32 protein-coding genes (2 of these 32 only partly in view) are annotated in these 57671 nt (G+C 60.6%); 11 read left to right on the forward strand and 21 right to left on the reverse strand.

Annotation, left to right across the window (positions count from 1 at the left end; all coding sequences use genetic code 11):
- Window positions 1-592, forward strand: partial view of a hypothetical protein gene (locus BGE01nite_RS01305; RefSeq protein ID WP_146848443.1) — the 3' portion only. The gene continues 515 nt to the left of window position 1, outside the view; only the last 592 of its 1107 coding nucleotides appear in the window; its start codon lies off the left edge, out of view; the stop codon is at window positions 590-592.
- 35 nt (window positions 593-627) lie between these two features.
- Here BGE01nite_RS01305 and BGE01nite_RS01310 read toward each other — a convergent pair whose 3' ends face one another.
- From BGE01nite_RS01310 to BGE01nite_RS01320, 3 genes are all read right to left on the reverse strand, one after another.
- A complete protein-coding gene (locus tag BGE01nite_RS01310; protein ID WP_246145636.1) occupies window positions 628-3273 on the reverse strand; it encodes a DUF6797 domain-containing protein in 2646 nt (881 codons plus the stop codon).
- A gap of 166 nt (window positions 3274-3439) precedes the next feature.
- On the reverse strand, window positions 3440-3676 hold the full coding sequence (locus BGE01nite_RS01315; RefSeq protein ID WP_146848445.1) for a hypothetical protein: 237 nt from the start codon (window positions 3674-3676) through the stop codon (window positions 3440-3442).
- Window positions 3677-3701: 25 nt separating this feature from the next.
- Complete coding sequence (locus tag BGE01nite_RS01320) at window positions 3702-5762, reverse strand: DEAD/DEAH box helicase (protein WP_146848446.1); 2061 nt, start codon at window positions 5760-5762, stop codon at window positions 3702-3704.
- A gap of 305 nt (window positions 5763-6067) precedes the next feature.
- Here BGE01nite_RS01320 and BGE01nite_RS01325 point away from each other — a divergent pair, with 305 nt between their 5' ends.
- The 3 genes from BGE01nite_RS01325 to BGE01nite_RS01335 all read left to right on the forward strand — a co-directional run bounded on the left by BGE01nite_RS01325 (window position 6068) and on the right by BGE01nite_RS01335 (window position 11308).
- A complete protein-coding gene (locus BGE01nite_RS01325) occupies window positions 6068-9322 on the forward strand; it encodes a PSD1 and planctomycete cytochrome C domain-containing protein (RefSeq protein WP_146848447.1) in 3255 nt (1084 codons plus the stop codon).
- Between the two features lie 281 nt (window positions 9323-9603).
- Complete coding sequence (locus BGE01nite_RS01330) at window positions 9604-10485, forward strand: hypothetical protein (protein WP_146848448.1); 882 nt, start codon at window positions 9604-9606, stop codon at window positions 10483-10485.
- Between the two features lie 19 nt (window positions 10486-10504).
- Complete coding sequence (locus tag BGE01nite_RS01335; protein WP_146848449.1) at window positions 10505-11308, forward strand: hypothetical protein; 804 nt, start codon at window positions 10505-10507, stop codon at window positions 11306-11308.
- A gap of 81 nt (window positions 11309-11389) precedes the next feature.
- Here BGE01nite_RS01335 and BGE01nite_RS01340 read toward each other — a convergent pair whose 3' ends face one another.
- From BGE01nite_RS01340 to BGE01nite_RS01350, 3 genes are all read right to left on the reverse strand, one after another.
- Entirely contained in the window at window positions 11390-12670 is a 1281-nt protein-coding gene (locus tag BGE01nite_RS01340) for a PQQ-binding-like beta-propeller repeat protein (RefSeq protein WP_146848450.1), read from the reverse strand.
- A gap of 127 nt (window positions 12671-12797) precedes the next feature.
- Entirely contained in the window at window positions 12798-13235 is a 438-nt protein-coding gene (locus BGE01nite_RS01345) for a rhodanese-like domain-containing protein (RefSeq protein ID WP_146848451.1), read from the reverse strand.
- The gene (locus BGE01nite_RS01350; RefSeq protein ID WP_146848452.1) at window positions 13232-14014 is read right to left on the reverse strand and encodes a sulfite exporter TauE/SafE family protein; all 783 of its coding nucleotides are present in this window, start codon (window positions 14012-14014) and stop codon (window positions 13232-13234) included. Before BGE01nite_RS01350 ends, BGE01nite_RS01345 begins: the two co-directional genes overlap by 4 nt.
- Before the next feature lie 251 nt (window positions 14015-14265).
- Between BGE01nite_RS01350 and ilvD the strand changes: the two genes are divergently transcribed.
- On the forward strand, window positions 14266-15987 hold the full coding sequence (gene ilvD / locus BGE01nite_RS01355; protein WP_146848453.1) for a dihydroxy-acid dehydratase: 1722 nt from the start codon (window positions 14266-14268) through the stop codon (window positions 15985-15987).
- 210 nt (window positions 15988-16197) lie between these two features.
- On the opposite strand, the gene BGE01nite_RS01360 is transcribed toward ilvD, so the two are convergent.
- The 13 genes from BGE01nite_RS01360 to BGE01nite_RS01420 all read right to left on the reverse strand — a co-directional run bounded on the left by BGE01nite_RS01360 (window position 16198) and on the right by BGE01nite_RS01420 (window position 41630).
- Window positions 16198-16782 (reverse strand): hypothetical protein, encoded by a 585-nt coding sequence (locus tag BGE01nite_RS01360; protein ID WP_146848454.1) that lies wholly within the window; start codon window positions 16780-16782, stop codon window positions 16198-16200.
- Complete coding sequence (locus BGE01nite_RS01365) at window positions 16779-18293, reverse strand: DUF1501 domain-containing protein (RefSeq protein ID WP_146848455.1); 1515 nt, start codon at window positions 18291-18293, stop codon at window positions 16779-16781. The genes BGE01nite_RS01360 and BGE01nite_RS01365 overlap by 4 nt, the downstream gene beginning before the upstream one ends.
- A gap of 32 nt (window positions 18294-18325) precedes the next feature.
- Entirely contained in the window at window positions 18326-22771 is a 4446-nt protein-coding gene (locus BGE01nite_RS01370) for a DUF1800 family protein (protein ID WP_170266516.1), read from the reverse strand.
- 183 nt (window positions 22772-22954) lie between these two features.
- Window positions 22955-23413: a hypothetical protein gene (locus tag BGE01nite_RS01375; protein WP_146848457.1), complete on the reverse strand. Its 459-nt coding sequence runs from the start codon at window positions 23411-23413 to the stop codon at window positions 22955-22957.
- 250 nt (window positions 23414-23663) lie between these two features.
- Window positions 23664-25151 (reverse strand): PLP-dependent transferase, encoded by a 1488-nt coding sequence (locus tag BGE01nite_RS01380; protein ID WP_146848458.1) that lies wholly within the window; start codon window positions 25149-25151, stop codon window positions 23664-23666.
- Window positions 25152-25277: 126 nt separating this feature from the next.
- A complete protein-coding gene (locus BGE01nite_RS01385) occupies window positions 25278-25739 on the reverse strand; it encodes a hypothetical protein (RefSeq protein WP_146848459.1) in 462 nt (153 codons plus the stop codon).
- 1 nt (window position 25740) lies between these two features.
- Window positions 25741-26820 (reverse strand): chorismate synthase, encoded by a 1080-nt coding sequence (gene aroC / locus BGE01nite_RS01390; RefSeq protein ID WP_146848460.1) that lies wholly within the window; start codon window positions 26818-26820, stop codon window positions 25741-25743.
- Between the two features lie 95 nt (window positions 26821-26915).
- Entirely contained in the window at window positions 26916-27434 is a 519-nt protein-coding gene (locus BGE01nite_RS01395) for a GNAT family N-acetyltransferase (protein ID WP_146848461.1), read from the reverse strand.
- A gap of 43 nt (window positions 27435-27477) precedes the next feature.
- Entirely contained in the window at window positions 27478-29613 is a 2136-nt protein-coding gene (locus BGE01nite_RS01400) for an alpha-amylase family protein (RefSeq protein ID WP_146848462.1), read from the reverse strand.
- A 50-nt stretch (window positions 29614-29663) separates the two neighbouring features.
- Window positions 29664-30800, reverse strand: a complete 1137-nt coding sequence (gene corA, locus BGE01nite_RS01405) for a magnesium/cobalt transporter CorA (protein WP_218032869.1) — start codon at window positions 30798-30800, stop codon at window positions 29664-29666.
- A gap of 43 nt (window positions 30801-30843) precedes the next feature.
- Complete coding sequence (locus tag BGE01nite_RS01410) at window positions 30844-38016, reverse strand: autotransporter-associated beta strand repeat-containing protein (RefSeq protein ID WP_170266517.1); 7173 nt, start codon at window positions 38014-38016, stop codon at window positions 30844-30846.
- Between the two features lie 217 nt (window positions 38017-38233).
- A complete protein-coding gene (locus tag BGE01nite_RS01415) occupies window positions 38234-40459 on the reverse strand; it encodes an RNA polymerase sigma factor (RefSeq protein WP_146848464.1) in 2226 nt (741 codons plus the stop codon).
- A 94-nt stretch (window positions 40460-40553) separates the two neighbouring features.
- Window positions 40554-41630 (reverse strand): fatty acid desaturase, encoded by a 1077-nt coding sequence (locus BGE01nite_RS01420; protein ID WP_146848465.1) that lies wholly within the window; start codon window positions 41628-41630, stop codon window positions 40554-40556.
- 149 nt (window positions 41631-41779) lie between these two features.
- Here BGE01nite_RS01420 and BGE01nite_RS01425 point away from each other — a divergent pair, with 149 nt between their 5' ends.
- Complete coding sequence (locus BGE01nite_RS01425) at window positions 41780-43954, forward strand: thioredoxin domain-containing protein (RefSeq protein ID WP_146848466.1); 2175 nt, start codon at window positions 41780-41782, stop codon at window positions 43952-43954.
- 9 nt (window positions 43955-43963) lie between these two features.
- Window positions 43964-44464: an HD domain-containing protein gene (locus tag BGE01nite_RS01430; RefSeq protein WP_146848467.1), complete on the forward strand. Its 501-nt coding sequence runs from the start codon at window positions 43964-43966 to the stop codon at window positions 44462-44464.
- Between the two features lie 14 nt (window positions 44465-44478).
- Here BGE01nite_RS01430 and BGE01nite_RS01435 read toward each other — a convergent pair whose 3' ends face one another.
- Both BGE01nite_RS01435 and BGE01nite_RS01440 read right to left on the reverse strand, forming a co-directional pair.
- Complete coding sequence (locus BGE01nite_RS01435) at window positions 44479-45447, reverse strand: hypothetical protein (protein ID WP_146848468.1); 969 nt, start codon at window positions 45445-45447, stop codon at window positions 44479-44481.
- A gap of 69 nt (window positions 45448-45516) precedes the next feature.
- Entirely contained in the window at window positions 45517-47529 is a 2013-nt protein-coding gene (locus BGE01nite_RS01440; protein ID WP_146848469.1) for an FG-GAP repeat domain-containing protein, read from the reverse strand.
- A 122-nt stretch (window positions 47530-47651) separates the two neighbouring features.
- Between BGE01nite_RS01440 and BGE01nite_RS01445 the strand changes: the two genes are divergently transcribed.
- From BGE01nite_RS01445 to BGE01nite_RS01460, 4 genes are all read left to right on the forward strand, one after another.
- On the forward strand, window positions 47652-48635 hold the full coding sequence (locus BGE01nite_RS01445) for a type II secretion system F family protein (protein WP_146848470.1): 984 nt from the start codon (window positions 47652-47654) through the stop codon (window positions 48633-48635).
- Window positions 48636-48763: 128 nt separating this feature from the next.
- Window positions 48764-49840 (forward strand): recombinase RecA, encoded by a 1077-nt coding sequence (recA, locus tag BGE01nite_RS01450; protein ID WP_146848471.1) that lies wholly within the window; start codon window positions 48764-48766, stop codon window positions 49838-49840.
- A gap of 236 nt (window positions 49841-50076) precedes the next feature.
- Window positions 50077-55662: a S8 family serine peptidase gene (locus tag BGE01nite_RS01455; protein ID WP_146848472.1), complete on the forward strand. Its 5586-nt coding sequence runs from the start codon at window positions 50077-50079 to the stop codon at window positions 55660-55662.
- 388 nt (window positions 55663-56050) lie between these two features.
- Window positions 56051-57671, forward strand: part of the annotated coding region (locus BGE01nite_RS01460; protein ID WP_170266518.1) for a S8 family serine peptidase (this coding region is incomplete at its 3' end). 1081 nt of the annotated region lie beyond the right edge of the window; 1621 of its 2702 annotated nt are in view.

The raw sequence follows: 57671 nt of genomic DNA on the forward strand, positions 1-57671 counted from the left end.
GGAGGTTCTGCGCCGCACCGGCTGCTACGTGGACATGACCCTCCCTTCGGCGCCGGATCCCTGCCAGACCAGTACCATCAACGCCACCTACTACGCCCGCGAAGACGGCCTGCCCAAGTCCCACGACACCGGCACACCGGTGGAGGTCGATCAAACCGCCAAGCTACGCAATCTGGAGGACCATCTCCTGCTCATCCAGGGTCCCCTCGGCCTGAACTGGCAGCGCCGGAAATGGGGCCTCATTCCCCGCCTGGAAAATGGCGATGCCTCCGGCAGCAACCCGCCCACCTTGGAACGCTTCCGCCTCTGGCTGGAACTCTGCCCGAGAGTGAAAAACGGCGCCCCCTGGATCTTCATCAAGCTGCACACCCACGGCGGAATCTCAAAGAACTACAAGATCCTCCTCGGTGAGGCCATGCAGCGCTTCTACCGCGATCTTGCCAGCTTTGCGCAAACGACTCCCGGCTTCCACTACCACTTCGTGACGGCTCGTGAGCTGACGAACCTCGTCCACGCCGCCGAAGATGGTAAAACCGGCTCACCTTCTCAGTGGCTGGACTACCTGCACGCGAAGCCACCGGTGCTGGGTTAGAGCACAAACGCTCGCAAGAGACTCCTCTGCCTAGCTTACTTCAGCGTCTCAATGTACAGGATGAGACTCTCAATCTGCGAGTCATTCAAGATGCCGTTATAAATCGGCATCCCGGTGTCGAACTTCTCAAAGCCCTTCACCACCTTTGCGCTCGGATTCAGGATCGACTCACGCAGATACGTCGCATCCGCCTTGAACTTCCCCTTCGCGCCTTTGGCGATCTCGCGCTCGCTGCCAAACAGACCCTTCCAGCTCGGTCCGACTTTGCCCACCAGACTGCCATCAATGCTGTGACAGGCCATGCAGCCAAACATCTGGTATAGCCGTGCCCCTTCCTCCGCCGTGGGTTTCACCGCGACAACAGCAGCGGCGGCGCGTGGTGTCAGATCGACCTCAATCTTGCCAAAGCCTTCCTTCACGCCATCAAACGGCATGAGCTCCCAAGGCGTGAAATACGCCGTGTTCTCCGCCTTTGATCCATCCACGCTCTTCAGGCCCCAGCCTAACCGCATTTGATTCACCGCCTTCATCGCGGGAAAGCCCACCAGCACGCTCATGCCATCCTCGCTGAGATAGGCACTGCTCGCCGTCATGAACTCCTGACCGGCGCTGCCGTCTAACTTTAAGTGCGGACTGCCATATTCCGCCGTGCGCTGGTAGTTCCAGCGCTCCGCGCTGTAGCTCGCGGGATCCGTGGCCAGCTTTGGATCCAGCTTCGCGTTGAAGCGCATCAGGATGCCCTTGTCCGTCGGCGTCAGATCCTTCAGCAGCACACGCTCCTTGCCCGTCCAGCGCACACGCGTGAGACCACTGAGTTTCGTTGCCACCGTGCCCCACACCTGGAAGCCCACCACATAGAGCTGGCCATCCGCCGGATTCACCTGCGCATTCAGCGGCGGGATCTCCAGATCACGCGTGAAACTCACCACGGTTGTTGTCGGACGATGCGCACCTTCCACTTGCAGCTCAGGAACCTTCATCAGCACACGAAACAACTCCGGCCGGTGATACCCCACATGAATGAGCTCATCATTCAGCGGCCCCATCTTCGCGCCCACCATCCACGTTTGTGTAGCACCGCTGGGATTCACCGGATGCGGGATCCAGGTCAGCGGTTCCGTGATCGCCTCAGGATACTTTTCCTTCTTCGCGATCGTCGGAATGTGCCCATAGAAGTGATGCTTCTGGATGAGCTGCAGCGGTGTCGAAGGCACATAGTTGCCCTGCTGATCACTCGCCGTGACCATGCCCGTCTGCGGATGCACGCCAATGAACGGCTGCCGCAAGCCATAACCAATAATGTCGAATGATTTTCCATCCGGCGCGATCTTGATCACCGTGCCATTGTGCTTGCCGCGTGTGGCACCTTCCTGTCCGCCTTTGGAAATGTAGAGCTCACCATTCGGCCCCAGCTTCATCGAGTTCGGAAACTCCCGCGTCTCCGCCGTCTGCGCGAAGAGATTGCAGAACATCTCATACCGGTCGCACTCCTTGTCACCATTCGTGTCCATCAGCTTCCAGATCCCGCTGCGGTCGAAGACGAACAATTCCTGATCTTTGATTCCTGATTCCTGATTCGCTGGGCGTGCCACGATGCTCATGGGTTCGTGCAAGCCGCTGGCGAAGCGCTTCCACGTCACCTTCTCCAGATCACCCTTCAGCCCTGAGATCAGCCAAACATCCCCATCAAAAGTCACCCCGGCCGCATCCCCGTGATCATTGAGAAAGGCAATGTCCGCGAGCCGCACATTCCGCTTCCAAGGATTCGGCACCGGTAGCGGGATGGTATCCACCACGTAGGCGTCCGTGGATTTGGAGAGCTCGCCCTGGGTGGCGACGACCTCGGTCCAGCGTGGCTTGCCGTCCGCCTCCTTCGCCTCATCACTGACAATCCCCGGTTTGCCATCCACCAGACTGATATCAAAGATGTGCCCTTCCTCCGAAGGGGGAAGTTCTAGCCAAAAGTAACCATCGGCAGAACGGCGGAGCGTGCCCTTCGGACCCGAGGTCATGCTGATCTGGAGAGAGCAGAACTCGTCATACTTCGCCAGCAACGGGCCGAGGTTGTTCACCTCAAACTTCTCAGCCGTAAGTTTGCCCTCTCGATAATCGCGAGTTCTCCCGATGCACATCACCAGCGGTTGCTTGTGGTCGGGCAGCTCCCAGGTCTGACCAAAGAAGCTCGCTTCTGGAAGGCCCATCACCGTGCACTGAGCTTCGAGACCAAACAGGCGGACACCGATTTCCACGCCACCCTCGAAAGGACGCACGCGAGTAAAACGAACGTCCGCCATCGGCCCCCTGCCCACCTCCTCCTGGCTCGGCGCAGGCTCACGTGGATCTGTGAAGGTCGGCTTGTCACCCAACTGCCAGCCCGGATACAGACCATTTGCCAGCCACACCTTCCCCACCGGCTTTGGCAGATCCTCCTGGCCGTCCTTCGTCTTCTGACCGGCGACATAGTAGGATCCCGTCGCCAGCGCCGTCATGGTGATCGGCGGCTTGCCCGCCTCGCCCTCCCAGATGCAGGCAATGCGCAGCAGTTCCGTGTCGTAGCAGGCCCACAGATTGTGCCCGAGATTCAGGATCAGCCCACGCGGTGTCAGGTTGTCCTTCGGAAAACCTTCCCCCAGCTCACGGCAGTCCAGCACACTGCTGAAGAACGGAAAATCCGGCTCCACCCACTCTCCCCACGGCGAGGGATTCCCCTTGGCGTCGAGATGAGGTGCTGACTGACCTCGTGCTGGAAGGACAGAAAGGACGCAAAGGACAGAAAGTACGGCCGGAACAAAACGCATCCCCTGAGAACACCCGAAACCTGCCCTCTCTGTCAATGCCTTGAAACCGTTATCGCGAGGAACCCACCACGAACATGAGATAGATGGTGCTCATGATCGCCGAGAACATGCCCCGAGGCAGGAAGATCAGCATGGCCCAGGCAGCCGCCAGATGACGGGAATGCCTGAGCTGCCAGACGATGAGACCCCAGAGCAGCGCCACCAGCCAGCCCCAGCGCCCTGAGAGCAGGCACAGAAAGACGAAGCCCCATCCGCTGATGTCAGCGAACAGGGCTCCAGAAGTCATAAGACAAGGAGAGGGTGGGTATCAATCAATCCCCAGCACCCTGACCGCTGTCCCAGCGACGAGGCTTGAAGCCGCCAGCACCTGGGTTGTTTCCAAAGCGCCTGCCGCCGCCAAAGCCGCCACCCGCATCGTCACGACGTGGGCCGTAGGGCTTCTTGAAGCCACCACCAGGGCCGCCTTTGAATCCGCCGCCGCCACCACCACCGTAGCCGCCGCCTGGCTTGCCACCATAGCCACCGCCACCACCGCCGAAGCGTGGTTTGCCACCGTAGCCGCCGCCACCACCACCGCCGTAACCGCCACCCACATCTTCACGACGCGGGCCTTCGTCACGTGCCGGGCCTTCATCACGACGAGGAGGGCGTGGGGCCCAGTTGGCTGCGCCAGCGCTGCCTTCACGATCGGCCATGTCCATCCGCACGTCACGACCACGGAAGGTCGCGCCTTCGATGCTCGTCAGCACGGCCGGAGCCAGTGCCTCAGGGATCTCCACGAAGCTGCACTTCGGCAGCACATCGATGCTGCCAATGCTGCCCGCCGGGATCTGGCAGGTGTTGTAAATGATGCCGGCGATGTCGCCTGGGCGGGCATTGTCCATGCCGCCGATGTTGATGAAGAGGCGCTTCATGCCTTCAGCCGCCGGACGCGGGCCTGCAGGACCTGGGCGGGCGGGGCGGGGCGCGCCATCACCGCCTTGCTGGGCGCCTTCAGCACCACCTTCACGCGGAACGAATTCGCGCTGCGGGCGGTCTTTCTTCGCGGAAGCACGGTCTTCCATGATCTGCTCACCTTCACGGGAGCCTTCCTTCATCCACAGATCCAGCAGGGCGCTGACCACATCCGTCATGTCAAAACCCGCGTCCAGCAGGCGCTGGGTGGTGTGTTCATGCTTCGTGTAGGTGCCGGCTTCCAGCGTGGCCTTGAGCTTCTCAAAGCTCTGGTCCACGAGCTTCGTCTCCACCTCTTCCTGGGATGGCACCTTCGTGCGGTCCACCTTCGCATTCGTGAAGCGCTGGATGCGCTGCATGAGGTAGATCTCACGGCCTGCCACTAGGCTCACTGCGGTGCCCTTGCGTCCCGCACGGCCTGTGCGTCCGATACGGTGCACATAGTCTTCCGTGTCATACGGCAGCTCATAGTTCACGATGAGGTCGATGTCGTTCACGTCGAGACCACGTGCGGCCACGTCCGTGGCCACCAGCACTTCCACGTTGCCGCTGCGGAAGTTCCGCATCACGCGCTCACGCATCATCTGGTTCAAATCACCATGCAGACGGTCAGCGGCATAACCACGGGCCATGAGGGAGTCCACCACATCATCCACCGCCTTCTTCGTGTTCGCGAAAACGATGGTTAGGCGCGGGTCTTCCAGGTCCAGCACGCGGCAGAGCACTTCCGTTTTGCTGCGGCCCTGCACTTCATAGTAGCGCTGCTCGATCGTCGGCACCGTCAGCGCCTTCTGCTGGATCGTGATCGTTGCCGCGTTGTTCGTGTACCGGTCGATCAGGCGGCGGATGCGTGGGTCAAAGGTGGCGGAGAAGAAGATCGTCTGGCGCTCCTTCGGCAGAGATTCCATCAGCTTCTCGATGTCTTCGGCGAAGCCCATGTCGAGCATCTCGTCCGCTTCATCAAAGACCAGCACTTTCAGGCCGTCGAGGCGCAGGGTGCCACGGTCCACGAAGTCCTGGATACGGCCCGGAGTGCCGACCACGATCTGGGATCCGGCCTGCAGGGCGCGGATCTGGCGGTCATACGAGGCGCCGCCGTAGACCGGCGTGGCGCGCAGACCTTCTTTAAAGCTCACCACCTTGTGGATTTCCGCGCAGACCTGCATGGCCAGTTCACGGGTGGGGCACAGGATCAGCACCTGCGTGCGGCGGTCTGTGGGATCAGCGAGCTGGATGGCGGGCAGGCCAAAAGCCAGCGTTTTGCCGGAGCCGGTCTGGCTCTGGCCCACCACGTCACGGCCGGTCAGGGCCACGGGGATGGCCTCCGCCTGGATGGGGGAGGGTTGTTCGAAGCCCTGGGCCTGGATGGCCGCGAGCAGTTCAGGGGAGAGGCCGAGATCGGCGAATGTCTTTTCCATGTAGTGTCCTTGTCTAAAAACCGGCAGAAAGGCTCCAGTGAATGGGCAACCCGTCCGCCGTAAAAGCGTCCTGCACGCAGCGGGACGGGGACACCGCCAAACCATGGCGGGCTACAAGGCAAACATCGGCCCCAAAAGGGTAGAAGCCGGAAAAACCGGTCGCGATATTCCCACACATCCTCATAAAAGCAAGCCCGCAATTGTCCGGCGGCCTTCCACGCGGCTTCCACAGGTGTTGTTAGACTGAACAGCAGCGGAAGGAGTGAGGGTCCGAAAAGCGTTATCTCTCCCCTGACCTGCCCCAGATGTCTCCCCACCGCCCAACGCTCATCTTCCTCCTGACCGCTGCCACCCTGGCAACAGTGCCAGCCTCAGCCCAGGACAAGCCAACCTTCAACCGTGACATCCGGCCCATCCTCTCTGAAAACTGCTTCGCCTGCCACGGCTTCGACTCCAAAAAGCGCGAGGCCGATCTCCGTCTCGACACCCCCGAAGGCGCCTTCACAGAAACCGACGGCATCTTCCCCATCAAACCTGGCGACCTAACCAAAAGCGAGGTCTGGCAGCGCATCATCACCACGGATGAGGACGACCTCATGCCGCCGAAGGACTCGCACAAAAAGCTCACCCAGGCCCAGAAGGACACCCTCAAGCGCTGGATCGAGCAAGGCGCCACCTACCAGAAGCACTGGGCCTTCGAGTCCCCTGCCCTGCCCCCGATTCCATCGGCACAAGCCCCGTCAAACTCGCCCATCGATGCCTTCCTCGCCGCTCGCCAAAATCAGGACCGCCTGAACTTCGCCGACGAAGCCCCCAAGGAAACCCTCATCCGCCGCGTCGCCTTCACCCTCACCGGCCTGCCGCCCACTCTCGCCGAGGTCGATGCCTTCCTCAAAGACACCTCACCGAAAGCTTATGAAGCCATGGTCGACCGCTACATGCAGTCCCCACGCTATGGCGAGGAGATGGCGAAGCACTGGCTGGACGTCGCACGTTATGCCGACACCCACGGCCTGCATCTCGACAACGAACGCACCATGTGGGCCTATCGCGACTGGGTCGTGCGTGCCTTCAATGCGAACCTGCCCTTCGATCAATTCACCGTCTGGCAGCTTGCCGGTGACTTGCTGCCGAATGCCACGACCGATCAAATCACCGCCACCGGCTTCTCCCGCTGCAACGTCACCACCAGCGAGGGCGGTGCCATTGATGAAGAGTATCGTCATCTCTATGCGATTGATCGTGCCTCCACACTCACCACCGCCTGGATGGGCCTAACCGGAGGTTGTGCGCAGTGTCATGATCATAAATACGATCCTCTGACTACCGCTGAGTTCTACTCGCTCTACGCCTTCTTCTACAGCGGCGCCGATCCCGCGATGGACAAGAACATCGCCACCACGGAACCCTTCCAAAGACTGCCGAAGGACAACCAGCAAAAGACGCTGGAAGCCGCCATCCAGGCTGAAGCAGAGGCCTTGAAGGCTCTCGATGCCTCCGCGCAAAACGTCGCCTACGCCGATCCCGCCACGCTCAAGCCAGCCCCTGAGCCGCAACCCTCCACGCAGGTCCTTTTTGACGATGCCTTCCCCATCGGCACTGACGTGCGCAACACCTCCCGCAACCCCAGCGCCTGGGTCTCTGCACCCGACTACGGCACCAAGTCCGGCAGCCGCGTGCTCACCCACACCGGCGGCCAGTTGATGGAAGACGTGATCACCCTGGCCCTCACACCGCTGACCGTGCCCGAGTCCCCGCGCATCAGCGTCTGGGCACGCACAGATCCGCAGAGCCCGCCGCGTGTGCTCAGCATCGTCAGCGGCGGTCGCCGCGTGTTTTGGGGCGAAGAAAATGCCCTCGCAGACATCCCTGCCGGCCCCATCACCCAGGTGACTCATGCCGGACCTCTGCCAAAACCCGGCACCTGGACGCAGCTCAGCTTCGACCCCTCCGTTCTTGAACTTAAAGTTGGTTCGCGCATCAGCACTCTCTCCATCCAGCAGTATGGCGGCATCGTCGCCTGGGACCTGTGCACACTCACGGGCAATCTACGAAAGTCGGAAGACACTCTCGCCTCCTTCAGCCTCTGGTGGAAAGCCGTGAGCAGCGGCAAGAAAGTCTCAGCCGATGTGCCCGCTGACCTGCTCAAGCCCCTGACCACCGATCCAGCCAAGCACACCAAGCTCCATATTGCCGATGTGCGGGCCAAAGCACCGAAACCCGCCGCCCCGCTGACTCCGGAGGAAGAAGCCAAGGCTGTAGCAGCCGCCAAGCGCGAAGCCCAGCCCACGATCGACAAAGAGCGTGAGGCACTACTGGGCTTCTACCTCGCCCGCATTGCACATCCAGCGAATGAGGACATCGCCACCAAGCGCAAAACCTGGGAAGCCGCGAAGGTCGCACGCTCCACCGCAGACTATGCCATCTCCGGCACCTTCGTCTTTCGTGACATGGAGACTCCACGCGAAACCTTCGTTGCCATGCGCGGTCAGTATAATAAGTTAGGCGATAAAGTCGTCCCCTCCACACCCGCCTTCCTGCCCAAGCTCGCTCAAAGCACCGAAAGAGCTTCACGCCTTGATCTCGCCAAGTGGCTCGTGGCACCCGAGCATCCTCTCACCTCACGCGTGACCGTGAACCGCTTCTGGCAGCAGATTTTTGGCATCGGCCTCGTGAAGACCAGTCATGATTTTGGCTCGCAGAGCGAACCCCCGAGCCACGCCGAGCTGCTCGACTACCTCGCCGTCAGTTTCCAAAAGAGCGGTTGGGACATCAAAAGGCTCATCAAAGAGCTCCTCATGACCCAAGCCTTCCGCCAGGACTGTAAAACGAGTTTTCCAACTCGTTCCGGTAGCGGTTCAGACAACGGGTTGGAAAACCCGTTCTACACCGACCCCGAAAACCGCCTGCTCGCACGTGGCCCGCGCATCCGTCTGGATGCCGAGCAGATCCGTGACAACGCGCTCTTCGTTAGCGGCCTCATCAACCTTGAAGTCGGTGGCCGCGGCGTGCGCACCTATCAGCCGCCAAACATCTGGGAACCCGTGGGTTATGGCGATAGCAACACCCGCTACTACCTCCAGGATCACGGCCCGTCGCTCTATCGCCGCAGCCTCTACAGCTTCCTGAAGCGCACCGCCCCACCGCCCTTCATGAGCAATTTTGACGCACCGAACCGCGAGCAAAGCTGCACCCGCCGCGAGCGCAGCAACACCCCCTTGCAGGCCCTTCAGCTCATGAACGACGTGCAGCATTTTGAAGCCGCCCGTGCCTTGGCTGAGCGCACGCTCCAAGAAGGTGGCAAAGACGACGCCGCACGCTTGAACTGGCTCTTCCGCACGGTCCTCAGCCGTGATCCCGATGCCCAGGAATCCACCATGCTCACCGCCGCCCTCCTCAAGCAGCGCGAACTCTACAAAGCCGACCCCGCCGCCGCCGAAAAAGCCATCCACACCGGCGAATCCAAGCCCAAAGGCATTGCATCACCCATTGAAACCGCCTCCTGGACCCTCATGGCCAACTTGGTTCTGAACCTGGATGAGACCGTGATGCGAAACTGACTGCTCCTGTCACTTCCAACTCACCAGGACTCCCCCACTCCACCCCATCGGAATGGGGTGGTACGACTGCTCCCCACGTACAACCCCATTCCAATGGGGTTGCATCCCGATCTTCCCTAGAGTCCGCAGAACTCAAGGTCATCCACGATGAAGCTTCCAGAAAAATCATCCTGCCCCTAATCATCCTGTCTGGTTTAAGGCTCTGTTATTCTCCCAAGATTGACAACACCCCGCCTGTCCGCTTGAACCTTCACCTACTCTTGTTTGTCATCACCCCCCGCATGACCCCGTCTTTCTCCCTCTCCCGCATCTGGACCCTGGCCACCGCCACGGTGACCCAGCTCCTGCGGATGAAGATCATGGCCTTTCTGCTGATCTTCTGCGTCATCGTCGTGGCCGCCGGCTTCGCCTTCCCGGTGATGAACCCTGAGCAGCAGCTGAAGCTGCTCAAAGACGTCTCTTTCGGCGCGCTGCAGCTCTTCAGCATCGTCATCGCCGTCTGCGCCACCGCGCTTCTGCTGCCGCGTGATCTTGAGGACCGCACGCTCTACACCATCCTCTCCAAGCCCGTGCCACGCTTTGAATACCTGCTCGGCAAGCTCTTCGGGGTGCTCATTCTCATCGGCGCCGGACTGCTCATCATGGACATCGCCTTCAGCGGTGTGCTGTGGCTGCGGCAGTCATTTGTTCTGACACAGTCCGTTTCCGCGCTTCAGCAGGAAGGTGCAGCCACTCCGGAAGCCATCGCGCAGTTGAATGCTTTTGTGGGGAAGCAGGGACTCACCTGGAACCTGCACCTCGGTGTGGTGGCTATCTTCTTCAAAGCCGCAGTGATCACGGCCCTGACGCTGATGATCTCCTGCTTTGCCAGCAGCACCTTGTTCACGATTGTGATCTCCTTCTTCGTCACCATCGCCGGACATGGCCAGGGGCTGATCCGCGAATACTTTTTCACCGGGCAGGGAGGTGTGGTCAAGAAAGTCTTGTCCGCGCTTCTGGCCGTTGTGACACCGGACATGGCCGTCTTCGACATCATCGACAACGTCATCAATGGCGAGCTCGTGACGCTCGCGGCCTTTGGCATGATGGCCGGCATCACCGCCACCTATCTCGTGGGTTACTCCGTGGTCTCTCATCTGCTCTTCGTGGAGAAAGAACTTTGACTGGATCTGCTCTGACGACATGAAACGGAAGCTCCAGGCTCTCATCGTGCTCCTGCTCCTCGGCGCAGTCCGCCTGCCCATGGAGCAGTATGTCACGCACTACTACCGCACTACCGGCCTGCTCAGCGCGCCTCTGAGCCTGGGCCTGCGGGACAACCTCAGCCAGATGGGCTTTGCGGCTTCGCTGGGCGGCCTGCGCTCGTTGGTGGCCACGATCAGCTACCTTCGCGCTTATCGTGAATGGGAGAATGTGAACTGGGCCAAGGTGGACAGCCTCATGCAGCTCACCACCAACCTGCAGCCACGCTATGAAAACTACTGGGACGAAGCCGCCTGGCACATGGCTTACAACGCCGCCTCGGCCTACCTCTACGATGAGAAGATCGAGACCGATGTCCGCACCTCACTCTACAAAGAGCATGTCCAGCGGGGCATTGATATCCTGAAAAGGGGCCTGCAGTTCACGCCGGAGAGCGCCCGCCTGTGGAGCACTCTTGGGGACATCTACGCGAACCGAACCGAGAACCCACGTGAAGCCACTCTTGCCGCCGAGGCTTATCTGCAGGTGTTTCGTCTCAGTCGAAACGAGCGCTACGCACGCTTTGCGGCCCACCAGTATTCGCTGACCCCGGACCCCGCCAAATGGCGCAAAGCGTATGACATGCTCTCCGCTTTCTACCAGAAGAAGCGGGTCAGCGCCACCTTGCTCGACGACCTCAAGAAGCTGGAGGTAAAGCTGAACATTCCCTTTCCCCAGCGCATTCCGACTCCCGGCATCCCGATCGAGGCCCCTGCCGATCCTTACACGGGAGTGTATAGGTAGGCAGGCGAGGTCTAACAAAAAGCCCGGAGCTTCACGCTCCGGGCTTTTGATTGATTCACTTTAAGGGATGTAACCGATCACTCACTGAAACTCCAGGCACACACCCTCGGTCGTGCTACGAGCAAACAGATGGTTATACGCCAGCACCGGGTAGCTCCACACCTTGCCGCCGAGCACGTCATCGCGCTTCAGCTCGGTGTATTTGTCAGGCTTGGCCTCGACGACCACCACTTCACCCTTGTCGCTGAGGGCGATGATCTTGTCACCAGAGAGGATGACCTGGCCAGGGCCGAAGCCGCCTTCCTTCCACTTGTCCTCGCCGGTCTTGATGTCCACGCAGGCCAGGGGGCCGTTGCCGTATTCCTTGAAGCTGAACATGCCGTAGAGATAGCCATCTTTGACGACAGGCGTGCTCCAGTGGTTGAAGCACTCGTTCTCGCGACGCCAGATCTGCTCAGCGCTCAGACCGCTGCCGCTCTTGCTGATCTTGAAGGCACCGGCACCCACGCCGTAACCAGCGGAGCAATACACGATGTCCTCATAAACAACCGGGCTGGCCGCAGTCGAAACTTTAAAGGGGAAGGGGGCCCGCCAAAGCACCTTGCCATCCGCAGGCGTCACGGCCACGAGGCCTGTCTGCGTGAAGAAGATGCACTGATGAATGCCATGGATGTCCGCGATGACCGGCGTGGCGTGGGTCATCTTGTCGTCCTCGCCCTTCCAGATGATCTCGCCGCTGTTCTTGTCGAGACCCAGCAGCGCCTGGCCGGAACCACCACCGCACATCATGAGCACATTGCCATCGATGACAGGAGACGCGGCGTTCTGCCACTTGATCTGCACTCCGGCGTTGTCCTTCATCACATCACGGTTCCACACGGGTTTGCCCGTGGCTGCATCAAAGCAGAACACGCCGAGGTTCGCATCGATCGCATACACCTTGCCACCATCCACCACCGGGGAGGAGCGCGGGCCATCACCGCCCTTGTTGTCGTTGGCACCGGCATCACCACCGCCGTCATACTTGTTGATCACAGTCAGCGGCTTCTTCCAGACTTCCTTGCCGTTCTTCACGTCCAGGCAGACCAGCACCTCGCCCACGTTGCCATCGGTTTCACCCGTGACGATCGTGTAAGCCTTGGCACCTGCGACCGCGAAAGAGCTGAAGCCCGCGGGTGTGTCAGCCTTCCACAGGGTCTTCACCTTGGCGCTCTTCCAGTTCGCCACCTTCAGCACAGGGGCCGTGCCGTCGTTGTTAGGGCCGCGAAACTTCCCCCATTCAGCAGGGGCGGCGGTTTGGGCGGAAAGACTGGCCGCGGCGAGCAGCGAGCCACTGGCGAGAAGAAGCGAGGAACGGATCATGGAGGAGGGTGGTATGAGATTTTCCTAACGAGACGGAGCCTCCCAGTCTTGCTCGCACGCATCCGTGGACAAATGAAATCCTCGCCCCAACCAAACATGCTATCCGAGGCATATATATGCTGAGGCTCTAGTTGGCCACCCTCCGCCACCACAGGTAGCCGCGGTGCATGTGCTGGATGTTTTCAAAACCGAGTGCCTTGAGTTTCTCCACCGCTTTGCGGCTGCGATAGCCCCCCGCGCAGTAGACGAGCACGGGTTTGTGGCGGTCTAAAGCACTGACTTGTTGGTCGAAGTCCTCGCTTCCTGTGGAAACATTGACCGCTCCCGGCACCGCTCCACCGGAGAACTCCCGCGCTGAGCGTACGTCCAGCACCTGGGTGTCTGGGTGCTCGCGCAACCATTCGACGGATTGCGTGGCGTCAAGGTTGGCACAGACCCGCCCTGGCTCCGCACGGAACAAGGCGGCATCCCATACAGACTCATAGATGAACCATCCGACGATAGCGGCCACAAACAGTGGGACGAGCCAGACCATGCGGCGGAACATGAAGGAAATCGATCTCAACCGCCAGCGCTCATTGGCCCAAACTGCCGCCAGAACATGATCGCCGAGATCGTCAGCCCGATGAAGGTGATCAAATGCCGCACCCGCTGCGGGGCGATGCGCTGTGAAAAATGCGCGCCGAGGTAGTAACCCACCAGCGCCCCGCTCGTCAGCGCCAGTGCCTGCGGCCAGCTCACCATCCCCGCCGCGATGAACCACGTCGCCGCGATCACATTGATCAGCGAGCCCAGCAGGTTCTTCATCGCATTCATCTCATGGATGTTCGTCATGCCCATGAAGCCAAACGACGCCAGCATCAGAATGCCGATCCCCGCGCCAAAGAACGCGCCGTAAATCGCCACCGGCAGTTGCAGTGCCAAGGAGAACCACGCCGCTTTCGAAACACTCTCCGCCGCATGATTGCGCGAATACTTCCGCAACACGTTCTGCAGACAAAACAGCACCGTCGCAAACAGTACCAGGAAGGGCACCAGCTTCGAAAACTGGTCATCATTCGTCTTCGTCAGCAGCCAGCTCCCGATGGCCGCACCGACCAGACACACCGGCACAAACTGCCACAGCAGCTCGCGGATCGCCTTCAAGTGACCGCGAAAACTCACAATGCTGCCTGCGGTGCCAATCACCAGCCCCACCGTGCTCGTCGCATTCGCCAGCACTGGCGGCGTGCCGCACATCAGCAGCACCGGAAAGGTCAGCAGCGTCCCGCCACCCGCCACCGCATTGATCGCCCCCGCCGTGCAGCCGGCAGCGACAAGCGCAAGAAGCTCGAGGTGGGTCATAGGCAGGTTGAAAGGGCAGGGGACCTTGCCTGCCAAACCCTAACTCCGCCACATCGAAGATACTGCCAAAATTGTCGAGCACAGCGCAGACCCCAAAAAGCCCCAATCTTTCTACCCCTAAATTTTTCTACCAAAACCCATCACCACCCTCTCCGTGTCTTCCCCTCTCCGTGTCTCCGCGTCTTCCCCAGCCCCCATCACTCCCTTCTTGCGTCCTGGGGAAGCGAAGGCAGGTTAAAAGTCCACCCATCATGGCCAAGAAAGCAGCATCCAAAACCCCATTGTCCCTTCACCGCAAACACAGCTCTGCCGTCGTGGACGGAGTGGAGCGCGCAGCCAGCCGCGCCATGCTTCATGCTGTGGGCTTCAAGCGTGAGGACTTCAAGAAGAACAAGATCGGCATCGCCAGCACCTGGAGCATGGTCACCCCGTGCAACATGCACATCGACCGTCTCGCCAAGGAAGCTGCGAAGGGCGTGGACGCTGCCGGTGGCAAGAGCGTCATCTTCAACACCATCACCATTTCCGATGGCATCTCCATGGGCACGGAGGGTATGAAGTACTCCCTCGTCTCCCGTGAGGTCATCGCCGACTCCATCGAAACCGTCGTCGGTTGCGAAGGCATGGACGGCTACGTCGCCATCGGCGGTTGTGACAAGAACATGCCCGGCTGCATCATGGTCATGGGCCGCATGAACCGCCCCAGCGTCTTTGTTTATGGCGGCACCATCCTTCCAGGTTGCGTCGGCGTGGAGAAAAAAGACGCGGACATCGTCACCGTCTTTGAAGCCGTCGGCAAGCGCGCCAACTGCCAGATCACCGACAAGGAACTCATCGACATCGAAGAGCACTCCATCCCTGGTGAAGGCTCCTGCGGCGGCATGTACACCGCCAACACCATGGCCAGCGCCATCGAGGCCATGGGCATGTCCCTGCCAAACTCCGGTGCCCAGGCCGCCGTCTCCAATGAGAAGCTCATCGACTGCTTCGATGCCGGCGCTGCCGTCATGAACATGATCAAGCGCGGCATCACGCCACGGGACATCATGACGAAGGAAGCGTTTGAGAACGCCATCACCCTCATCATCACGCTCGGCGGTTCCACCAATGCCGTGCTGCACCTCATCGCCGCCGCGCACAGCACCGGCATCAAGCTTGGCATCGAGGACTTCGTCCGCATCGGCAAGAAGACCCCCGTGCTCGCGGACCTCCGTCCGAGCGGCAAATACTTCATGAACGACCTCGTGAAGATCGGCGGCACCGTCCCGCTCATGCGCCTGCTCATCGAGGAAGGCCTCATGAATGGCGACTGCCTCACCGTCACCGGCAAGACGATGCGTGAGAACATGAAGAACTCCAAAATCTTCTGGCCCAAGACCCAGACCATCGTCCGTCCGCTCAGCGACCCGATCAAGAAGGACAGCCATCTCGTCATCTTCAAAGGCAATCTCTGCCCTGGCGGCGCCGTCGGCAAGATCACCGGCAAGGAAGGTCTCAAGTTCGTCGGCAAGGCCATCGTGTTCGAGTCCGAGGAAGCTGCGTTGCAGGCCATCCTCAATGACAAGGTCAAGAGTGGCCACGTCGTCGTTGTCCGCCGCGAAGGCCCGAAAGGCGGCCCCGGCATGCGTGAGATGCTCTCCCCCACCTCCGCCATCATGGGCAAAGGCCTCGGCAAGGAAGTCGCCTTCATCACCGATGGTCGCTTCAGCGGCGGCAGCCACGGCTTCGTCGTCGGTCACGTCACTCCAGAGGCCTTCGTTGGCGGCCCCATCGCCGTCATTAAAAACGGCGACCCCATCACCATCGATGCCGTCAGCCGTGAGATCACCCTCGGCATTCCTGCCAAGGAGCTCAAGGACCGCCTCGCCAAGTGGAAGCAGCCCAAGCCACGCTACACGCATGGCGTGCTGGCCAAGTATGCGAAGCTCTCCAGCGACGCAAGCCATGGCGCTGTGACCGACATGGGCCTGTAAAGCGCCTAACCATCGGTTGATTCACAAATCATTACCTCCGAGGGCCTCACGGCTCTCGGAGGTTTTTGTTTCGTGACGGACTGGTTCTCAAAACGAATGACAAAAGACGACCGACGGATGCTCTGCGTCATCCGTCGGTCGTGCACCCCACTCGCCCTGGCATACCGGCCAGGGAAATTTGTCTTTTTAGTTAGGCTGGTTCCTCACTTCTCACTGAATGGCATCATCGGAAGTGAAGAACTGCCGGTCCTTTCCCGCAGAACGGATCTGCCAGTTGTCTCGGCTCAGCGGATGAAAGAAGAAGGGCGTGCCCCAGCGATCCAGCAGCCGACCACCATCATCGATCGCGGAATGATCCGCCGCGATGTAAGTCACCTTGGCCGCATTCTGCCCGCGAAGCTGCTCCACGACCTCCACGTTCTCTCCGCTGATCGGAGGCGCGCCGCCGTTGGACTGGCGGAAGGCATCCAGCAGCAGATGCAGAACCTCAAAGTCATGCTCGATGGTGCTGTCCGGCGCATTGAGCTGCCGGCTGACCTCCACCAGTTCCTGGAGCTGCACTTTCCCCTGGGCATCCGCATGCAGCACGGTCGCATCACCCACAGGTACATTTGGACGCAGCAACGCAGGTTTGACCGGCGTGGTGGAAAACAGACCGGCAAAGGTCCGGTCCACCCCGAGGGATGGACCGGACGCGAGCTGCCAGATCCAGGTCACCACCGCGGCCGTCAGCACGACGACCGCGAGGATGCCTTTTCGCCAGGTGAAGGCGAACTGCTGGCGGGAATGGCTCATAGGAAGCCGAGGTTGGCAGAGCCACCGAAGGGATCATTGAAGCGCCCCAGGTTCGGGAAGATGTCCGGTAGCAGTGCATTGCTGACGCCTAACCATTTGGCTGGCACAGCCGCGTATTGATCCACCGCCGTGGTCGGAATCCACCGTCCACGATTGCTCGTGCCGGCATCCTGGTCCTGGCCGAGCTTCAGGCTTGGGAAGGATCCATAGACCTGGCCGCCATTCACCGCGCCCCCGAGCACGATCTGATGACCGCCCCAACCATGGTCAGAGCCTGCAGTGTTCGGATCTGTGCCATTCGGAGTCAGCGTGCGGGTGAAATCAGAGTGAGTGACCGTGGTCACACTGTCATTCACCCCCAGGGCAATTAGCGTGTTGCTGAAAGCCTGCAGCGCGCCACTGAGCTCGCCGATGAGGTTCGTTTGCGCATCGATCTGATCCTGATGCGTGTCGAAGCCACCAATGCTGGCAAAGAAGATCTGCCGCTTGTTGTTCAGCGTGTTTCGTCCGGCAATGAGCTTGGCGATGGTCTTGAGCTGGTCTCCCAGATTCGTCTGCGCATTGATGAACTGCGCATCAAAGTCCACACCACTCGTCGCCGCTTCAGTGAAGGCCGCGCCCACCAAAGCCTCATTGGCCCGGGAGCGCTTCACCACATTGGCGTGATCACTTTCCAGCAGATGCTGGAAGGTGTAGTTCGTGATGTCATCAAAGGCCTTCAGGCGCTTGCCTTGCAGGGTCGTTTTGTAGCTGCCATCCGTGTTCAGCGCATTGCTGTAGGGTGTGGCATTCGGACCATAACCCTCCAGCGGCACCGCGCCCGCCGTTGTCACGGCATACTGAATCTCATTGTGACCCACCTGCAGGCTGTTGATGCCGGCCAGACTCACGGAGAGTGAGACCTGTCCATCTGCATAACCTTGAGAGGCCAGCAGATCCGCCACGCGGCCTCCCCAGCCGCTGCTGAAGGGCTGGTCAGGCACGGAGCTCTGCCACTGGACCTGCTGGTCCGAGTGGGAGAAGAGCTGCGGCGGCAGCGGCACCGAGCCTGCCTGGAACTGCGCCCGTGTGGTCGGATACAGCAGCGTGCCCACATTGGCCACAAAGGCCAGCTCACCCGAGTTGAAGAGCTGCTGCAAACCCGTGGCCGCCGGATGCACCCCATAGTCACCGCTGCTCGAGGTGAGCGGCAGGGAGGCAGGCTGGCCCGCCACATAGGCAGAGTCCGTCGGATCCAGAATCTTCAGCACACCACGGCCGCTCTTGTAGTCGGCATAGGCAGGATGATTCTTCTGCGGCACCAGCAGGTTGTTCGAGTCATTCCCTCCGAAGAGGAAGAGCACCACCAGGGCCTTGTAGTCTGCCAGCGGACCCGCCTGGGCGAGCGCTGAGTTGACGAGGCGGAGGTGGGCCAGGGTGTTCACCACACCGGTGATGCCCAGGGCCGAGCAGGCGGACTGCCGGAGAAAGCGGCGGCGTGAGGAGGCGAGCTCAAAGTCATTGTGTTTCATAATCGTTGTTAGGTAGAGGTTTCCTGGGGCAGTTACTTTTGATGGATGTATTCCGGCGAGGCCACGAGCAGGTAGAGCAGCTCCTTCACCCGTGCGGCGCTGGTGGGCGGGCCTGGCAGCGTGGACACCGCCTCCAGGATGATGCTGCGCGGATTTGGCGTGGCTGCGGACGCGTAGCGTTCCTTCAGATTGCCGGAGGTGAGCACCACATCCAGCTGGTCCAGCACCGTGGTCAGCGCCTCGGTGACGGTCTTGCCATTGGTGATCTCGCTGTCGTAGAGCTGCACGAAGGCCGTGCGGTCCAGCTTGATGTTGTCCTCCAGCGCATCGGTGGCACCGAAGAGCGGATTGCCGTTCTGGCCGTTGTCCACATGCGTCTGTGTGTAGTGATAGTTGATCACACGCACCACGCTCGTTTCCGTGCTGAGCTGCAGTTCTGGAGCCACCAGGCCTGCCGCGGCCACATCACCACCTGGGTTGAAGTCCGGCAGGAACCAGTTGAACACGCTCGGCGCGGCCTGCGGTGTCTGGCCCAGCGTGGCATCCGTGTCACCGAAGCGATAACGGGTGGTGCCAGTCGGGAAGTTATTGAGCTGCGCGGCAGGATAACCAAAGCTGGAGAGCGAGGTCAGCGGGATGTCCGAGGTGGCACCCACGGCGCGCAAAAGCTGCACGTAGCGGATGATTGGCTCCTTCTGCTTGCCGTAACCAACATTGCTGATCACATCGAGGCTGCGGGCTTCATAATCCGTGAGGATGGCGCGAACGACGGCCTTCAGATTGCCACGCACTCCGCTGCCATTGTCCTCAAACTTCTGAGCCACACGGTAGATGTAGCCATTGCTCGGGTTCGAGGTCACCAGACGCTGGATGAGCAGGCGGCTGATGAACGGCGCGATGTTCGGATGAGCGAAGATGATGTCGAGCGCGGCGGTGAGATCCTGCTGGCCATTCAGACCAGCGGCGATGTTGCTGCCGAGCACCGTTTTCGCGGCGGTGTCATGATAGGCGGCGAAGTTCTTCAGCGGATTCGTCCATGAAGCCTGGAAGTAGGCGGGGCCATTGCCCTGGAAGAAGTTCGTGTTGTCCTCCACAGGATACCCATTGCCCGCGCTGCCATGCTTCTTGCTGAAGCTCCAGCCAGTGAAGACACGGGCCAGGTTCGTGATGTCATTGTTGCTGTAGGTCTGGATCGGCAGACCATCGGAGCCCAGCTTCAGGGTGCCGTCGGGATGACGGGCCACGAGACCGATGGAGAAGAGCTGCAGGATCTCACGAGCATAGTTTTCATCCGGGCTGAAGAGCACATTGCCCTGACCATCGAGCACCGTCTTCTGGTTCTGCAGGTGGCTGAGATACTTGCCCTGGATGGGGCTCTTGCTCACCTCTTCGAGCAGCGTGCGGTAGTTGCCATCTGCACGTGTGGCGAGGAGGTCATAGTAGTTTGCCAGACCGTAGTGGCGCTGACGCAGCGTGGTCAGTTCTTCCGAGGTGACCAGGATCTGGCTCAGCGCAAAGGCCACGCGCTGACGCAGCTGGTCATGCGCCTTCGTGGAGATCAGCCACCAGGCGCGGCGGCGGTTGTGATGACGAGGCTCCTCGTTGTTCACGAAGTTACTGGGGGAAGTGCCGCGCAGATCCCACTCTTCCGCGTCCGCCGCCTGGGTGTAGTCGAGCAGCTTCGTCTGATCGAGCGCGAACTGCGCATCGATCCAGGCATTGTATCCCGCGATGCGGTTGCCGCTGTGCGTGGTGTTGATGGCATTCACCAGCGCGGTGATCTCGGCCTGGGTTGGGCCATAGGTCGCCTGGGTGAGGAAGCGAGCCACATCGCGTGTCAGCGCATCACCCGTGAGTGTTGGCAGAGACGGTGGCGCTGGCGGAGCTGTGAAGCCCGTGGAGCCAGTCTGGCGTGAGAAGATGCCAGTGATCTCACCTGCGGGATAGTTGCCCGTGCCGATGTTCAGATACACCCACTTGCCACCGTTTTGGAAGAGACCTTCGATCTGATCCTGGCCGGTGATCGCGCCGACTTGAGTGAGGCTCCAGGTTTCGTTCGTCACCTGGCCGATCGGCAGCGTGGGCCGCAGCTCAGGTCCGACACCGGAGGTCACGCCATAGCGGATGTAGGCATTGGTCTGGTTTGAGGTCAGGCCGCTGAAGCTGAGGTTCACACGGGCTGCATTCTTCGGACCATTCAGGTAGAGTGTGGCAATGCCAGAAGCAAAGGTGTTGGCCGATCCCTGTTTCGTCAGGAAGGCGACGAAGAGCTGCTCGTTCGCCGCGATGTGCGAGGCATCGTTGACGTTCACCGTGGCCACGCCGGGCGATCCGAGAACATACTTGCTGTTAGTGCTCAGCGTGAGGTTCACGGTTTCAGGATACTCATTCACTGAGTCCGTGACCGGAACAATGACCACATCATTGGAAGCGGCATTGAAGCCGATGGTGATGCCACCGCTGAGCGCACCGCCGCTGTTGTTCTGCACCAGATAGTCCGTGGTGATCGTGGCACGGCCGCTGAGCGTGAAGTTCACGGTCACTGGCACCGTGCCGCCTGTGCGGTTGATGCGGAACTTCGCCGCAGTGCCTTCCAGTTCGAAGCCATCCGCCACCAGAGGTGTCACCGTGATGGTGCCGCCGCTGTCAAAGCTGTTCGGATTCGTGCTGTAGGCATACTCATTGATGTTTGTGATGCCGTCTCCATCTGGATCCAGCGTGGCATCCGTCGCGTTGGAGGGGCTCAGCCCGTTCGCCACTTCCCAGGAATCCGGGAGACCATCCTCATCAAGGTCGACCGCGCCAGCGATCGCGAGATAGCCCGCGCTCTCGGCAGCATGCGTGGTCTCAGCATTCAGCGAGACTTCATCCTGCGCGCGCAGGTCCACTTTGTTGTGAGCCAGATTGCGCTGACGTGGCACCACAGGGTCGACTTCATTGCGGGTCTGGAAATCGGCGAGCAAGAAGGCATCCGCCAGCTTGCGGGTGAAGTTCACCGCCGTGAAAGCATCCGTCACGGAAGCTGTGGTGGCATTGGCCTCGAAGAGGAATTGGTTAGACACCAGACGTCCGCTGCCTTTCTCAACCGCCAGGTAGTGCACGGTCTCGCCGGCATGCGTTTGATTCGCCGCCTCTTCTTCATCCAGCTTCAGGGTGAAACCGGTGCTCGTCACATTGTAGATGCGCTCGATCACAGCGCTCGTCTCAGCCGTGGTCGCCACTTGGCCGAGCACCACAGGCGCTGCGGTGAAGGCTTCCGCAAAGGTGCGTGCAGCAGCGGTGTTCGTCACACCGGTCACACGGTTGAACTGCCAGCGCAGGCCGCCGATCACATAGTTACCCTGCTCACCCACGATGTAGTGCAGAGTCTCTTCCGGATGCGCACCACCGAGGTAGTCCCAGCGGTCCACCTGATACTCAAAGCCGGTGGTCGTCACATTGCGTACACGCACTGCCGCAGGCTGGCCATTGTTCTGGGTCAGCGGGCCAAAGACCACCACGGGTGTGGTGTAGGTCTTCGCAAAGGTCACCGGTGTCCAGGTGGTTGCATTCGTCTGCGTGTGCACCAGCTCGCCGACTTCCAGCTTGGATCGCAGCTCACCGAGCGACTCACCGAGCACGAGGTAACCCACATCCTCAGCGGCGTGGTTCGTCTCAGTGGCGCTGGACTGCTCTTCCTGCAGGAAGATCTCCGCACCTGTGTTGGTCAGATTGCGCTGGCGAATGGTGATGGGATCACCACCGTTCTGCGTCAGTGCCTGCGCGAAGAACAGCGGCTGCCGGTAGGTGGCACCGAAGGCCAACGTGCTCCAGGCATGGGTCACGCTCGCTCCCGTCTTCGCCACTTTGAAGGCAGCACCATCGAGCGTGCCCGTGCCGGTCGCGATCGCGATCCAGCCCACGGACTCGCCAGACAGCGTGGCAGTGTCCCCCTCCTGCGCTTGCAGCTTCAGGCCGAAACCGGTGGTCGTCACATTGCGCACACGGGTGGTCAGCGCCTTCGCATTCACCACGGATTCCGCCTGGGCCAGCACCACGGGAGCAGCCCCGAAGGTGATGCCGAAGGCTGCCGTCTGCTCGGTGTTAGTCACACTTGTGGTTCGGCCCGCACGCCAGGTCACGCCACCGAGAGTGTGCGTTCCAGGCTCGAGCGCCAGATAATGCACACTCTCGCTGCCATGCACTCCGTCGAGGTAGTCCCACTCGTCCAGTTGATACTGGAAGCTGGTGGTGGTGACGTTGCGCACTCGCGTGGTCACGGCCTCCGCATCGTTGTAGGTCTTGGTCCCCAGCACGACCACGGGAGCCGTGCTGAAGGGACTGGCGAAGTTCACCGTCCGCCACGTGGTGGCATTCGGCTGGTTGTTGGTGAGCACGCCGGACTCATAAGTCGCGGCGAGTGAGGTTGCCGTCGTCAGCGCAATCGCTGGGAGGATGAATGCGGCCAGCAAGGACCGCTTTGGGTGGACTGATTTCATGGTTGCTAATGCAAGGGTGTGGACATGGACTGCCCTCCTTGAGTGAAGGGTCGGTCGATCAGGTGCCTCCAGCGGTCGCTGGTGGGCGGGGAGGATGCGCGCCGGGCTCGTGGGTGCCTCCAGCATGCGGATGCTGGTCGGTGGCCGGGGTGGGTGGCGAATCCGAAAGTGTTGTTGGTTAGGTCAGGCGCTCAGCACGACCTTGGACTGCTCGTCATGCCGGAGGATGCTGAGGATGTGATGCACATGCGCGATGACATCATTCGCGCTCTCCGTCTCGCTGCGGAACTCATCGTGCGAAGGGGCACCTTTGGTGCTGGAGATGCTGATGGAAGCAGGGCGAAAATCGATCTGGCCTGGCAGCCTGCCCTGAAAGGAAAAGGTGCCGGAGATGCGAATCTGAAAGGGAGCCCGCACCTGCTGTTTCAAAGGAGTGACACACAGCTGCACCGGGCGGCCAGAAAGCGATTGAAGCGGCTGGCTCGGAGTCAGGATCAGCACTTCATAGTCGGGCGCGAGCTTCCGCAGGCTCTTCTTGAACTCGTCCAGTTTCATCCATGAGGTGACCGGTGCCGGATGAGAATCCTGAAGCATTTGCTCAAGCAGCAACTCGCGGGCGATGGCCTTTTGCAGGGTGTTCATGGGGGGAGGTGTTTGAAGATGATTCCGAGGAAGATCAGACATAATCATGTGGAACTGGCCTTCCTTCGTGGGATGAGCCGCAAACCGCAGGTCGCGACGGGTTTCCTGTTTGGGGATCACCTCCTTCATGACGAAGGATGCTCGCAACGCTTATATCATATTGATCCGGTAGGATTATGGGCGCAAGCAAAAAGATGGTCTCCTTGCGAGAGATTTACAAATCGGCCTCAAGCGCGACGGATCGAGCAGACTACTTCGCCAGTGCCTCATCAAACCTCGCGATGAGTTCCGCGCTATCCTCGAGACCTGCTGACACGCGGATCAAATGCTTCGGCACACCGCAGCTCGCGGCCCAGGCCAGTTCATCATAGTGCGCGAGCAGCGTGTAAGGGCACACCAAGGTAAAGTTTGTCCCCAGGCTCGGTCCCTTGCACACACGCAGTGCATCATAAAAACGCTCGCTCGTGTACTCAGCATCCTTGAGCAGGAAGGAGAACAGGCAGCCATGACCACCGCCTTCACGACGGATGAACTCATAGCCTACACCACCGTCCTGCTTCGCATGCCAGACCTTCTCGACCTTCGGATGCGAACTCAGATACTCGGCGAGAGCCAGCGCATTGCGGCTCATGCCTTCGGCACGTTGCACGAAGTCGCGGCTGTTCCGTTCCAGCGCCACGGCATCACCACGCCAGAGAATGTGGTCCGCGTTTTCCGTGAGGAAGGCGGAGAAGGCCGCATGATGCGGCGAGGCGCGGTTCAAGATGACACCGCCTGCAAGCACATCACCCTCACCTGAAAAGGTTTTGGTTAGGCTGGTGGTGGTGAGGTCGGCCACCTTCAGCGCATTCGCATGCACCACCGTGGAGATGGTGTCATCGATGATGATTGGCACACCGGGCTGCGACTGCGCACGGATGGCGAGCAGTCGCTCAAGATCCACACAGCGGAGCAGGGGATTGCTCGGCGCTTCGCAGAAGAGGCCCGCGATAGGCTCGGATTTCAGCAGTGTTTCCAGCTTGCCATATTCCTGATCATCAATCATCGGCAGGAAGTGCGCTCCGCTGCCAAACATCTCCTGCAGCTTCAGCACATCCACATACGGGAAGTCGAGCTGCACCGTTTTGCGCCCCGGGAAGAGCGTGGTGAGCATACGGTGCACCGCAAAGTTCGCCGCCATGCCGGAAGGGAAAAGAAACACATCCTCCGCCTGCTGGCCGGCAAGCTCCGCCAGCCGCTGACGAATCGTTTGGTTGGCCGCTAGGCCTTCGGCTTCTGTCGCCTCGGTCTTGCGTGTGCCCAGTGTCTCACAGGCCTGACGCGTGCTCACGATCTCACCGCAGAAGCGCCAGAAGCGACGAGCCTTCACATAGGCATCAGCCGGGAACACGACCACGCCCAGTCCATCGCGCCAGGTTTCCGCACGCCCCGTGAATCCATCACGCGCGATGAACTCCACGCACCTCTGCGCATGCAGCACTTTCGGGGACACCAGGCAGCGTTCACCTTCGTGGGCGAGATCCTTTTCCGCTGCTGCAAAAAGCTGGCTAACCGCAGGCGGGCAGCAGAAGCGCGGATACCCCGAGCGAAATTTGGAAACGATCTCCTGATCCCCCTCCTCATAGCCAATGACATGCTTCCACAAAGGCAGGCTGACACTGACACCGAACTCGTCATCAGGCAGCGGACTGCCCAGCGAGTCGGCCTGCCAGAGAGGGTGGTTCAAGAGGTCGGACATGGAGGGGCATCTTCGTTAAAGGGACTTCGGCGAGTTGGCAAGATGCGGTTCAGCCGAGCCCGTTTTCCAGTATGGTGGAAGCCCTAGCGGGGTGAGACAAAAGCATTTGTTCCGGGAACTCTGTATTCACAACGGGGTGTTGTCACTCCGGATCCAGGTTGGCGAGGAATGATCCCCCTCGCTGAACCTAACATACCAATGATCATACCAATCCGGGTGATCTCCCGGCGTCTGGTCGCCAGGCACATGCAGCCGGTGGCCGGTGGAAAAGATGATGTCTAGTTCACCATCCTCTTGGGCGCGTATGGATTCCACGCTTGAACCCAAAACCGGGCGGAAGTGCTCCCACCAGCTTTGTTCGAAAGCCTGAAACTGCTGTTCGTCAGGAATCGGATAGCTCGCAGAGTCCGTGATCAAGGTTTGCCCAATGCCAAACTGCCAGGGAGGATCGATCCAAAGATAGTCACCCTTCTTCCTGTTCTCACTCCGATGCAGTTTGATTGAATTGCAAGCCAGGGTGAGAGACCATGGATGGCCGATCCACTGATGCAGTTTTCCACCATCGCGCCGGTAGTCGTTGGCAGACATTTTACCCGCACTGCGCCCGCTGCCGCAGGAAATGGTCCGCCAGCACCAGATGCACCATGGCCTCGACCATCGGCACGGCTCTCGGCAGCACGCAGGCATCATGGCGACCGCGCGCGGCCAGCGTGGTTTCCTGCTTATCATTCGTCACAGTGTTCTGCTCGCGCAGTACGGTGGCGGTGGGCTTGAAGGCCACACGGAAGACGATCTCCTCGCCATTGCTGATGCCACCCTGGATGCCGCCGCTGCGATTCGTGCGGGTGCGGACGTTGCCGCCATCCATGTAAAACTCGTCGTTGTGCTCCAGGCCGGTCATGAGCGTGCCGGAGAAACCGCTGCCGATCTCAAAACCCTTCGTCGCAGGCAGGCTCATCATGGCCTTGGCCAGATCCGCCTCCAGCTTGTCAAACACCGGCTCACCCAGCCCTGTCGGCACGCCACGGACCACGCACTCGACGACTCCGCCGACGCTGTTGCCCTCGCTGCGCACCTTCTCGATGAGCTCGATCATGCGCTCTGCGGCTTCAGGATCACAGGTGCGGACGATGTTGGACTCGATGCCCTCGGCCGTGAGATTCGCCGGAACCTTCGCCTCGATGTCCTTGATGGTCTTCACATAGGCCAGGCACTCGTAACCCGGCACGCTGTGCTGCAGCACCTTGCGCGCGATGGCGCCTGCGGCGACTCGGCCGATGGTCTCGCGGGCGCTGGAGCGACCGCCACCGGACACCGCACGGATGCCGTACTTGGCATCATACGTGTAGTCCGCGTGGCTGGGGCGGTAGGCCTGCTGCATCTCCGTGTAGGCGGAGGGGCGCTGGTCGGTATTGCGGACAAAGAGACCGATGGGTGTGCCCAGGGTCTGGCCATCCAGCACGCCGGAAAGGATCTCGGCGGTGTCGTCCTCCTTGCGCGGAGTCACGATCTTGCTCTGGCCCGGGCGGCGGCGGTTCAGCTCATGCTGGATGTCTTCCACCGTCAGCGGAATACGCGGCGGACAGCCGTCCACGACAACCCCGACGCCGGGGCCATGGGATTCACCCCAGGTGCTGATGCGAAAAAGTGTGCCGAGACTGCTGGACATAAGTCCTTTAGATAAACGGAACCCGGCCCTGTGCAATCAATCCATGCCATCAATGGCAGCCAGTGCTGTTCAGGCGATTTTAGGCCCGCCCCGGGTCACACCTCCACCGGATGCTCCGGAGTCGGCAGCACCAGCTGATACATTGCCAGATCCAGCCAGCGGCCAAATTTATACCCCGCCTCGCGAATCTGCCCGCAAGGCGTGAACCCCGCCTTCTCATGCAGCGCGATGCTCGTGGCATTCTGCGCATCGATGACCCCGATCATCATATGAAAATCCTGGCCCCTGGCGCGCTCGATGAGCTTCTGCAGCATCAGCTTCCCCAGGCCCCGGCCCCGAAAGCGCGTATCCACGTAGATGGAGTGCTCCACGCTGTATTTATAGGCCGCATGAGCCCGCCAGGGTCCATAACTGCCAAAAGCCATCAGCTCGCCCTTCTCATCCAGCACCCCGATCACCGGCAGGTTCTTCTCCTCCTTCACCTCAAACCAGGACTCCATGTACTCGCGCGAGCGCGGCACATAGTCGTAAAGCGCCGTCGAGTTCACGATGGCTTCATTAAAAATGGCACGGATGGGCTCGAGATACTCACGCCCGCAATCAATCCAGGTCATGCCCTCAGGCTAGGCGGCCCATCTTCGGCTGGCAATACTAGTGTCACTTTCCCTTCACCTCGAACCGCGGATCCTCCCACTTGAAGGCCGCTCGCTTGCCCATGAGCAGGTCGTAGATGGTGTGGTTCGTCTTCATCATCTCCGCCACCATGTCCTTCCAGGGACGGTCCGCCACGCTGATGAGACCGGTGTTGTAGCTCTCGCCATTGTACTTGCTGAACCAGCGGCCCGTGGTCGCTTGGTCCACCAGTGTGAACCACTCGATGCCGATCACAAAACCTAGCGCGGCACTCTGCTCGACGTAGTTGCGATAGGCCAGACCACGTTCCTGCTGGCTGCTGACCTCACGTCCGCCGATGAGCCCGCTGTCCTTCGGTGAAGACCAGAAGAACTCGCTCAGCATCATCGGCTTGCCACCGGTCCATTCATGATAGCGCTTCAGCGCCACGGTATCGACGCCTAACGTGTAGTAGTTGTAGGACACCACATCGAGGTGCTTGCCCATGATGCGGCAGAGCTGCTCGTCCTCGATCGTGATCGGCTGCAGGCGGCTGCCGATGAGCAAATGATTCGCGTCATGCTGGCGATATAGCTTCTCGATCTGAGCAAAGTAGGTCTCGAGGAACTCACCGACAAACGCCTTCACATCCGCCTTCGCTGCATCGGTGGTCACGGCCAGACCCGCGTCCAGCAGTTCCTCAAAAGAGCCCGCCTTGGCGTGCCAGGAAGTGTTGTAAGCCTCCACCGTCTTATACTTGTCCTTCAACACAGCCACCAGGCGCTGCTTGCAGGCATGCTTGCCCGGTAGTGAAGGGATCACGCGCGGCAGTTCGTCATAACGCGGCTCGTTCACAATGAACCAGCCAATCAGCAGCGGATCATTCGCACGCTGCGGCACCTCGCGGGCGATGTTCTCCGCCAGCTTCGCCGCCGTGGCCGCATCATATGGATCCCACACCTCATGCGCCCCCGGAATGCGCGGCACACCTTCCCACTCATTGATCGGCAGATGGGTCACATAGGGGAAGCTCGCCATCACATGCGCGGATGACGGGATCGGACTGAAGGCACCGATGGAATTGAAGCCCCACTTGCGCACACGCTCGATCATCCGCGCCGCATGAGTGTCATAGTCATAGGCCGAACCAAATTTGCGGATGACATTCGAGAGATAGAAAGAGAAATGCGCATCGCCATCCCCCGGACGGAAGGCGCTGGCATATTCACCCTCGGCCTTTGGGAGCCATTCATAGATGCCTTCACGACCTTTGACATAGGTGTAATCATCGTTAGGAGCGAAGCCGCAAAGACCGAAGTGGAAAAACGCATTGCCCTCCGGATCCACCAGCCACCACTTCTCCTGCTTCTGCTCCACGTGGAAGAAGCCCGTCTTCTTCAGCCCCAGCGCCTCACCGCTGCCTGGCTGGCCGCCAAACGTGTCCAGCTTCGGCGTCTCGATGCCCGCATAGTAAACTTTGTCCACCTCCACATCGGCCTTTAGATCTTCGAGACTCTTGAGCTTGTTCGGGAACGTGTCCTTCAAACTCTGTCCGAATGGATCAATGAGCTTCGCCACCGATGCGAGATCCGAGGACACCTTGATCTTCGCCGTCGGATGATCGGCATTGTAAGGCACCACAAACATCCAGTGATACACCGCCCAGTTCCATTCGCGGTTATCCGTCAGTTGTTGGAACGCATAGTCCGGCGTGGTGAAGCTCACACTCTGCCCCTGCGCATTCTTCACCAGAAAGCTCGTCGCGTTCAGGCTCGCGATCTGCGGCGGCGTGGACTTCTCCGCCGGAAACACCCCCTCCTTCTCCGCGATCTTCCACGAGCCACCCTTGGCAAACCCGATGTCGATCAGCGTCGTCATCTTCCACGACTTCACATCCGCCGGGATCCCCTTGAAGCTCACCTCGATCTCATCCTTCACCACCGACACCGCGCACTCCGCCCCACCTTCATAGCGCACCGTCGCGCTTGAGCCCGCTGTCTTCACCTCGATCTGCTTGTGCACAGGCCCCTGACTGCCATCGACAAACTCCGGATAAGTCAGAATAAAGCTCCCCAAACTCCCCGCGCCGACTTCAACACCAGCGCCGGTGGTTTTCAAATCAGCGGCGGAAAGAGATGACGTCAGGAGAGCTAGGCCAAGGCAAAGAAGCGTGCGGAGCATGCTTCAGATTGGATGGGTGCCCGCGAACGTGCAACATCGAGAAGAGCACCTCACAACCAAGCCTTCCGCCGGAACCAGATAAACATCCCGGTCACGATCCCAAGACACAGTGTCCAGAATCCGATGGGGTAGCACCAGGGATACGCCCAGGACGCCTTGACCTCCGGCATGTGCTCAAAATTCATGCCAAACACGCCCGCGAGGAACGACAAGGGCATGAAGATGGTGGCGATGATGGTGAGCACCTTCATGACCTCGTTCATGCGGTGGCTCATCGCGTTCATATAAGTCTCGGTGAGGCCGATCGCGACCTCGCGGTAGGTTTCCATGAGGTCGATGACTTGCACGCTGTGATCGTAGACATCGCGAAGGAACAAGGAGGCCGTGGTGGAGAAGTTCGCATGATCCACGCGCTGCAGGGCATGGACCATCTCGCGCATGGGCCAGAATTCGCGGCGCAGCAGAAGCAGCTCATGCTTCACCTGATGAATGCGGCGGATGACTGCGGGCGTGGGCCGGTCCAGCACCTCGGTCTCGATGTCCTCCAGCCGCTCGCTGTAGTGCTCCATGACCGGAAAGCACTGGTCCACCACGGCATCGATGAGCGCATAGAGGAGGAAGCTCACATCATTCGTGCGCAGGCGTGAGCCATCTCGCAGGATGCGTGTGCGCACAGCATCCCAGACATCCCCATGCGTCTCCTGAAAGGTGAGAAGGGTGTGCTGGCCGAGGAAGAAGCAGACCTGCTCACAGTGGAGTTGCTTCTCCACCAGGAAAATCATGCGCGCGAGAATGAAGAGGCGCGAAGGCATGTCTTGCATGCCTGGATAAGACTCGATCTTCGGCCGCGTGCCAGGATGCACGAGGTCCTCGATGGCCAGCGGATGCAGGTCATACTTCTTCGCTAGCGCATGGATGATGCGCATGTCCGTCAGGCCATCCACATTGATCCAGCGCACCGTGGCCCACTCGGGACGGTGACAGGAAAGGAAGTCATCCACATCCAGCACGTCCACCGCCTGCACCTGCGAAGGCCCGTAGTCGATACAGGTCAGCACCACGCGCTGCGGCCCGCTGGGCATCTGCTGGAGCTGGTCCAGTTCGATGCCAGATGCCTTCCCCGGCTGCGGATGATGCAGCCGCGGCATGCCGAACTTTTTCTTGCCACGCGAGGAGGAGCCGAACATGCCAGACCATGGAGCAATCCGCAGACCATGCCAGGAGGAAGACTTAGCGGCGACGGCGCATGAACAGGCCAAGCAGGCCCAGCATCAGCAGCAGCGTACGGCTCGGCTCAGGAATGACCACGATGACACCAGAGGTGGTGAAGCGGCTCACATCCCAAACCAGACCGCCGCTGAGCGCAGGCAGATCGAACTGCAGCAGATCGTCATCGGCACCGCTGCGGTAGTTCGTCCCGACATTGAAGCCGCTGAAGTCAGCGCCGACCAGCGTGCCCCAGTCCAGCAGATTGAAGACCTGACCATACGAAGCGTTGAAGGATGTGCCAGGGCGCACGCTCAGACGACCGCTGAAGGTCAGCGTGGAGCCCGCCGCGCCGTCAAAGGTCAGCAAGTCATGCGAGCCACTGCCCGTGCCGTTGAAGGCATCCACATAGGCATTGTAACCGGCGCTGCCGATCACATTGCCACCGAAGCTGGTGTCGATGGTGGCCTGGTTGGTCGGGCTTCCGAGATCAAGCATCACCAGCGAGCCATTTTGAATCTCAAACGAAGCAGCCGCCGTGGTCTGGAAGGCCAGCGTGCCGATGTTGGAAGCCAGCGTGCCATTGCCCGCATGCATCGTGGCATTGTTCGCGAGCGTGAAGCTGGAACCCTGCACCACACCGCTGCCCATCAGAACAGCGTTGGCAGCCACCGTCACAGCGCCAGTGCCAGTCTTGCCCGTGGCGCTGACAAGCAGCGAGCCTGCGTTCACCCGTGTGGCGCCGGTGTAGGTGTTCACAGCACTGATCTCGAGGCGACCCGCGCCTTCTTTGATCAGGCTGCCGCCAGCTCCGCTGAGCACACCGGTGAGGCGGGCATCCAGATTGCTAGCATTCACACCATCTGCCACCTCGATGCGGCGCTCACGCGCGCCGAGATTGATGGCATTCTGGAACTCTAGCGTATGCGTGGAGCTCGCCGAGCCTAACATGAAGGTGTAATTGTTGTCGCCACCGTTGCCGGTGAGGAAGCTGCTCTGTCCCCAGCTCAGCGCAGCCGCCGTGCCCACTCCTCCCAGCGCCACTACGCGATCCGCGCCATGAGCGCTGAAGCCACCGTTGCCGAGCAGGGACACCTGGCCTGCCGCCGTTCCGACTGCGCGGACCAGGTCGCCGTCCACCGTGTTGCTCAGATCGGCACCGATCTCGAAAACACCGCCGCCGTAGATGCGGAGGACGCCGGTGTCGAAGTTGCGATCCGCGCCGCTAAAACGGGTGACGCCACCGGCCGCATAGACATCGAGGGGATTGGCCACATTCGTGTAGTCCACCAGACCCGGGCCGGTATTGATGAACGCTTGATTCAAGAGCGAGATGCCCAGCGTGGTGGTGCCGGTGCCATAGTTCGCGACAAACAAGGAGCTGCCGGTGGCCGCGCCCGTGGTGGCGGAGATCGTGGCGTTGTTGTTGCCCGTGACGAGGATGGTCCGTCCGCCGCCGTTCGGGACCAGATTGCTGGCGCCCATGCCGAGGGTGACATTGGAACTGCTGGTGTCGATCTGCAGCGTCTGGAAGTTCAGCGCGGCGGTACGGTTGAGATCGGCGCTGACGATGTAATTTCCGGTGTTGGCCGTGGTGCCGTTTCCAGAGGGCAGGGGCACTGCGCCGGTATAACGAACGATTTGATTGCTGACGTTGCGGCTGGCGAAGCCGATGCCAGTCGCGTCCTGCACAAAGAGCGTGCTGCGCGCGCTGGAACCCATGAGCACACTGTTGGTGACCGTGGTGTTCAACAAAGTCGTGGCGACCAATGTGGAGCCGCTGCTGATGTCCAGCAGCAGCGGCGCGAAGCCACTGGCCGAGAGCTGCGGAGTCGTGACCGTGCCGGCACCCTCGATGCGCATGACATTGTTGGTAAAGTCCGCGCCGGCCTGCAGCAGCGAGAGATTGCCGATGCTGGTCGTCGAGGCACCGCGGATCACCATCGTGCCGCCTTGCAATGTGATGGCGGAGCTGCCGAGCGGCGTGCCGCTGGTGTAGTCCGCGATCAAAGTGCCGTTGCTCACCAGCGTGGCCCCGGTGTAGGTGCCGTTGCCGGAGAGTGTCTGTGTGCCCGCCCCGATCTTGGCGATGCTGATCTTGCCCTGCGCGGCGCCGCCGCTGTTGTCGACGATGTTGCCCGCATAGCTTCCAGACCCGTGGTTCACACCGATGGAGAGAATGCGTGTGGCATTGGTGGTGCTTTCGTTGGCCACGATGCCACTCACCGTACCCGCCGCGCCGTTAAGCGCATTGATGGCGTTGGCGAGGTTGTTGATGTCAAACTTGCCACCAGCGCTGGCACCGCCGTTGACGGTCACATTCCCTTCCACCAGCGCTGTGGCGCTGGTGATGCGCAGCGTGCCTTCATTCACCGTGGCTCCACCCGTGAAGCGGTTCGTGGCAAGCGAAAGCGTGAGAGTGCCCGCACCCGTTTTGACCAGCGCGACATTCCCGGAGATCATGCCCCCATAGGTGACACTGCCCGCCTCATTCACCGTCATGGTGGAGAGCGTGCGGCTGCTGTTCGTGAGATCGGCAAAGGCACCGCTGGCACCGTCATTACGCAGGCTGGCCACCGTCTGGTTGAAGCCGTTCATGTCCAGGCCGGCATACTCCGTGTTGTTCGTGTTGCTGAAATGGATGTCGAGGATGGTGTTGGTTGGCAGCGCATTATTAGCACCGAGCAGCACCTTGCCACGCACCAGCTCCGTCTCACCATCCCACGCATTGCCTGTGCCAGAGAGCATCAATCCGCCGGTGCCGGTGGTCTCGCCGCTCAAGCGCACGCCGTAGCTGTTGGCACCGTCGGTGATGTTGCCGCTGATGTTGAGGAAGCCGCCTTCCTGCACACCGAGGCGTGCCTGGTTGATGCCGATGATGACATCGCCCGCCCATTCCGCCCGTGCTCCTGCGGCTGCCTGCAGGCCACCGCGGCTGCTGGCAGCTGAACCGGTGCCGGTGGTACCCATGGTGGTGTTGATCGTGATGGTTTCCCCCGTCACCTTCACACCATTGCCCAGCTCCACGTGCGCCGTGCTGGCCACGGTGACTCCGCCATCGGAGGTGCCGAGGCCGGTGTTGGAAAGCACGCGCAAGATGCCGTTGCTCACCGAGGTGAGACCCGAGTAGGTGTTTGAGCCCGAAAGTTCCAGCACACCCGTGCCGGTCTTGTTCAGGCTGCCCACATTGCTGCCGCTGACGGCTGCACCGTCATGGTTGAGGGTGCGGTTCGCCACAGTGCCCGCGACACGGAAGACCGCACCGCTGACCACATCGATATCACCCGTGGCGGTGCCGCCGCTGCTGGCGCCGATGCCGATGCCGCGGTTCGCATCCAGCGTGAAGCTGGTGCTGGCTCGCAGCTTGCCGTTGGCGGCGAGGATGAAATTATCCACCATCGCGCTGGCAGGCACCGCGCCGAGGCTGCGATCCTGGTTGATCACGATGTAACCACCCCCCGTGGCCAAAGTGCGGCCGGTATAAGTGTTCGTGCCGGTCAGGCTGAGCGTGCCGCCGGCATTGAAGAAGATGTTGCTGCCCAGCGTGTTCGTGCCGGCGTTGTTGGCGATGACGCCGCTGATCGTGCGATCGCCTGAGCCGCCGAACTGCAGCGTGCGTGAGGCTGCGGCAGACTCGGAGAGGTAGACGTTTCCAGCCAGTGTCAGGGTGGCACCACCGGTGAGGCTGGTGGTCAGGGTCTGCGTGCCGCCGCTGTTGGTAAAGGTGCCGTTGATCGTGAGGCTCTGAGAGCTGGTGATGTTTGAAGCAGCCGTGATCACCACGTTGTTGGCGATCGCACGCGCCGCGCCGTCCGCCTGCAATCCGCCGCCGCCCAGGGTCACCGTCCCACCACCGAGCGCCTGGTTGTGGCCGACTGCCACAAGGCCTGCACTGATGGCCGTGCCACCATCATAGGTGTTGGCCTGCGTGAGCCGCAGGGTGCCACCGCCCGCCTTGGTGAGGCTGGCAGGTGATCCCGAAACGCTGTTGCTGATGATGCCGGAGATCGTGGCCACGTTCGCATCCACACGAATGCTGCGTCCCACACCATTGAGATCCAGGCCATTCGCCAGTTCCAGCGTGTTGTTGGCCGTGGCGGCATTGAGCTGAAGGGTCGCTGGATTGAAGTTTGTGCTGCCCCACTGCAAGGTGGCACCGGCACCGCCGAGGTTCACCGTCACCGGAGTGCCAAAGGCGCTGAAGCCCGTGGTGCCCCCGCCAATGCTCACCGAGCCGGCAGCTGTGCCTAACGAGCGATTGAACGTGGAACCCGTGGACTCAAACACAGCGTTAGCCAGCGCCAGTGCCGAGCCCGAAGGAAGTCCGACGCCATCTGCCGCACGCAACGTGCCTTCCATGACACGCGTGGTGCCGGTGTAGGTGTTCGTGCCGCTGAGCGTCAGCACTCCCACGCCGCTTTTCACGAGCCCCGTGGTCGTCGTGTTGTTCGCCAGCGTGGAGGCGATCTCCAGCGAGCCGGCCGTGTTGTTCTGGCTTACCACCAGATCTCCACCCGAGGTGCCCTGAAGCGTGCCGCCCGTGATGAGGGAGGTGCCCGCGCCTGCATTCGCGGTCATCAAGACCACATCCGAATTGACGGTGTGCGTGCCATCAAGTGTGACGGTGAAGGGGCCTGCCGTGTTGAAGCGCAGCGCGGTGATGTTTGTGGCCGCGTAGGCGGTGCCGTTCGTGCCTGTCACATCCATCGCGCCGTTCGTGGTCCAGGTGTCTGTGCCAGTGGGAATCCAGCCGGAGAAGCCCGTGAGCACACCCGACTGCGCGGCCACAAGGTCCGTGCCGTTCAAGGTAGCACCGACAAGCACTCCGCCCGTCACGTTGCCTGCTCCGGAAGGGGCATTCGTGAGGACGATGCTGCCGCCCACACCTGGATTCTGCACAAAGTTCACGGAACCGCCGGTGCGCACATAGGGATTGCTTCCGCTAAAGGTCAGGGTGGCGGTGGTGGTGGCTGCAGCAGTCACATTCACCGTGTTCGCTCCACCATTGATGGTTAGGCTGGCAAGGCTCTGTGTGTGAGATCCGGTGCCTGCGGGCATCAGGCTCGCCGTGCCTCCGCCTAGAGTGAGTGTGGCCGCACTGTTGATCCGGTTCGTGAGGCCGTTGTTGTTGGCTCCCACCGAGCTGCCGATCTGGAATGTCGCGCCGTTGTTCACCGTCACAGCGGTGGTGTTGGCCAGCGTGCCCGCCGTTCCAGCCACGCTCAGAATGCCGCCAGAAACCGTGGTGCTGCCGCTGTAGCTGTTCGCACCGGTGAACTGGAAGAGACCGTTGCCCGTCTTTACCACACTGCCGCCCGCACCCGCGACCTCGGCGCTGATGGTGGTGGTGCCGTTGATGACATTGAAGGTGCGCGTGGCCGAGCCGATCTGCACCAGGGGCTGCACACCGGAGCCGCCGCCATTGCTGATGTTGTTCGTGCCGGTGCCGGTGAAGTCCCCGTTCAGATTCAGGATCGTGCCAGCGTTGCCGACATTCAACGTGATCGTGCGCCCGGCCATGGTCAGGCCGCCCGCGCCAATGGTCAATGAAGTGCGAGGATTGGCGGCACCGTTGTTACCGCCTAACAAAATGTCTGCACCCGTGAGGATGGCACTGTCCACATTGAGGCTCGCGGGATTCGCCACCGCGTTGCTGTTCAGCGTCAGTGTGTTCCCGCCTGCAAGGGTCAGAGCACCGGTCACCGTCAGGTGGCCGGTGTTCGCAGAGGCAGAGAGCCCGCCGCTGTTCTGCGTGTAGAAGGCGATGGTCTCGTCCGTGGTGAAGGAGGAGATGGTGCCACCATTCACCGTGATGCCCTTGGTGTCGGCGATCTGGTTGTTCGCGCTCAAGGTGAGCGTGCCGCCTGTGTTCAGGACAATGTTGCCCGAGACCGCTGCCACACCCGCTGTCTTGTTCAACTGCAGCACACCTGCGTTGATGGTGGTATCACCGGAGTACGTGTTGGCTTCAGCACCGCTGAGAGTCAGCGTGCCGGCGCCGTTCTTCACCAGGGATGCCGTGGTCGCGTTGCCATTGGTGACGGCCACGTTGATGCTCAGGTTCGCACCGCCGCCCGCGATGTTGAAGGTGCGCGTGGCCGTGCTTGTCGTCGTGCCGCTGAGACCGAGGAACGGAAGAACCGCGCCTGTCTGGCTGATCTGGATGGTGGAGGCGGTCGTGCCACCGGTGCTCACATCGCCATTCAAATACATCTCCGAGCCTCGGGAGCCGCGGCCCATGTGAATGTTGCTGCCTTCCAGATACAGTCCGCCTGCGCCCACGGTCATCTTGGTGATGTTGGTAGTGCCGTTGCCAAAGAGCGTGAAGCCATTCAGCACATCCGTGGAACTGGCCGCGCCATTCATGCCGACCAGGCTGAGGCTGCCCGCATTGACCGTGGCACCGCTGTTGCCCACGAAGACCTTGTTTTCACCCGGGCCGAAGCTCATCGAACCCATGTTCCAAACCGAGTTGGCACCGGCATTGAAAGTACCGCCCGTGACCGTCAATGACGCAAGAGTCTGAGTGACGGTGCCCACGGTATTATTGGGTGCGATGCCATTGAAGACGCTGGCCGCGCCATTGAGCGTGACGCTGGAGGTGGCGGCCATCTGATTCGTGCCGCCGCTGAAGGTGACGAAGCCACCCGTTTTGACCTCGAGATTTCCAGCGAGGGCGCCGGCCTTGTTCAGATGCACCCGGCCTGCATTGACTGAGAACAAACCTGTGTGAGTGTTGGCAGAAGTGCCGCCCAGCGTCAGCATGCCGGAGCCGGTTTTGATCCACGGAGTGCTGCCGGTGATCACTGCCGTGATCGTGGAATCCACGTTGCTGGTGATGGTGGAGTTGACGAGTGTCAGCGTCCCTGTCCCACCCAGTGTGTAGGTGCCGGTCGTTGCCGCATTGAATGTTAGGTTGCCTGCGGTGACCGGACCGCCCAAGGTGATGGCTCCTGCCGTGCCGCTGCCCGCGCCAAAGACGGCATCGCTGCCATTCGCCCAGCTTTGATTCTGCTGATTTTGCGTGAAGTTAAACCAGTTCGGCGAGCCTGCGCTCCAGGTGCCAATGCCATCCTGTGCATCAGCGGTTCCGGCGTTCGTGTCCCAGATCAGGACATCAGCGTGGACGAGGGATGCCAGGACGAGGAGGACGCTCAAAGACGCGACGATTCGGCGGGCACCGCGAATGCGGGGCAAAAGGTTGGATGGGGTCATTTCTCCTATCGGGGGGAAATAGGGGTTGGGGGGAGGAAGCTGTGTCACTGCCACACAAAAGCCTTGTCTTCAATCAGAACACCCGTCCCAAGAAGTAGCGGATGCCGCCACTATCGGCACCTCAACACGTTCTGGTTCAGGAGAGGAGTCCTCTCGTCCCCGGACTCAAACTTGCCGCCCGTCACGCGAAGTGTGATGGCTACTGTAACTTCACCCCCGCACTCGCCGCCCATTGGGTCGCAGCGGCTGGCTCGCTGAGCTTCCACTGTTGGTAGAGCTGGCCTGCCACCACCGCCTTGTCCGCAGGACTGCGGAAGGGCAGGCTATCGATCCAGCGAGCCCCATCCTGCGGAAGACCGCCTTGGTACTGCACCCAGCGCTCAGCCGTGCGGGTCACGGCCTTCCAGAGCAGGGCTTGGTTGCCGCTCTGACCGGCACCAATGCTTTGATACTGAGGCAGATTCGTCAGACGCTCGATGATCTCCATGCTGGTATGGGTCGTGTTGGTCAGCTCCGGCATCGCGGTCTTGATCAAAGCGGCTTCCAGCCCGGGGTCGACCTCGGCCATGAGCTTGTCCATGATCTGATTGAAATGCGTCTCGGAAAGCTGCGGCAGGGTCAATGGCAGCGTGGCCTCGAAATCAGCGGGAGATTCGAGAGTGTTGATCCATTCCAGCAAGCCCTCCTGGTCCACGCGGATCCAGCGGCGGCTGATCTCGCCGAGCGCGTCGGCCCGCAGGTCGCCTTGCAGACGGTCGATGACCTCAAGCACAGCATCCATGCGGCGGTGCTCATGCACGAGGCCGTGCATGCTGCTCACTAATGTGGTCTTTAGCACCGCTGGATCCTGGATGCGCGCCAGCAAGGCCAGCGCATCATCAGGAGAGCTCGAACTGATCTGTCCGGTGATGCGTGGCATGAAGGCCTGGAGATCGGCCCCTCTGAGGTTTTGCAGTGCCCACTCGGCACCCGCCAGGGCCTGTTTTTTAGGCCAAAGTTCCGCCAGACCCCATAGGTGCTCAAGTCGCTCCATCCCTTGAGCCGTTGAGGCGACTTTTGCTGCCTCGGCCAAGGGATCACGCTGGGCCCGCAGCATGCTCAGCACCATCTCACGGTGCGGACCCTGGGGAAGCCGGGACTCCATGCTTTCCGCCGTGATGTCGGGATGAAGTCTCAGAATGCTGCCGAGGGTGTAACCCATCAGGGCTTCCATCCTTCCATCACTCGCTGCCAGCCAGGCCAGGGTTTCCTCAGGGTGATAGTAACCCATTCTTGTCATGACGGCCGCTTGCAGGACGCTGGGATTCGTTGCGGACTGCTGGAGATCGCGATCACTGAGCGTGATGCCCAGAACACGCTCGATCTCCGCCGCGATGAAGCGCTTGTCGCCGGAGGCGTAGAGCTTCGTGATGAAGTCTTTAAAATCCTTGTCGCGGCTCAAGGAGAGAAACCGGGCAAGTGTCTCTGCTGAGAAAGGCTTTCTGTCCGCCCTGGCTCTTTCCGAAGGAACAACCGCAGGAGCCACAGCAGGGCTGGCCTGAGCAGCACGCGAGACAGCGGCCTTGGACTTTGCGTCCGCAGCGACAACCCCTGCTGACGCGGCGGGATCCTTGGAAGAAGGAAGTCCTGCCGCCGCCGCGCCAAACAAACTTTGCAACTTTGGTTGGGGTGAGGCGAGATCATGACCGACCCAGGCCATGGTCACAACAGCGGCGGTGAGAGTGATTTTGATCGTGGTGGCTTTCATAAAAAGACTGGTGATCCAGGGAATGGCGGCGGAAGAGACGGCAGCGGTGCCCACGCCACTGAGGGCGATCTTGCCAAAGGTGGCCGCGAGCGCCGCTGGCAGCGCCTGCATGGCATTCACGCCTAACAAAGAGGTCAATCCAACGGTGGAAACGATGACACCTCTCGCCCCCAGCTTCGCCTGAAGTTCAGTGATGCCTTGATCAATCTGGCGCGAAACCGTCGACTGGCTCAGCCCGGTGCGCGTGGCGATCTCCTGCTGCGTGCGGCCTTCGAGAAAGCGCTCGATGAGAAGCGTGCGCAAAGCTTCCGGAAGCTCCGCCAAGGCTTCATCCAGCACGGGCTCGATCTCGGCCCACGTGGCATCGGGCTCAGTGTGGAGATGCTCAGCCGCAGCCTCTTCATAGAGGTGACGACGAGACTCACTGCGCACCAGCATGCAGGCCTTCCGCCACGCGGCCTGGTGCAGCCAGGCACCCACACAACGGATGGCGGATCCGCTGCTGCGTGCCAGCGCCAGAAAGGTCTCCTGCGCCGCATCCTGCGCCAAAGCCGCGTCCTGAGTCACCCGCCGTGCCGTGGCATGCACCATGGCGGCGTGGCTTTCCACCAGCGTTTGAAAGGCCTGCGCATCACGCTGGCGATGGTAACGGGTGAGGAGGGCGAGGTCGGTATCCATAGGCGCGGGCACCGGGGCTTTGACCCGCTGCTTTGCAGGATGTTGCCGCTCAATTGAGAATTATGCAGCGATCTGCATTTTTTCTTCCTTTTCGCTAGGCCGCCTCTTGCGGCCCCAGCCGCGGATGCGCCACATGACGCCACCACGGCGGGATCATGACGAGCGCGATGGCCCAGAAGTAACCGACGGGCAGCTTCGGTGCTTCAGGCTGGGTATAAAGCAGGTAATATGGCCGTACCGCGATGTGATGGTTCGAATGATGACCGACGCGGAAGGTGATGTAGCTGGAGAAGAAATGGTAAGTGTCCCAGGAATGCTCCGGGCCGGTTTTCTCATACTGCCCGTCGCTCATCTTGCGCAGCAGTCCGTAGTGCTGGATGTAGTTCACCGATTCCAGGATCACATGCGCGCCGATGAGGTGCAGCAGGAAGAAGGCGAATCCTTTGATCCCACCCAAGGCGGCCATGCTGGCGAGGATGGCGATCTGGCCCAGGACATAACCGAGCATGCGGTTCCGCAGCAATGCGGGCAGTCCCTGGCCGTAGAGAGAGTTCACGCGGCGCATCTCCATCTGCCAGCAGCGCACGGCACTGCCCGGGATGGTGCGGAAGAGATAGGCGTAGAGGGTTTCATTCATCCACGCGGTGTTCTCGTCCTCATCCGTGCCGGCATGCACATGATGGCTGCGGATGTGGATGAGCTTGTAATGCGGATAAAAAAGAAACGAGGTCAGCAGACGCTGCATGACCTGGTCAGGCAGCTCCTTCCCATGCAGAAGCTCATGCCCTGCGCCGAAACCGATGCCTGCCATCAAACTGCAGGCAGCGAGCAACAACCCAAGCTCCAGGGGACTAAACCGTTCCAGCGAAGCCACAGACCAGACTACGGCGACCATGTAAAAGAGCGCGTAGAGGCGCACGTTCCAGTGCAGCAGGGAGAGCTCCCAGCCACTGAACTGCGCCTTTTCAAAGCCCTGGTCGTCCTGCCAGCCAGTCAGCCAGTCCAGGCCCGGCACGATGACCATCAGAAACACGCTCGGCAGCGCCAGCCAGAGGCCTCCAGCCTGCCAGCCGGTCCAGAACAGCACGATCAGCACCTGCGGCAGCAGGCACCAGAGCAGGTGCCGGGTCTTGGCGGTGGCATTCAGAGGCTGGCCGGAGGGGGTGTCCATGGTCGATCGAAACAGTCGGAAAAATCACCAACGGACCTCGCGGAACCATCCTGTCCCGCCGGGCCTTTTTTGGTGGGGTTCATTCTCCATGATCCAGAGGCCCCTTGCAACCCTCACCCGGCCCGCCACGTTTCCTCTCTACCCCTGCTATGAGTGATACCCCGGTCCAGTCTCAGTCCCAGCCCAAGCACACGAATGCCCTCGCGAAGGAGAAGTCTCCATACCTCCTCCAGCATGCGCACAACCCTGTGAACTGGCTGCCCTGGGGCGATGAAGCGATCGCCAAGGCCAAGGCAGAGGACAAACCGATCTTCCTCTCCAGCGGCTACTCCACCTGCCATTGGTGCCACGTGATGGAGCGCGAGTCCTTTGAGAACGAGGAGATCGCCCAGGTGATCAACGAGCATTTCGTGCCGGTGAAGGTGGACCGCGAGGAGCGCCCGGACGTGGATCTGACCTACATGACCTATGTGCAGGCCGCGACCGGCGGTGGCGGCTGGCCCATGAGCGTCTTCCTCACCCCGGATCTGAAGCCCTTTTTTGGCGGCACTTATTTCCCGGCTGAGGACAAGGGTGGCCGCATCGGCTTCAAGAACCTGCTCGGAGAGCTGAACAAGGCCTGGAAGGAAGACCGCGAAAAAGTGCTGCAAAGCTCCACTCGCAGCATCGCGAAGCTGCAGGAGCACCTCGATGCCGAGAACGAAGGCCTGGAGACTCAGCTCGAGCCCGTGGTCCAGAAAGCCTACGACGACCTGGCCAGCAACTACGACTACCATGAGGGCGGCTTCAGCGGTGCGCCGAAGTTCCCGCGCTCCTCCGCCATCACGCTGCTGCTGCGCGTGCAGCAGGCCTGGGCGAACAAAGAGGAACGCAAGAGCGAGGCCGAGTGGGCCGGCGAGATGTCCGTGCGCACCCTGCGCGCGATGGCCAACGGCGGCATCTGGGACCACGTGGGCGGCGGCTTCCATCGCTACAGCGTGGACAGCTACTGGCACATCCCGCACTACGAAAAGATGCTCTATGATCAGGGCCAGCTTCTCTGGGCCTATGCCGAGGGCTATCTTGTCACCGGATCGCCCTTCCTGGCGGATGTCGCCCGCCGAATCGTTGGTTATGCCAAGCGCGACCTGCGCCACGCAGACGGCGGCTTTTACTCCGCTGAGGATGCGGACAGCTTCGCCAAGGAAGGTGATGACCATAAAAAGGAAGGCTCCTTCTACATCTGGACCGCGGCCGAGATCGACAGCATCCTCGGCAAGGAGGATGGAAGCACTTTTCGTTATGCTTACGGCGCTCGCCGCGATGGCAATGCCCGTCCCGAGAGCGATCCGCATGAGGAGCTGAAGGGCACGAACACGCTCTTCCGCGCTTATTCGGCCAAGAAGACCGCCGAGTTCTTCAAGAAGACTCCCGAGGAAGTGCAGGCAGTGCTCGATCGCGGTCTGAAGACTCTCTTTGAAGCCCGCACGAAGCGCCCGCGTCCGCATCTCGATGACAAGATCATCACCGCCTGGAACGGCCTCATGATCTCCGGCCTGGCCCGTGCCGGTGCCGCCCTTGGCGAGCCGGAGTTCATCCAGCTCGGCACTCAGGCAGCGCAGTTCATCCATGACCAGCTCTGCTCCGAACCCGGCAAGGGTCTGCATCGTAGCTGGCGCGATGGCGGACGAGGCCCAAAGGCTTTCGCCATCGACTATGCCTGCCTCATTCATTCTTTGTTAGACCTGTATCAGGCCGGTCTCGATGTGAAGTGGCTGCAATGGGCCGCTGCCTTGCAGGCAGAGATGGACAGTCTCTTCCTCGACAAGGAGAAAGGCGGCTACTTCAGCGTGCACACGGACATGAGTCACGCCGTGCTGCGCATCAAAGAAGACTATGATGGCGCCGAGCCTTCACCGAACTCGCTGGCCGCGCTGAATCTCACGCGCCTTGCTGCGATGCTCGATGATCAAGTCCTCGCTGCGCAGGCGAAGAAGATCCTCACCGTCTTCGGCACCACGCTCAAGGACAGCCCGAGCGCCGTCCCCATGCTCGTCATCGCCGCCGACTTCAACGAACGCGGCAAGCAGCAGATCGTGCTCGCGGGAGACAAGTCAGCCCCCGAGTTTCAGGCCCTCTTGAAGACCGTGCACAGTCGCCTGCTGCCCAGTGCGGTCATCCTGCACGTGGATGGAGGCGAAGCCCAGGCCTGGATCGGCGAGCGCAACGCCGCCCTCGCCGAGATGAAACCCGTCTCCGGCAAACCCGCCGCCTACGTCTGCCAGAACTACACCTGCCAGGCGCCTGTCACCGAGGCGGCAGCGCTGGAGAAGCTGCTTGGCTAGACATTCAGCATGGTTAGCCCAACGGATTTCAAGACTCTCTGGCAGATGGTCTGCGAGGCTCCGAATCATCGGAGTCCGTTTTCCATTCATGGGCCGGATCACTGGCAGCGTGTTTTGAGGAATGGCCGCATTCTCGCCACTCGCTCTGGCGCGAACCTTGAGATCGTGCAGCTCTTCGCGCTCTTTCATGACAGCAAGCGCCTGCATGATGGTTGGGATCCCGGGCATGGAAAACGTGGCGCTGAATATGCCGCCACTCTACGCGGCACTTGGCTCCATCTCAGTGATGATGACTTCGAGGTGCTGCGTTATGCCTGTGAATGGCACACGGATGGCCATCACCATGACGATCCCACCATCGGTACCTGCTGGGATGCGGACCGGCTGGATCTCATCCGCTGCGGCACCGTTCCTGAAGCCGAATACATGAGCACCGCTTTTGGCCGGGAGATTGCCGATCACGGGAGCATTGATCCGTGGTTGCATATGGCAGGGGAGATAAGTTTGTGAGCAGGCAGGCAGTCTCAATCCAGCAACTGCTGCAATTGCCTCCATTCCTCAGGATGCAAGTGGCTCAAGTATACCCGCCCCGAGGCGCGATGGATCTTGAGTGTGAGGTCTACCTCCAAGTTGTGGCGTATCCATCTGACCAAGTCTGATTCCATCACGTCTGATGGTTTCCATTTCATCGCCCGTGCAAATTTCTCGAGCGACACCACGCGCCAATGCTTGGGATGATAGAGCGTCGGGACTTCATGAATGGAGATCCATCCCTCCGAAGACACCTGATAGGTGCAGCCCGCAAGTTCTGAGACATACCTCAAACCATCTTCAAAGGAGACCTCGCTGAGATTGAGCGAGATGGGCTGTCCAGCTTGGTCCTTGAACAAGCTGATGGAATCTCTGGATCGCAGCTGATAATCCACGACGGCGATGGGAAGAACTCGCTTGCCACTCACCTTAGCCGCTGAACTGCGAAGCAGGTCCACGGCCTCCATCAGAGGCATCTTGTCTGCTTGGAAGCCGGGCAAAACCACGCGCCGAAGTCCTGCATAAGCCGAGGCTTTCAAATCTGTGGAGAGATGAACTCTCGGATTCGGTGTGACATACGGGACCTCAAAACAGCGAAGTTCGCCATACTTCAGGTCTAGAGCATAGCCACAAGCAGAACAGAGCAGGTCCAGTGCTTCATGCCCTGAAACATCCGAAAGGTTCACCGAAACCTCCATCTTGTATTCGCCACAAAAGGGAAACTCGTCCGAACTCTGTGGCGATGCATAGCTCACCACTCCTATCTTGGGGGCTTCAAGCTCCGGACTTGATGCCGCTTTCCTCAATTGTTCGACAGCCTCCGCAAAGGTGTCACAGGAGATCTTGAGTTCACCCACATCCTTGGTGAGAAACTGCACCGCATCCATCACTGCGGCAGATTGAGCCATGACCTGTGCCCATGAAGCCGTCAGGACTGCCACCATGCAGAAGATGATTTTCATGCGCCCAGGATAGACCAATGGCTTCAGATCAAGAAAGCCAAATTGGTTTATCCTGGAACGTCTGCTAACTCATTTCGCCTTCGGATTGCGCAGGTAGTAAAGATGACCATCTTCGGCGCCGCCGACGAAGTCAGGCACGCCGTCGTCGTTGAAGTCGACGGTGGTGGGGCTGACGTCGTGGCCTTCAATGTTGGCATCGGAGAGCAGGCCCATGTCGGCGAAGAACCACTTGCCTTCCGCATTGTTGGTTTGGCGGAGGAAGTTGGCGTTCGCGGAGTTCAGCAGGATGTCCACCTTGCCGTCCTGGTCCCAGTCCATGATGCAGATCTTGCGACGACCACTCTTGCCAGCGATGCCGGAGTTCAGGCGCAGAGGCTCGCCGGGGGTCATGGCCACCGGCGTCTTCACCTTGAGATGTTCGAGAGCCTTGTCGAGAAGACCGGGAGCCTGTGATTCCTTGGAGGCGCAGATGACACGCTGCGGATGCTTGAGGATGAGTTTGCCGTCCTGCTTGGCTCGCTCGAAGAAGGCCAGATAACCTTCCTGGTCGAGCATGACAAGATCAGTCAGACCATCCTTGTTCCAATCAATGCCGACCGGCGTGGTGCGCCACTGGGTGAGCAGGGCCTTGCCTTCCGGGCGCAGCCAGCCGTAGGCGAGATGCGGCTGCTCGCCATTCCACTCGACTTCGATGGGCTGGCCTGCGGAAAGCTTGGGCTTCTGACGGGTGCCGACGTTCTTGTACCACAGCACTTTGCCGAGGATGGAATTCAGCAGCAGGTCCGGCAGTCCATCACCATCCCAATCCGCCACGGTCTGCGTGCTGTAACCCCACTTGGCTTCACAAGGGCCCTGGATGGAACCATTCGGACCAGCCATGGGGCGAATGACTTTGCCATCCGCTTCGAGACGGACAGGTGCGGCCCACTTCGGCTTCTCCACACCTTTGCCGCTGAGGTTTTCGATGAAGGCGACATAACCAGCTGTGTTACCACAGAGGAGGTCCGTGTCGCCATCGCCATCCCAGTCATAACCGACAGGGGTGACAAGCGAACCAAACTTCACCTGATCCGCTTCCTGCTTGAAATAAACAGGCTCGGCATAGACAGGCGCTTTGTTGTCAAACTTGCCGGTGTTCTCGATGAACGCCACACGACCATCTTCATCACCGCAGATAAGATCCACATCACCGTCCTTGTCCCAGTCGATGGCGGTCGGAGTGATCATCTCGAGATCCATGGTGAGATAGCGCCCCGTGTCCGCCTTCAAGCGCACGCCGAGCGCATACTTCGGCTTGGTGCGTGTGCCAGTGTTTTGGAAATAAGTGAAGCCGTCGAGAAACTCGCCGCAGAGCAGATCGAGATCACCATCAGCATCGAAGTCCGCGAAGTTCGGAGACGGCCAACCAAAAGTTTCGACAGGCCGGTCCGTGGCCATGACCTTCTTCGCCTTGTCATACTTCGGTGCCTCGTTTGTGCCGGTGTTGCTGAGCAGATACACATAGCCGCGGATCGGGCCGTTCATCCAGCGGCCGTCAGCGCTGTAGGCATTGTCCCAGCCGTACTCGGTCCAGTCACCCACACCGACGATGAGGTCGTTCTTGCCATCGCCATCATAGTCCACCATGCGCCACATGTTCGCGCGCACCTTGTTCATGTGGACGTTTGCAGGCGGGCCGAGCTTCACGGACTGGTCGATGCCAGTTTTCAAAAAGTCGGGATGCGCATAACCGGGGGAAAGCACCACCGGTTTGCCGTCCACATAACTGACCTGCACATTCTGCGCACCTTTGCTGATGCGCTTGCCTGGCTTGAACACAGGCATCTTGTTCTTCGCGGTATCGCCCGTTGCATTCTCAAAGAAGTACACACCGTTGTAGGGTTTGTCCGGGCAGTTCACCACCAGGTCGAGATCACCATCGCCATCGAAGTCCATGGGCAGCGGCCAGGCCCACAGGCCCACGCCGAGATCCACGGTGAGGCCGGGGTTGTTGTACTTGAGCGGTGTGAGGCCTTCCGCGGCGAAGGAAGAGCCGCAGAGCAGCGCGGAAGAGGCCAGGAGGGAAAGAGGGGACAGGCGCATGGTTGGTGGAGGGGCGGAGAGTAACGTGAGGCTGGAGAGAAGTTGAGCAGAAAGCCATCATGGAATCTTGCCTGTGAAATGACGATGCTTGACCTCAGTCAGGCATCCAGGGATAAAGACGCATGAAGTATCGTGACAAGGCCACGCTCTACCGCGAACTGGCAAAACTCGTCGAAGGAGCCCTGCATCTGGACCGCTCCCTGGAGCTTTTGCTGGCGCAGAAGTCGCACCGCGGAAGGCGGCAATATCTGGAAGGTCTGCAGCGCGGACTCAGCGAAGGCATGGGCCTCGCGGACTCAGTCAGAAAGTACAATGCAGAGCTCGCGACCAGTCTGGAGGTGGCCTTGATCGATGCGGGTGAGCGCTCTGGCAGGCTGGGCATGTCTTTCAATCATCTGGCGCGCTACTTTGCCGCCATGGATGGTGCAGGACAGAAGGCGCGGCAGGCCATGATCTACCCGCTCATCCTGGCGCACCTTGCTCTCCTGCTGCCAGAGCTCCCCGCGCTCATTGTGGCGCAGGAAGGGGATCACCCCGAGCGGCGCATGGTGATCGGTCTGATCATTCTCTGGGGGCTCATCCTGGGCGGCATGTGGCTCTGGCGCTGGTTGAGCCATCGCGCCTCCGCATCCGCCAGCATTGATGCCTGGCTCAACCGCATTCCTTTTGCGGGTGCGGCCCGCCGGCACTGGGCACTGGCCCGCTTCTGCCAGGTTTCCCATGCCTGCATGCTCGCCTCTGTGAACATGGTGGAGGTGGTGAAGCTGTCCGGGCAGGCCTCCCAAAGCGGCGTCCTGTTTCAGGCTTCCGAGCGCGCGGCTGAAAAGGTGATGGAAGGCGGGCCGCTCGGGGAATCTCTGGCGGACAGCGGCGGTTTTGACATCGATTTCGTGAACGCTCTCGCCACTGCGGAGGAGGTCGGGAAGATCGATGAGGAGGTGGCCCGCTGGTCCACCAATGAAACCCTGGCCGCTCATGAGTCCATCGACCGCGCCGCGCAGTGGCTGCCGAAGGTCGGTTATTTCATCGTGGTGCTGTTTGTTCTGTGGCGGATCATCGGCATGGTGCAGGGCATCTACGGCGGGATGTTGAAGCCCTATGAGTGAGCAGAGGGGGCTTGCGGGAGCTGGATGGACCTGCTTAAAACACGCCCCCGTTAGAAAAAGCTGGACGAAACACGCGGAGTGAAACAAAGTGTTCGCCCGAACATAAATTAAATACACATCACACGATTATGGCCAAAGCACCCAAAGACACCTCCGCTGAACCGAACACGAACAAGATCGCTGAAGCTCGTGCCAGGAACCTGGATCTGGCCATCCAGCAGATCCAAAAGGACTACGGCGAGGGCTCCATCCTGCGCATGGTGGGTGATCACAAGGTCGATGTGGCGGTCATTCCGACGGGTAACTTGCTGATCGACCAGGCGCTCGGCGTCGGCGGCTTTGCCCGCGGTCGTATCGTGGAAGTGTATGGTCCTGAGTCTTCGGGTAAAACGACTCTTACTCTCACGGCTGTGGCCCAGGCGCAGAGGGCAGGCGGTCTGGCGGCTTTCATCGATGTGGAACATGCGCTCGACTCCAACTACGCCCGCCGTCTCGGCGTGAAGATGGACGAGATGCTCGTCTCCCAGCCCGGCTCCGGTGAAGAGGCCCTGCGCATCTGCGAGACCCTCGTCCGCTCCAATGCACTCGATATCATCGTCATCGACTCCGTAGCCGCCTTGGTCACCCGTCAGGAACTGGAAGGTGAGATCGGTGACAGCACCGTGGGCGCTCAGGCCCGCCTCATGAGCGCCGCGCTGAGAAAGCTCACCGCCATCATCAGCAAGGCCCGCACCTGCGTCATCTTCACCAACCAGATCCGTGAGAAGATCGGCGTCATGTTTGGCAACCCTGAAACCACCCCTGGCGGCAAGGCCCTGAAGTTCTATGCCAGCGTGCGTGTGGACATCCGCCGCATCGGCGCCATCAAGAGCAGTGACGGCACCGTGACCGGCAACCGCACGAAGGTGAAGGTGGTGAAAAACAAGCTGGCCCCGCCCTACACGGAGGCCGAGTTCGACATCATGTACAACGAGGGCATCTCCAATGTGGGCTCCATGCTCGATCTGGCCATGGAGTTCGACATTCTGCAAAAGCGCGGCTCCTGGATCAGCTACAAAGGCAGCCAGCTGGCCCAAGGCCGTGATGCCGCCAAGGAAGCGCTCAAGGCTGACGCCGCTCTCTACGCTGACATTGAAGAAGCCGTGAAGGCCAAGCTGGCTGAGAAGGGTATCTCAACGGGCGGTGGTGGTGGTTCAGCGGAGTAACCGGAGTGGGCTGGAGCCATGGAGAGTGTCCGTGGTCACAGTCATCAAGATCATCTTTGTTCATCGAGTCAAGGAAGGCAGTCAGACTGCCTTCCTTGAACTTTTTTCGGGGGGTGCCGGATGACTCGCGTGGAGGTTCGTTTGACCGTGCTGGAAGGGCTGATGAGGCCGCTCACATATCAAAGATAGAGTCCTAGACATAAGGGGGTGACTTCCCGTAAGATCGGGCAAATCGTATGCGACCGTTTTTGGGTCCCCTGAAGCTCTTCAAGAAGCATCAGGGTTTCATTTTTATACTTTCAGCCAGCTGTCTGCTTTGGTGGGTCAGTCGCGTTCCGAATGAACGCCCCACCGGACAGACCAGTGATGCTCGTGCCCAGAGGCAGCCGCTCGAATTCCAGGCGGCCACCTCGGTGAGGACAAGCTGGACAGCGGAAGAGACGGTGGCTGTGAACCCCTTGAAAGCAGCGGGCACCCCCCTCTCCCTGATCAAGATTCTGGAGATGCGGGAGACCCCTGCAAACGGGCGCACCGGCACGCGCCGGTCCTGGCTGGTGGAGACGAACTTCCAGCACCGCTACCTCCGGGTGGACCAGGAACTGCAACTTGGAAGCGGTGACAAGGTGACCCGCAGTCACATCTATGTGGCCGACCAGATGCTGACCGTGCTCAAGGCGGAGGCAGACCCTCAGAGCGCTGTTAAATCCATGCAAAGCGCTGGCTTTGAGCAGGTCCGGATTCTCCCTGGCACCTCGTCAGTGCTGGTGAATCTGGACCGCCATGATCTGGATGCGCTTCCAGAGGCTGCGGTGAAGCTGGCGGCCTTGAAGGAGGTGCTGGCGGCCGAGCCAGACGGTGTGGGCGGTGCGGCCATGACCACGCCCAACGACCCGAGTTTTGGCAACCAATGGAACCTTTATAACACCGGGCAGTCTGGAGGGGTGGTGGACGCGGATGTGGATGCTCCGGAACTCTGGGAGCTGCTGCCCACCATGCCACCCTTTCCCGTGGCCGTCCTGGACACCGGAATGGACTACAATCACAAGGATCTGGTTGGAGCGCTGTGGATCAACAGTGCGGAGATTCCCGCCAACGGCATCGACGACGACAACAATGGCAAGATCGACGACTTCCGAGGCTGGGATTTTGTGAACCGGACCAACGATCCCATGGACGACAATGATCACGGCACTCATGTCAGCGGCATCATTGCCGCACGCCGGAACAACGGCCTGGGCATCGCGGGGATTTTTCCTGAGGCACGGATCGTGCCCGTGAAGGTGCTGGGCCAGGGAAGTCAGGGAACCACCTCGGACTTGGTGGAAGCGCTGAGCTACGTGCGGACGCTGGGCGTGAAGCTCGTCAATATGTCCGTCCAGGGCTATCCCGAGAACATCAGCCTCTTGAACGAGCTGGCCACCGGGCAGGACCACGGCATCCTGTATGTCGTCAGCGCAGGCAACCAGGGTGCCAACATCGACATCTACCCAAACTTCCCGGGCAGCTTTCCTCACCACAACATCATTTGTGTCGGCAACTCCGACCGGAATGACAACCGCTGGACCGGCAGCGAAGCCTCGAACTACGGCCCCATCGCGGTGGACATTTTTGCCCCGGGCACGCTGATCCCCAGCACGATACGAAACAACAACTACTACAGCTTCATCGGCACCTCCATGTCGGCGCCGCATGTGACCGCGGCAGCGGCCATGCTCTGGTCATTGCGGCCGCAGTCTTCGTGGGAGCAGGTGAGGAGCTTGTTGATTCAATACTCGGAACCCCTGGCTTCTCTCCAGGGCCTCTGTGCCACGGGCAAACGATTGAACCTGCACATGGTCGCGGTGGCGGTGCTGCCCGAAATTGCTGTTGAGCAGCCGGTCGGCACCAACCTCGTCAGCAATGTGGGGAGCAGTTCCTTTGGCAGCCTTGTGGTTGGGCAGGAATCCACCCTCACATTCACGGTCAAAAACACGGGGAAGGCGGCCCTGTCCGGGCTGGGGGTTTCAATCACAGGCAAGTATGCGCACGATTTCGCGGTCGTGGCGGCACCCCCTGGATCCTTGCTGCCAGATGCCAGCGGTACTTTTACGATCCGCTTTTCTCCATCAGCGGCTGGTGAGCGCACCGCGCTTATCGAAGTGTCCAGCAACGATCCGGATGAGAGCACGTTTGGAATCCCTGTGACGGGCCTTGGCGTGACTGTTCCTGAGATTGTGATTTTCGAGGGCAGCCGTGAGTTGACGGATGGCGTGGACACCCTCGACTTCGGAGCGGTTCCAAAAGGTGCGGATGTGATCAAGACCCTCCGCATTGTGAACGCGGGCACGGCTGCATTGACCGGTCTGCAAATCAGCAGGTCAGGGCCGCAGGTGACGGAGTTTGCCGTGTCACCTCTGGTGGGGAGGCTAGTCCCGGGTGCTGAGACATGGGTGCATGTGACGTTTGATCCCCAGGCCTCTGGAGAGCGCCACGCCGCGCTCAACATCACCAGCAACGATACGGATGAAAGTCCCTTCAACATCAGCCTCATGGGAACCGGTGTGGTGGAACCCGAGATCTCGTTGAGCTTGAACACCACCTCAGCGACCCCTTTAACGGCTGGCGAATCCGTCATCAACTTTGGCACCACACGCATCTCGGGCCTTTACTCCACCACCTTGGTGGTTCGCAATCTGGGAACGGCCAGTCTGACCATCACTCCCTCCATGGTGGGCGCGCATTTGGCGGACTTTGGCTTCTCCTTGTCCAAGCCTGCTGTCGTGGCGCCAGGCAAGGCTGAGTACTACCCGGTCACCTGCCGACCCACCGCCACAGGTCTGCGTTCGGCCACTCTGCGCATCACCAGCAATGACGCGGATGAAAGCCCCTTTGACGTGGGGCTGCAGGCCATGGCGGTGCAGCCGGAGCCGCCGGTCTTTGCCGAGCCACTGCAAAGCCAGTTGCTGCCAGCAGGTTCACCCCTGGTCTTGAGTGCGCGGGTCACCGGTGACCCGCTCATGAGCTTCCAGTGGAAGCGGGGCGGCATTAACATCAGCGGTGCCACGGACGATGAGCTGCGCATTTTGTCCTCGAGGACCTCGGATGCGGCTGTCTACACTCTCGTCGCGGATAATCCGATCGGTCCGCCCGTGACTTCCACGGCCTACGTCGCCGTCATGACCCAGGGTCCGGGAGACCAGCTCTTGAAAGCAGGGGCGACGCTGAACCTCAAGTGCACGGTGGCAGCTCCCAGTGCTGCCGGCGTGACCGTGAAGTACTCCTGGCGGCGGGAAGGGGATGACCAGCCCCTGGCCAATGATCCCCTGGGTCTAAACGGCACGGTCATCACAGGCGCTGACAAGGCTACTCTCACCCTCTCCAAGATCAGGGTGGCAGACTCCGGCACTTACACCTGCCTGGTCACGCTCGATATCCCTGGCGCTGACGACCCCGAACTGCTCCAGGGCCCGACCCGGGTGGATGTCGTTGATGCGGCACCGCACATGCACCCGATCCCCATCCCTGCCACGGTGTCGGTCAGCGAAAGCATCGACGAGACCGTGTCGGCGACATCACTCCCTAGCAGCTTCACTGTCACGGGGCTGCCTAAAGGTCTGAGCATCGACCGCAGGAGCGGTCGCATCACCGGCAAGCCGGTCACGGCCAGCAAGAAAGACGCCTCCGGTGGATACATCCCGAACAAGATCACCTTCCAAGCTTCCAACCTTTACGGCTCCGGTCCCTCGTTGGAATTTCCCCTGGTCATCGAGGCTCTTGATCCATCCGTCACCGGTTCCTTTCATGGCACCGTGGCGCGTGCCGGACACTCAAACTTCGGCCTTGGCGGCCATGTGCAGCTTACGGTCAGCTTGACCGGTGCGGTTTCCGGCTCTGCCATGCTGGCGGGGCAGAAGCACAGCATCGTGGGTGCTCTGGATGCCGCTTCAGGCCACGATCCGACGGCGAATCTCACCATCAGGCGTGTCCCGGCCAGCCTGGGTGATTTGCGGCTGGAGTGCCACATTCCTGTGGCTGCCCATGTGCTGCAGGGCAGGATCATCGAGCCCAGGATCGAGCGTGTCACCAGCGAGCTCGCGCTATGTTTCAGCCCTGCTCCGGACGTGGAGGGTGGATCTGCCGCTGGAGGTGCGTCTCTGGACAGCCCCTCAGGCATCGCCGTTTCGCCTAACGGCAATTGCTATCTCGCGGACACGGGTAATCAGGCCATCCGTCTTCTGCACTCCGGAGAACATGACGCGGAGGTGTTTGCGGATCTCCCCAATCCTTCCCCGGGCGGCGGCACCGCAGGCGGCACGGGCTTCAACGGTCCTGAAGGCCTCGCTCTCGATACTGCGGGCAATCTCTATGTCGCGGACACGGGCAGCTCCACCATCCAGAAGATCACGCCTTCTGGAGAGGTGACCACGTTCGCTGGCAGCGAGGCCCAGGTAGGCAGCAAGGATGGCACCGGTGCCGTTGCCCGTTTTCACCAGCCCTGCGCACTTTGTTTCGATCTGGCGGGAAACATGTATGTGGCGGACCGCGGCAGCCACCTCATCCGCAAAATCACTCCCCTCCGGGTCGTCAGCACCCTCGCTGGAAAGGCTGGCATTCCTGGACACAAAGATGGATCGGGCACCGGTGCCCTGTTTCATTCTCCGCGGGGCATCACCTATGACCCGGTCTTGAAGGCGCTCTTTGTGACGGACACGCTGAACCGTGTCATCCGCAAGGTCACGACCACAGGCGTCGTCACCACCTACGCAGGAGCCCCGAAGGTCGCGGGAAAGGCGGACGGGCTGTTTGCGAATGCCCGCTTCAATGAGCCCATCGGCATTCTCTCCCTGGGCAATGGCACGCTGGTGGTCGGTGATTCCGTGCTTGTGCAGCTCAACCGCAATGGCATCGCCGCCCGCATCTCGGACCCGGTGGATGGGGCGGGTTCCCTTGATCGTCCAGTGGCTCTCGGCGTCGATGCCAGCACCGGAACACTCATTGCTGTGCATGATCATCTGCATGCGCTGACCCGGCATGAGCGTGATGGGGTCGCTCTTGATGCCATCATCGAAGCACGGCGCAGTTCGTGGAGTTTGTCGAATCCAGTCCCGCTGGATCAACAGGGCCTTTTCAATGCCGTGCTGAAGCTCGGTGCTGCCACCCTGGCCAATGACAGCCCCTTCCCGCAGGGGGAGGGATTTGTGCAGCTACGCATCACCCCCGCCGGGACGGTCACCTGGACCGGCCGCAACGCCGATGGAACCACGCTGACTTTCGGCACCTTTCTAGACGCCAGCCTGGGCATGCCGCTGCATGTGCCGCTCTACCAAAACACCGGCAGTCTCCAGGGGCGCACCTTCATCATCGGCGCGGGATTTCCTGCTCCTGACACCGCACCCCTCCTGGACTGGTACAAGATACCCCGGCCGCTCACCAGCACTGACCGCAGCTACCGGGACGGGTTCACTCCGCACACGTTGCTGCTGCAGGGCGGCAAGTATGTCCCTGGCAATCTCCATGCTTACCTTGGCCTAACGAATCATTCGCCAAACGTCGCGCTCACCTTCACCCAGTCCCTCATCAGCGGCTTCTCGCTGCCCTTCACACTCATGAAGCCGAACCAGGTCGTCGTGCCGTTGAACAATCTTGCCTTCGGTTTGAGCATCGATTCGAGAACCGGCGTCTTCACGGGGAACTTCAAGGAAGGCCGCCCCGCTGTCACCGTCCCCTTTGCTGGCATCCTCATTCGCCAGGGCAGCATGCGGGAAGGCCGTGGTCATTATTTGCTGCCCTCATCCGCACTGGGCACCTCGCCCATCCAGTCTGCCCCTGTCAGGCTGGAGTGAGGAGCGTGCTGGTGAGAGGGTTTGTCATGACAAACCAATTCTCTGACATGCTCGGGTCATTCTTTGGAGACGCGGTCAGTGATCTCATGCGTGCGACAAAAGTCGCGGACAAGGGTCGGTGAACCTTCCGCCGCTCTCGACATCCTGAGAGAACGCTCCTAAGATCGCCAATATCAGCATGCGGTTCTTTTTGGTTATTCTTCGGTTCATCAGCAAGCCTCGGGCCCTGTCACTGCTTCTCTTGCTCAGTGGTATTTTCTGGTTGGCCACTAGAGCCAGTCACGACACACCGGTCAGCGAACGCGGCAGTCCGCGGATCGAAAATGCTCTTCCCGGGGTTCCTTCCGCCTCCCTCTCTGTGAGCAAGCGGACTTGGACATCTGCGGAGATGAGCGCTGTCGACCCGCTGAAGAAAGCGGGCAGCGCCATTCGACTGCTCAACATCCTGGACATGCGGGACGAACCTGCCAAGGCGGGTTCGCCACGGCAGAGATCCTGGCTGGTTGAGACCAATTTCGAGCAGCCGTATCTGCGGGTGGATCAGGACCTGGGTGGCGCGGCCGCGGAAGAGGTGATCCACAGCCAGATCTCCATCGCCGACCAGGTGGTGGTGGCGCTGAAGTCGGAGGCAGATCCCCCGCAGGCGCTGGCATCCATCCACCAGGCCGGATTTCGGCAGGCACAGATCATCCCGAACACCTCATCGGTCCTGGTGCACCTGGGCCGTCATGACCTGGATGCCGTTCCCGAGGCCTCCAGCAGACTGGCTGCCTTGACGGATGTGCTGGCCGCCGAGCCGGATGGCGTGGGCTCCGGAGCCCTGATCCCGAATGACACCAGCTTCGGCACGCAATGGCATCTGCACAACGTTGGCCAGTCCGGAGGTACCGTGGATGCAGATGTGGATGCCCCGGAGCTCTGGGACCTCCTGCCCACCTTGCCATCCATCCCGGTAGCGGTGCTGGACAGCGGCCTGGACTACAATCATCAGGACCTCGTCGGTGCGCTTTGGACCCGGAGTGCGGACACCCCGGGCAACGGCATTGATGATGATGGCAATGGCAAGATCGATGACTACCGCGGCTGGGATTTTACGAACGATGACAACGATCCTATGGATGATCATGACCATGGCACGCATGTTAGCGGGACCATCGTCGCACGGCGTAACAATGGATTGGGTGTCGCCGGCATTTTCCCCGAGGCGAAGATTATCGCGCTGAAAGTACTGAATGACTCCAATGCCGGCAGCACCTCCAACATGATCGCTGCCCTGGGCTACGCCAGGACGCTGAATGTACGTCTGGTCAGCATGTCTCTGCAGAACTACCCGAACAGCACCGGCGTCTCCAACGAGATCACGGCCGGGCAGGCGCAGGGCATGCTGTATGTGATCTGCGCGGGCAACCAAGGCGCGAACAACGACAACACGCCCAATTTTCCCAGCAGCCACCCCCAGGCCAATATCATCTCCGTCGGTAACTCCGACCGCAATGATGTCCGTTCGACGACCAGCAACTACGGGTCGCTCGCCGTGGACATCTTTGCTCCCGGGACCTCGATCCCCAGCACGATCCGCGGCAATGCCTACAGCAACTTAACGGGCACCTCGATGGCCACACCTCATGTGACCGCCGCCGCGGCCATCATTTGGGCGGCACGCCCCCAGGCGACCTGGCAAGAGGTGAAAAGCATGATTTTTCAGTTCTCGGAAAGCAAGCCAGCCTTCAATGGGATTTGTGTCACCGGCAAACGCTTGAACTTGCAAACGCTCGGCCTGGCGGCGCTGGTGGAGATCGCCATCGAGAACCCAGCAGGGACGAGCCTTGTCAGTGATACCGGAAGCGAGACCTTCCCTGCGACCGATCTCGGAAAGTTTTCAACCTTGACCTACACGGTGAGGAATTCAGGTCGGCTGGACCTCTCCGGGATCGCCGTCTCTTTCGAAGGCAGCCATGCGCAGGACTACACTCTCGCGTCGTCCCTGCCCACGTCTCTGTTACCCGGGC

This window comes from Prosthecobacter gellanilyticus, assembly GCF_007992435.1.
Taxonomy (GTDB): Bacteria; Verrucomicrobiota; Verrucomicrobiia; order Verrucomicrobiales; family Verrucomicrobiaceae; genus Prosthecobacter; species Prosthecobacter gellanilyticus.

Coding starts and splice junctions, on each gene's coding strand:
- BGE01nite_RS01315 (WP_146848445.1), bottom strand. CDS start 3,676: ATGACTTCTGGAGCCCTGTTCGCTGACATCAGCGGATGGGGCTTCGTC.
- BGE01nite_RS01320 (WP_146848446.1), bottom strand. CDS start 5,762: ATGGAAAAGACATTCGCCGATCTCGGCCTCTCCCCTGAACTGCTCGCG.
- BGE01nite_RS01325 (WP_146848447.1), top strand. CDS start 6,068: ATGTCTCCCCACCGCCCAACGCTCATCTTCCTCCTGACCGCTGCCACC.
- BGE01nite_RS01330 (WP_146848448.1), top strand. CDS start 9,604: ATGACCCCGTCTTTCTCCCTCTCCCGCATCTGGACCCTGGCCACCGCC.
- BGE01nite_RS01335 (WP_146848449.1), top strand. CDS start 10,505: ATGAAACGGAAGCTCCAGGCTCTCATCGTGCTCCTGCTCCTCGGCGCA.
- BGE01nite_RS01340 (WP_146848450.1), bottom strand. CDS start 12,670: ATGATCCGTTCCTCGCTTCTTCTCGCCAGTGGCTCGCTGCTCGCCGCG.
- BGE01nite_RS01350 (WP_146848452.1), bottom strand. CDS start 14,014: ATGACCCACCTCGAGCTTCTTGCGCTTGTCGCTGCCGGCTGCACGGCG.
- ilvD (WP_146848453.1), top strand. CDS start 14,266: ATGGCCAAGAAAGCAGCATCCAAAACCCCATTGTCCCTTCACCGCAAA.
- BGE01nite_RS01360 (WP_146848454.1), bottom strand. CDS start 16,782: ATGAGCCATTCCCGCCAGCAGTTCGCCTTCACCTGGCGAAAAGGCATC.
- BGE01nite_RS01365 (WP_146848455.1), bottom strand. CDS start 18,293: ATGAAACACAATGACTTTGAGCTCGCCTCCTCACGCCGCCGCTTTCTC.
- BGE01nite_RS01370 (WP_170266516.1), bottom strand. CDS start 22,771: ATGAAATCAGTCCACCCAAAGCGGTCCTTGCTGGCCGCATTCATCCTC.
- BGE01nite_RS01375 (WP_146848457.1), bottom strand. CDS start 23,413: ATGAACACCCTGCAAAAGGCCATCGCCCGCGAGTTGCTGCTTGAGCAA.
- BGE01nite_RS01380 (WP_146848458.1), bottom strand. CDS start 25,151: ATGTCCGACCTCTTGAACCACCCTCTCTGGCAGGCCGACTCGCTGGGC.
- BGE01nite_RS01385 (WP_146848459.1), bottom strand. CDS start 25,739: ATGTCTGCCAACGACTACCGGCGCGATGGTGGAAAACTGCATCAGTGG.
- aroC (WP_146848460.1), bottom strand. CDS start 26,820: ATGTCCAGCAGTCTCGGCACACTTTTTCGCATCAGCACCTGGGGTGAA.
- BGE01nite_RS01395 (WP_146848461.1), bottom strand. CDS start 27,434: ATGACCTGGATTGATTGCGGGCGTGAGTATCTCGAGCCCATCCGTGCC.
- BGE01nite_RS01400 (WP_146848462.1), bottom strand. CDS start 29,613: ATGCTCCGCACGCTTCTTTGCCTTGGCCTAGCTCTCCTGACGTCATCT.
- corA (WP_218032869.1), bottom strand. CDS start 30,800: ATGTTCGGCTCCTCCTCGCGTGGCAAGAAAAAGTTCGGCATGCCGCGG.
- BGE01nite_RS01415 (WP_146848464.1), bottom strand. CDS start 40,459: ATGGATACCGACCTCGCCCTCCTCACCCGTTACCATCGCCAGCGTGAT.
- BGE01nite_RS01420 (WP_146848465.1), bottom strand. CDS start 41,630: ATGGACACCCCCTCCGGCCAGCCTCTGAATGCCACCGCCAAGACCCGG.
- BGE01nite_RS01425 (WP_146848466.1), top strand. CDS start 41,780: ATGAGTGATACCCCGGTCCAGTCTCAGTCCCAGCCCAAGCACACGAAT.
- BGE01nite_RS01430 (WP_146848467.1), top strand. CDS start 43,964: ATGGTTAGCCCAACGGATTTCAAGACTCTCTGGCAGATGGTCTGCGAG.
- BGE01nite_RS01435 (WP_146848468.1), bottom strand. CDS start 45,447: ATGAAAATCATCTTCTGCATGGTGGCAGTCCTGACGGCTTCATGGGCA.
- BGE01nite_RS01440 (WP_146848469.1), bottom strand. CDS start 47,529: ATGCGCCTGTCCCCTCTTTCCCTCCTGGCCTCTTCCGCGCTGCTCTGC.
- BGE01nite_RS01445 (WP_146848470.1), top strand. CDS start 47,652: ATGAAGTATCGTGACAAGGCCACGCTCTACCGCGAACTGGCAAAACTC.
- recA (WP_146848471.1), top strand. CDS start 48,764: ATGGCCAAAGCACCCAAAGACACCTCCGCTGAACCGAACACGAACAAG.
- BGE01nite_RS01455 (WP_146848472.1), top strand. CDS start 50,077: ATGCGACCGTTTTTGGGTCCCCTGAAGCTCTTCAAGAAGCATCAGGGT.